This window comes from Pseudomonas fluorescens, from assembly GCF_004683905.1.
In the GTDB taxonomy this organism is placed as follows: Bacteria; Pseudomonadota; Gammaproteobacteria; order Pseudomonadales; family Pseudomonadaceae; genus Aquipseudomonas; species Aquipseudomonas putida_A.
The window spans coordinates 57672-111520 of sequence record NZ_CP038438.1; the positions used below are offsets into that span (position 1 = coordinate 57672).

60 protein-coding genes (2 of these 60 cut by a window edge) are annotated in these 53849 nt (G+C 60.6%); 23 read left to right on the forward strand and 37 right to left on the reverse strand.

All coding sequences use genetic code 11. The features are described from left to right. The 4 genes from E4T63_RS00275 to E4T63_RS00290 all read right to left on the reverse strand — a co-directional run. Positions 1-564: the 5' portion of an endonuclease/exonuclease/phosphatase family protein gene (locus tag E4T63_RS00275; RefSeq protein WP_027610242.1), read on the reverse strand. It extends 315 nt beyond the left edge of the window; the window shows 564 of its 879 coding nt (coding positions 1-564); the start codon lies at positions 562-564; its stop codon lies beyond the left edge, outside the window. A gap of 14 nt (positions 565-578) precedes the next feature. Then, positions 579-1220: a thiol:disulfide interchange protein DsbA/DsbL gene (locus tag E4T63_RS00280; protein ID WP_027610241.1), complete on the reverse strand. Its 642-nt coding sequence runs from the start codon at positions 1218-1220 to the stop codon at positions 579-581. 200 nt (positions 1221-1420) lie between these two features. Next, on the reverse strand, positions 1421-2032 hold the full coding sequence (locus tag E4T63_RS00285) for a c-type cytochrome (protein ID WP_016986443.1): 612 nt from the start codon (positions 2030-2032) through the stop codon (positions 1421-1423). Between the two features lie 32 nt (positions 2033-2064). Further along, on the reverse strand, positions 2065-2370 hold the full coding sequence (locus E4T63_RS00290; RefSeq protein WP_041073683.1) for a c-type cytochrome: 306 nt from the start codon (positions 2368-2370) through the stop codon (positions 2065-2067). 191 nt (positions 2371-2561) lie between these two features. Here E4T63_RS00290 and yihA point away from each other — a divergent pair, with 191 nt between their 5' ends. Beyond that, positions 2562-3206: a ribosome biogenesis GTP-binding protein YihA/YsxC gene (gene yihA / locus E4T63_RS00295; protein ID WP_027610238.1), complete on the forward strand. Its 645-nt coding sequence runs from the start codon at positions 2562-2564 to the stop codon at positions 3204-3206. Positions 3207-3488: 282 nt separating this feature from the next. Here the strand turns inward: yihA and polA are convergent, their stop codons facing one another. Further along, positions 3489-6293: a DNA polymerase I gene (gene polA / locus E4T63_RS00300; protein WP_135294663.1), complete on the reverse strand. Its 2805-nt coding sequence runs from the start codon at positions 6291-6293 to the stop codon at positions 3489-3491. 74 nt (positions 6294-6367) lie between these two features. On the opposite strand from polA, the gene E4T63_RS00305 reads away from it, so the two are divergent. After that, positions 6368-6664, forward strand: a complete 297-nt coding sequence (locus E4T63_RS00305) for a DUF2782 domain-containing protein (RefSeq protein WP_007962757.1) — start codon at positions 6368-6370, stop codon at positions 6662-6664. A 61-nt stretch (positions 6665-6725) separates the two neighbouring features. Continuing rightward, entirely contained in the window at positions 6726-7679 is a 954-nt protein-coding gene (locus tag E4T63_RS00310; protein WP_115988526.1) for a homoserine kinase, read from the forward strand. Between the two features lie 127 nt (positions 7680-7806). Here E4T63_RS00310 and E4T63_RS00315 read toward each other — a convergent pair whose 3' ends face one another. Further along, positions 7807-8727, reverse strand: coding sequence for a zinc ABC transporter substrate-binding protein (locus E4T63_RS00315; protein ID WP_135294664.1), 921 nt, complete (start codon positions 8725-8727; stop codon positions 7807-7809). 66 nt (positions 8728-8793) lie between these two features. Here E4T63_RS00315 and E4T63_RS00320 point away from each other — a divergent pair, with 66 nt between their 5' ends. The 4 genes from E4T63_RS00320 to E4T63_RS00335 are packed head-to-tail and all read left to right on the forward strand — an operon-like array spanning position 8794 to position 11593. Continuing rightward, the gene (locus E4T63_RS00320) at positions 8794-9276 is read left to right on the forward strand and encodes a Fur family transcriptional regulator (protein WP_003220319.1); all 483 of its coding nucleotides are present in this window, start codon (positions 8794-8796) and stop codon (positions 9274-9276) included. Further along, on the forward strand, positions 9276-10061 hold the full coding sequence (znuC, locus tag E4T63_RS00325) for a zinc ABC transporter ATP-binding protein ZnuC (RefSeq protein WP_027610233.1): 786 nt from the start codon (positions 9276-9278) through the stop codon (positions 10059-10061). The genes E4T63_RS00320 and znuC overlap by 1 nt, the downstream gene beginning before the upstream one ends. Beyond that, a complete protein-coding gene (gene znuB, locus E4T63_RS00330) occupies positions 10054-10842 on the forward strand; it encodes a zinc ABC transporter permease subunit ZnuB (protein WP_007962763.1) in 789 nt (262 codons plus the stop codon). Before znuC ends, znuB begins: the two co-directional genes overlap by 8 nt. Positions 10843-10879: 37 nt before the next feature. Next, positions 10880-11593 (forward strand): PA5502 family lipoprotein, encoded by a 714-nt coding sequence (locus E4T63_RS00335; protein ID WP_103367997.1) that lies wholly within the window; start codon positions 10880-10882, stop codon positions 11591-11593. 93 nt (positions 11594-11686) lie between these two features. Here the strand turns inward: E4T63_RS00335 and katE are convergent, their stop codons facing one another. Then, a complete protein-coding gene (gene katE / locus E4T63_RS00340; RefSeq protein WP_135294665.1) occupies positions 11687-13828 on the reverse strand; it encodes a catalase HPII in 2142 nt (713 codons plus the stop codon). A gap of 260 nt (positions 13829-14088) precedes the next feature. On the opposite strand from katE, the gene E4T63_RS00345 reads away from it, so the two are divergent. From E4T63_RS00345 to E4T63_RS00355, 3 genes are all read left to right on the forward strand, one after another. Beyond that, complete coding sequence (locus E4T63_RS00345) at positions 14089-15096, forward strand: methionine ABC transporter ATP-binding protein (RefSeq protein WP_027610230.1); 1008 nt, start codon at positions 14089-14091, stop codon at positions 15094-15096. Continuing rightward, positions 15096-15770, forward strand: a complete 675-nt coding sequence (locus E4T63_RS00350) for a methionine ABC transporter permease (protein WP_003220331.1) — start codon at positions 15096-15098, stop codon at positions 15768-15770. The genes E4T63_RS00345 and E4T63_RS00350 overlap by 1 nt, the downstream gene beginning before the upstream one ends. 78 nt (positions 15771-15848) lie before the next feature. Further along, entirely contained in the window at positions 15849-16619 is a 771-nt protein-coding gene (locus E4T63_RS00355) for a MetQ/NlpA family ABC transporter substrate-binding protein (protein ID WP_135294666.1), read from the forward strand. A 279-nt stretch (positions 16620-16898) separates the two neighbouring features. Here E4T63_RS00355 and E4T63_RS00360 read toward each other — a convergent pair whose 3' ends face one another. From E4T63_RS00360 to E4T63_RS00380, 5 genes are read right to left on the reverse strand one after another with little or no spacing between them, the layout of a single operon-like run. Continuing rightward, complete coding sequence (locus tag E4T63_RS00360; protein ID WP_007962772.1) at positions 16899-17534, reverse strand: SCO family protein; 636 nt, start codon at positions 17532-17534, stop codon at positions 16899-16901. Further along, positions 17531-18430, reverse strand: a complete 900-nt coding sequence (cyoE, locus tag E4T63_RS00365; RefSeq protein WP_003220336.1) for a heme o synthase — start codon at positions 18428-18430, stop codon at positions 17531-17533. Before cyoE ends, E4T63_RS00360 begins: the two co-directional genes overlap by 4 nt. Beyond that, positions 18418-19497, reverse strand: coding sequence for a COX15/CtaA family protein (locus tag E4T63_RS00370; protein ID WP_135294667.1), 1080 nt, complete (start codon positions 19495-19497; stop codon positions 18418-18420). Before E4T63_RS00370 ends, cyoE begins: the two co-directional genes overlap by 13 nt. Positions 19498-19507: 10 nt before the next feature. After that, the gene (locus E4T63_RS00375; RefSeq protein WP_134785094.1) at positions 19508-20101 is read right to left on the reverse strand and encodes a hypothetical protein; all 594 of its coding nucleotides are present in this window, start codon (positions 20099-20101) and stop codon (positions 19508-19510) included. Beyond that, complete coding sequence (locus tag E4T63_RS00380) at positions 20067-20807, reverse strand: SURF1 family protein (RefSeq protein WP_134785095.1); 741 nt, start codon at positions 20805-20807, stop codon at positions 20067-20069. The genes E4T63_RS00375 and E4T63_RS00380 overlap by 35 nt, the downstream gene beginning before the upstream one ends. Positions 20808-20877: 70 nt before the next feature. Here E4T63_RS00380 and E4T63_RS00385 point away from each other — a divergent pair, with 70 nt between their 5' ends. Continuing rightward, the gene (locus E4T63_RS00385; RefSeq protein ID WP_003220344.1) at positions 20878-21081 is read left to right on the forward strand and encodes a twin transmembrane helix small protein; all 204 of its coding nucleotides are present in this window, start codon (positions 20878-20880) and stop codon (positions 21079-21081) included. Positions 21082-21088: 7 nt separating this feature from the next. On the opposite strand, the gene E4T63_RS00390 is transcribed toward E4T63_RS00385, so the two are convergent. From E4T63_RS00390 to coxB, 4 genes are all read right to left on the reverse strand, one after another. After that, a complete protein-coding gene (locus E4T63_RS00390) occupies positions 21089-21976 on the reverse strand; it encodes a cytochrome c oxidase subunit 3 (RefSeq protein ID WP_098966490.1) in 888 nt (295 codons plus the stop codon). A 25-nt stretch (positions 21977-22001) separates the two neighbouring features. Next, on the reverse strand, positions 22002-22553 hold the full coding sequence (locus tag E4T63_RS00395; protein WP_123586030.1) for a cytochrome c oxidase assembly protein: 552 nt from the start codon (positions 22551-22553) through the stop codon (positions 22002-22004). A 129-nt stretch (positions 22554-22682) separates the two neighbouring features. Continuing rightward, the gene (gene ctaD, locus E4T63_RS00400; RefSeq protein WP_007962785.1) at positions 22683-24269 is read right to left on the reverse strand and encodes a cytochrome c oxidase subunit I; all 1587 of its coding nucleotides are present in this window, start codon (positions 24267-24269) and stop codon (positions 22683-22685) included. Between the two features lie 82 nt (positions 24270-24351). Continuing rightward, entirely contained in the window at positions 24352-25479 is a 1128-nt protein-coding gene (gene coxB / locus E4T63_RS00405; RefSeq protein ID WP_135294668.1) for a cytochrome c oxidase subunit II, read from the reverse strand. A gap of 370 nt (positions 25480-25849) precedes the next feature. On the opposite strand from coxB, the gene E4T63_RS00410 reads away from it, so the two are divergent. Then, the gene (locus E4T63_RS00410) at positions 25850-26482 is read left to right on the forward strand and encodes a hypothetical protein (RefSeq protein ID WP_135294669.1); all 633 of its coding nucleotides are present in this window, start codon (positions 25850-25852) and stop codon (positions 26480-26482) included. A gap of 138 nt (positions 26483-26620) precedes the next feature. Here E4T63_RS00410 and E4T63_RS00415 read toward each other — a convergent pair whose 3' ends face one another. Then, positions 26621-28147, reverse strand: a complete 1527-nt coding sequence (locus E4T63_RS00415) for a SulP family inorganic anion transporter (protein WP_135294670.1) — start codon at positions 28145-28147, stop codon at positions 26621-26623. A 90-nt stretch (positions 28148-28237) separates the two neighbouring features. Continuing rightward, complete coding sequence (locus tag E4T63_RS00420) at positions 28238-28969, reverse strand: carbonic anhydrase (protein ID WP_098966495.1); 732 nt, start codon at positions 28967-28969, stop codon at positions 28238-28240. Positions 28970-29463: 494 nt separating this feature from the next. Here E4T63_RS00420 and E4T63_RS00425 point away from each other — a divergent pair, with 494 nt between their 5' ends. Then, on the forward strand, positions 29464-30045 hold the full coding sequence (locus tag E4T63_RS00425) for a hypothetical protein (protein WP_134785098.1): 582 nt from the start codon (positions 29464-29466) through the stop codon (positions 30043-30045). Between the two features lie 85 nt (positions 30046-30130). Here the strand turns inward: E4T63_RS00425 and E4T63_RS00430 are convergent, their stop codons facing one another. From E4T63_RS00430 to E4T63_RS00445, 4 genes are all read right to left on the reverse strand, one after another. After that, a complete protein-coding gene (locus E4T63_RS00430; RefSeq protein ID WP_134785099.1) occupies positions 30131-31189 on the reverse strand; it encodes a PA0069 family radical SAM protein in 1059 nt (352 codons plus the stop codon). A 74-nt stretch (positions 31190-31263) separates the two neighbouring features. Further along, positions 31264-32565, reverse strand: a complete 1302-nt coding sequence (locus E4T63_RS00435; protein ID WP_135294671.1) for a c-type cytochrome — start codon at positions 32563-32565, stop codon at positions 31264-31266. 12 nt (positions 32566-32577) lie between these two features. After that, positions 32578-34362, reverse strand: a complete 1785-nt coding sequence (locus E4T63_RS00440) for a GMC family oxidoreductase (protein ID WP_135294672.1) — start codon at positions 34360-34362, stop codon at positions 32578-32580. 2 nt (positions 34363-34364) lie between these two features. Further along, complete coding sequence (locus E4T63_RS00445; RefSeq protein ID WP_135294673.1) at positions 34365-35111, reverse strand: gluconate 2-dehydrogenase subunit 3 family protein; 747 nt, start codon at positions 35109-35111, stop codon at positions 34365-34367. 310 nt (positions 35112-35421) lie between these two features. Here E4T63_RS00445 and E4T63_RS00450 point away from each other — a divergent pair, with 310 nt between their 5' ends. Next, positions 35422-36066 carry a dual specificity protein phosphatase family protein gene (locus E4T63_RS00450; protein ID WP_027610212.1) on the forward strand — a complete coding sequence of 215 codons (645 nt, stop codon included), beginning with the start codon at positions 35422-35424 and terminating at the stop codon, positions 36064-36066. 45 nt (positions 36067-36111) lie between these two features. Here E4T63_RS00450 and E4T63_RS00455 read toward each other — a convergent pair whose 3' ends face one another. Together E4T63_RS00455 and prlC are read right to left on the reverse strand one after the other, a co-directional pair. Further along, positions 36112-36396: a YheV family putative zinc ribbon protein gene (locus E4T63_RS00455; protein ID WP_007962808.1), complete on the reverse strand. Its 285-nt coding sequence runs from the start codon at positions 36394-36396 to the stop codon at positions 36112-36114. Next, the gene (prlC, locus tag E4T63_RS00460; RefSeq protein WP_167797057.1) at positions 36393-38471 is read right to left on the reverse strand and encodes an oligopeptidase A; all 2079 of its coding nucleotides are present in this window, start codon (positions 38469-38471) and stop codon (positions 36393-36395) included. Before prlC ends, E4T63_RS00455 begins: the two co-directional genes overlap by 4 nt. A 62-nt stretch (positions 38472-38533) precedes the next feature. On the opposite strand from prlC, the gene E4T63_RS00465 reads away from it, so the two are divergent. Together E4T63_RS00465 and E4T63_RS00470 are read left to right on the forward strand one after the other, a co-directional pair. Continuing rightward, positions 38534-39079 carry a gamma carbonic anhydrase family protein gene (locus E4T63_RS00465; RefSeq protein ID WP_095139718.1) on the forward strand — a complete coding sequence of 182 codons (546 nt, stop codon included), beginning with the start codon at positions 38534-38536 and terminating at the stop codon, positions 39077-39079. Positions 39080-39107: 28 nt separating this feature from the next. Further along, on the forward strand, positions 39108-39758 hold the full coding sequence (locus E4T63_RS00470; protein ID WP_135294674.1) for an HAD family hydrolase: 651 nt from the start codon (positions 39108-39110) through the stop codon (positions 39756-39758). A gap of 100 nt (positions 39759-39858) precedes the next feature. On the opposite strand, the gene E4T63_RS00475 is transcribed toward E4T63_RS00470, so the two are convergent. Further along, a complete protein-coding gene (locus tag E4T63_RS00475) occupies positions 39859-40935 on the reverse strand; it encodes an aminopeptidase (protein ID WP_098966506.1) in 1077 nt (358 codons plus the stop codon). Between the two features lie 58 nt (positions 40936-40993). Between E4T63_RS00475 and E4T63_RS00480 the strand changes: the two genes are divergently transcribed. Further along, complete coding sequence (locus tag E4T63_RS00480) at positions 40994-41416, forward strand: hypothetical protein (protein WP_027610207.1); 423 nt, start codon at positions 40994-40996, stop codon at positions 41414-41416. Between the two features lie 40 nt (positions 41417-41456). Next, positions 41457-41876, forward strand: coding sequence for a hypothetical protein (locus tag E4T63_RS00485; protein ID WP_027610206.1), 420 nt, complete (start codon positions 41457-41459; stop codon positions 41874-41876). 8 nt (positions 41877-41884) lie between these two features. On the opposite strand, the gene E4T63_RS00490 is transcribed toward E4T63_RS00485, so the two are convergent. Together E4T63_RS00490 and E4T63_RS00495 are read right to left on the reverse strand one after the other, a co-directional pair. Beyond that, on the reverse strand, positions 41885-42124 hold the full coding sequence (locus E4T63_RS00490; protein WP_027610205.1) for a DUF1161 domain-containing protein: 240 nt from the start codon (positions 42122-42124) through the stop codon (positions 41885-41887). A gap of 247 nt (positions 42125-42371) precedes the next feature. After that, positions 42372-42803, reverse strand: a complete 432-nt coding sequence (locus tag E4T63_RS00495) for an OsmC family protein (RefSeq protein WP_007962818.1) — start codon at positions 42801-42803, stop codon at positions 42372-42374. A 241-nt stretch (positions 42804-43044) separates the two neighbouring features. On the opposite strand from E4T63_RS00495, the gene E4T63_RS00500 reads away from it, so the two are divergent. Continuing rightward, positions 43045-44046 (forward strand): LLM class flavin-dependent oxidoreductase, encoded by a 1002-nt coding sequence (locus E4T63_RS00500; RefSeq protein WP_047297487.1) that lies wholly within the window; start codon positions 43045-43047, stop codon positions 44044-44046. Positions 44047-44217: 171 nt separating this feature from the next. Here the strand turns inward: E4T63_RS00500 and E4T63_RS00510 are convergent, their stop codons facing one another. Beyond that, entirely contained in the window at positions 44218-44439 is a 222-nt protein-coding gene (locus E4T63_RS00510; RefSeq protein WP_135294675.1) for a DUF1161 domain-containing protein, read from the reverse strand. Positions 44440-44563: 124 nt separating this feature from the next. Further along, positions 44564-44779: a dodecin gene (locus E4T63_RS00515; RefSeq protein ID WP_083367411.1), complete on the reverse strand. Its 216-nt coding sequence runs from the start codon at positions 44777-44779 to the stop codon at positions 44564-44566. Between the two features lie 157 nt (positions 44780-44936). Here E4T63_RS00515 and E4T63_RS00520 point away from each other — a divergent pair, with 157 nt between their 5' ends. Beyond that, positions 44937-45263 carry a DUF883 family protein gene (locus E4T63_RS00520; RefSeq protein WP_003220391.1) on the forward strand — a complete coding sequence of 109 codons (327 nt, stop codon included), beginning with the start codon at positions 44937-44939 and terminating at the stop codon, positions 45261-45263. On the opposite strand, the gene E4T63_RS00525 is transcribed toward E4T63_RS00520, so the two are convergent. Next, positions 45236-46153: a LysR family transcriptional regulator gene (locus tag E4T63_RS00525; protein WP_135294676.1), complete on the reverse strand. Its 918-nt coding sequence runs from the start codon at positions 46151-46153 to the stop codon at positions 45236-45238. The genes E4T63_RS00520 and E4T63_RS00525 overlap by 28 nt on opposite strands. Positions 46154-46267: 114 nt before the next feature. Here E4T63_RS00525 and trpB point away from each other — a divergent pair, with 114 nt between their 5' ends. The 3 genes from trpB (at position 46268) to E4T63_RS00540 (ending at position 48874) form a co-directional block, all read left to right on the forward strand. Continuing rightward, the gene (gene trpB, locus E4T63_RS00530) at positions 46268-47500 is read left to right on the forward strand and encodes a tryptophan synthase subunit beta (RefSeq protein WP_041074734.1); all 1233 of its coding nucleotides are present in this window, start codon (positions 46268-46270) and stop codon (positions 47498-47500) included. After that, a complete protein-coding gene (trpA, locus tag E4T63_RS00535; protein ID WP_135294677.1) occupies positions 47500-48312 on the forward strand; it encodes a tryptophan synthase subunit alpha in 813 nt (270 codons plus the stop codon). The genes trpB and trpA overlap by 1 nt, the downstream gene beginning before the upstream one ends. 121 nt (positions 48313-48433) lie before the next feature. Continuing rightward, positions 48434-48874: an anti-virulence regulator CigR family protein gene (locus E4T63_RS00540; RefSeq protein ID WP_027610197.1), complete on the forward strand. Its 441-nt coding sequence runs from the start codon at positions 48434-48436 to the stop codon at positions 48872-48874. A gap of 86 nt (positions 48875-48960) precedes the next feature. On the opposite strand, the gene E4T63_RS00545 is transcribed toward E4T63_RS00540, so the two are convergent. The 7 genes from E4T63_RS00545 to E4T63_RS00575 all read right to left on the reverse strand — a co-directional run. Further along, entirely contained in the window at positions 48961-50922 is a 1962-nt protein-coding gene (locus E4T63_RS00545) for a DUF4105 domain-containing protein (RefSeq protein WP_135294678.1), read from the reverse strand. Further along, a complete protein-coding gene (locus E4T63_RS00550) occupies positions 50919-51239 on the reverse strand; it encodes a DUF2388 domain-containing protein (protein ID WP_007911662.1) in 321 nt (106 codons plus the stop codon). The genes E4T63_RS00545 and E4T63_RS00550 overlap by 4 nt, the downstream gene beginning before the upstream one ends. Before the next feature lie 42 nt (positions 51240-51281). Then, entirely contained in the window at positions 51282-51587 is a 306-nt protein-coding gene (locus tag E4T63_RS00555) for a DUF2388 domain-containing protein (RefSeq protein ID WP_098966511.1), read from the reverse strand. A 108-nt stretch (positions 51588-51695) separates the two neighbouring features. Beyond that, the gene (locus E4T63_RS00560) at positions 51696-52013 is read right to left on the reverse strand and encodes a DUF2388 domain-containing protein (protein WP_007962831.1); all 318 of its coding nucleotides are present in this window, start codon (positions 52011-52013) and stop codon (positions 51696-51698) included. 134 nt (positions 52014-52147) lie between these two features. Continuing rightward, complete coding sequence (locus E4T63_RS00565; RefSeq protein WP_098966513.1) at positions 52148-52357, reverse strand: DUF1127 domain-containing protein; 210 nt, start codon at positions 52355-52357, stop codon at positions 52148-52150. 255 nt (positions 52358-52612) lie between these two features. After that, positions 52613-52828 (reverse strand): DUF1127 domain-containing protein, encoded by a 216-nt coding sequence (locus tag E4T63_RS00570; RefSeq protein WP_007962833.1) that lies wholly within the window; start codon positions 52826-52828, stop codon positions 52613-52615. Between the two features lie 321 nt (positions 52829-53149). After that, on the reverse strand, positions 53150-53849 hold the final stretch of the coding sequence (locus E4T63_RS00575; RefSeq protein WP_003220411.1) for an acetyl-CoA hydrolase/transferase family protein. Its footprint extends 794 nt past the window's final position; 700 of the gene's 1494 nt are visible here — the last part of the coding sequence; its start codon lies off the right edge, out of view — the gene reads right to left on this strand; the stop codon is at positions 53150-53152.

Consider the following 53849-nt stretch of genomic DNA (forward strand, 5'->3'; position numbering starts at 1 on the left):
GTCACGAATATAGGCCAGTTGCAGGCTGCGCACCCGTGCGCCGAGCGCCAGATGCATCATCACCACCACCAGCGCCTCCGGACCTTCGCCGAAGCGCAGCAGGATCGCGCCGCGACCTTTCGGGCCGGGCAGCGGATGATCTTCGATCGCCCACGGCTTCAGGCGACTGAGCACGCCATTGCTGTGCTGGGCCAGTCGGCCGAGGTTGCGATTGAGTTGTTGATACCAGTAGGGGAAGGCGCCGAGGTGGGCCAGGTGTTCGACTTGATTGACGTAGCCTGAGCGCAGACTGCCGCCATCGGCTTCCTGCAGGGCGACCAGATCGAAGTCGCCAAGCAGGTCACCGATCTTCTGCAGATTGCCTGAGCGCCCGGTGTGCGGTAGCAGGTGCTGCCAGCTGCGGGTCAGATAATGCCGATAGCGCTCGGTGCTGATGCCGACCTGGATATTGAAACTGAGCAAGCGCAGACGATGGTCTGCGGGCAGGCCCGTGGACTCCAGGTGATGCTCGTTGACCTGCGGATCATGCAGGCCAACGCTGCGTTCGGTGCCCCAGCGGCGCATGGCGGTTACCGCGCTTAGTTGGCGGCTGCCTTGTTGGCCGCTCGCTCTTTGGCGACCAGTTGATCAGCCAGTTTCAGGGCTTGCTCGGCACCACCGGCAGAGCCGATGTCGAAGCGGTACTTGCCGTTGACGATCATGGTTGGCACGCCAGTGATTTCATACTTCTTGGCCAGCTCACGCGCTTTGACGATCTGACCTTTGATCGCGAACGAGTCAAAGGTGGCGAGGAACTTGTCCTTGTCCACGCCTTGTGTGGCGAGGAAGTCAGCCATGTCGTTCTTGTCGGTCAGCTTCTTGTGTTGTTTCTGGATTGCTTCGAAAACCGCAGCGTGAACCTTGTGCTCGACGCCCATTGCTTCCAGGGTCAGGAACATTTGGCCGTGAGCGTCCCACGGGCCGCCGAACATGGCAGGAATGCGTACGAAGTTGACGTCGGACGGCAGTTTTTCAACCCAGGGATTGATCACCGGCTCAAACGCGTAGCAGTGCGGGCAGCCATACCAGAACAGCTCGACCACTTCGATCTTGCCAGGCTCTGCCACCGGTACCGGGTTGGCCAGCTCGACATAAGGGGCGGCCGGTGCTTCGGCGGCCTGGGCGGTCACGCCGAACAGGCTGGCAGCGACGAGAGCGGCGCTGATGATCAGATTACGCATGCTTTACTCCTGGACAATTTTGGTCGCCTCGCGCGACCTGTTTTCAGACAGATCCTGGCGGGCATGAGTTCTGTAGTGTAACGGCAGCGGCCACAAAAAAGGGCGGCCAAAGCCACCCTTTTTATACTTGCTGCGACGGATTAATCGAGCGTTAACGTTGCAGGAGATGTCCATCACCGTTAATGCTCGATTCAGGGCGGTTAGTGCAGGCCCTGGATGTAGCTGGAGACTGCGGCAATGTCTTCGTCGCTCAAGCGCTTGGCGATGGTCTGCATCGTCATGGTGTCGCCGTCGTTGTTGCGGCCGCCTTCTTCCTTACGGAAATCGGTCAGTTGCTTGGCGATGTATTGAGCGTGTTGACCACCCAGATGCGGGAAGCCAGCGGCGGCGTTGCCGGCGCCATTCGGCGAGTGGCAACCGGTGCAGGCTGGCAGCCCCTTGGCCAGATTACCGCCGCGGAACAAAGCTTCACCGCGAGCGACGATCTTCGGATCGGCTGCGCCGACGCTGCCTTTCTGGCTGGCGAAGTAGGCTGCGATGTCAGCCAGATCCTGGTCGCTCAGGTTGGTCAGCAGGCCGGTCATTTCCAGAACGGTGCGCTTGCCCGACTTGATGTCGTGCAGTTGCTTGGTCAGGTAGCGTTCACCCTGACCGGCCAGTTTCGGGAAGTTTGGCGCCATGCTGTTCCCGTCAGGGCCATGGCAGGCTCCGCAGACGGCAGCTTTCGCCTGGCCGGCGGCGGCATCACCGGCAGCATGGGCGAAGCCTGAAATTCCCACGGTCAACAGCAGACTCACGATCAATTTGTTCATCAGCTAATCCAACTACGGCTAAGGGTTAAGAGTTATGGACCGGGTTTACTCTCGCTCATCCAAAGGATGATGGCCTGGTAATCCTCGGCACTGCAGTCCATGCACAAACCACGCGGCGGCATCGCCTTGAAACCCTGGGTCACGTGTTGCACCAGCGTCTCCATACCTTTCGCCAACCTCGGCGTCCAAGCTGCCTGATCGCCTCTTTCGGGCGCCATGGGTAGTTGGCCGGAATGACAGGCACCACAAACACGGTTGTACACGGCTTCCGGTTCCTGTGTAGCCTGTGCGCCGCAAAGCGGTATCAGGACTCCGGCAGCCAGCAGCCATTTCGTCATAAAACGACCTTTTCAGGGTTGAGAGCGTTCTGCGTTCTGATGCGCAATCAAGGTCTTTGGCTCTCGTGAACTTCATCCTTCGCTGGGACAAAGCACACACAAAATCTGCGGCATTATATACTGGCGTCACTGAAACGGAAGCGACACCGCGTTCCGCGCCCAATCCCGGCGCCGCCCACATCGGAAATCCCATGCAACTCAAGAATCCCATCCTCGGCCTGTGCCAACAGTCCACGTTCATGCTCAGTGCCGCCAAAGTCGATCAATGCCCTGACGACGAAGGCTTCGAAGTGGCGTTCGCCGGTCGTTCCAACGCCGGTAAATCCAGCGCACTGAACACCCTGACTCACGCCAGTCTGGCGCGCACCTCGAAAACCCCGGGTCGCACACAGCTGTTGAACTTCTTCAAGCTAGACGATGAACGGCGTCTGGTCGACCTGCCGGGCTACGGTTATGCAAAAGTACCGATCCCGCTCAAGCAACACTGGCAGCGTCACCTCGAGGCTTACCTCGGTGGCCGCGAGAGTTTGAAGGGTTTGATTCTGATGATGGACATCCGTCATCCAATGACCGACTTCGACCTGTTGATGCTCGACTGGGCCGTTGCGGCCGGCATGCCGATGCACATTCTGCTGACCAAGGCCGACAAGCTGACCTACGGCGCCGCCAAGAACACGCTGCTGAAGGTGCAGGCGGAAATCCGCAAGGGCTGGGGTGATCTGGTGACGATCCAGCTGTTCTCGGCGCCAAAACGCATGGGCCTGGAAGAGGCCTACACTGTGTTGGCAGGCTGGATGGAACTGGCCGATAAAGGTGCCGAATTGCCTGCTGAGTAAATCGCAGGCAAAAAAAGCCCCGGACTTCATATGGGGAGGGAGAAGTTCCGGGGTTCAAGTTCCGAACCGCTAGGGCGGGGTTCAGATATCTGCCAACACTTAACACAACATAGGAGCATCGAAGGGCTTCACCAGCCATTCAGTATCTCTGAGTAGCGAGTTGTCAGATTAGTTCAGATTTTTTTCAAAAAGCTTTGGAATAACCGCAAGCGCGTTTCGAAATAAGCGCTTTTCGGCCGTTTGCCGCGTCAGTGTGTCGCGGCAAACGCCCGTGCCAGAGCCTCAGTGCGCCTCATCCCAGTTGTTGCCGACGCCAACTTCCACCAGCAACGGCACGTCCAGTTTCGCCGCTTCGCTCATGTGCAGGCGGATTTCCTGACTCACCTGATCGACCAGATCCTCGCGAACCTCCAGTACCAGTTCGTCGTGCACCTGCAGGATGACTTTGGCATCCAGCCCCGAAGACGCCAGCCAGTTATCCACTGCCACCATGGCTTTCTTGATGATGTCGGCAGCGGTGCCTTGCATCGGCGCGTTGATCGCCGTGCGTTCGGCGGCAGCGCGTTCCTGCGGCTTGTTGGAGTTGATTTCCGGCAGGTACAGACGACGACCGAAGAAGGTCTCTACATAGCCTTGGTCGGCGGCCTGCTTGCGGGTGCGCTCCATGTATTCGCGCACACCCGGATAACGGGCGAAGTAGGTGTCGATGTAGGCCTTGGCGGTCTTGGTGTCGACGCCGATGTCCTTGCCGAGTTTCTGCGCGCCCATGCCGTAGATCAGGCCGAAGTTGATCGCCTTGGCGCCACGGCGCTGGTCGGACGTCACTTCGCTCAGCTCGACCTTGAATACTTCAGCGGCGGTTGCGGTGTGCACGTCCAGATTGTTGCGGAAGGCATTCATCAGGCCTTCGTCCTTGGACAAGTGGGCCATGATCCGCAGTTCGATCTGCGAATAGTCCGCTGCCAGCAGTTTGTAGCCTTTGGGCGCGACGAACGCCTGACGGATGCGGCGGCCTTCAGCGGTACGCACCGGAATGTTCTGCAGGTTCGGATCGCTGGAGGACAAGCGCCCGGTCGATGCCACGGCCTGGTGGTACGAGGTATGGATACGCCCGGTGCGCGGGTTGATCTGCTCCGGCAGGCGATCGGTGTAGGTGCTTTTCAGTTTGCTCATGGAACGGTGTTCCATCAGCACTTTTGGCAAGCGGTGATCGTCCTCGGCCAGTTTCGCCAGCACTTCCTCGGCGGTCGATGGCTGGCCCTTGGCGGTTTTCTTCAGCACCGGCAGTCCGAGCTTTTCGTAGAGGATCACGCCCAGCTGCTTTGGCGAGCCGAGGTTGAATTCTTCACCGGCAATTTCGAAGGCTTCTCGCTCCAGCGCGACCATCTTGTTGCCCAGCTCAATGCTCTGGATGCCGAGCAGTTCGGCATCGACGAACGCGCCCTGACGCTCGATGCGCGCCAGCACCGGCACCAGCGGAATCTCGATGTCAGTCAGCACGCTGGCCAGGCTCGGGATCGCGCTGAGTTTTTCAAACAGGGTCTGGTGCAGGCGCAGGGTAATGTCGGCGTCTTCGGCGGCGTACGGGCCGGCCTGCTCCAGAGCGATCTGGTCGAAGGTCAGCTGCTTGGCGCCTTTGCCAGCGATGTCCTGGAAGCTCACGGTGGTGTGATCCAGGTACTTCTGCGCGAGGCTGTCCATGTCGTGGCGGGTGGCGGTGGAGTTGAGCACGTAGGACTCAAGCATGGTGTCGAAAGCGATGCCGCGCACGGTGATGCCTTCGTTCTGATCACCGCCGATGGCGCAGTTGGCCAGAATGTTCATGTCGAACTTGGCGTGCTGGCCGACCTTGAGTTTGTTCGGGTCTTCCAGGATCGGCTTCAACGCACGCAGCACGGTGTCGCGATCCAGCTGCTCCGGCACGCCGATGTAGGAGTGGGTCAGCGGAATGTACGCGGCTTCGTTGGCTTGCACCGCGAACGAAAGGCCGACCAGTTGCGCCTGTTGCGCGTCGATGCCGGTGGTTTCGCTGTCGAAAGCGAACAGCTTGGCGTTGTTCAGTTTCTCCAGCCAGACGTCGAAACGCGCCTGATCAAGGATGGTTTCATACGCTGCTTCGGTCGGAGCAGCAGGGGCTTCTTCTGCGCGGGGGCTGAACAGATCGCCAGCCGGCGCAGGTTCCGCGGCAGCGCTCAGTTCCTGGCGCTTGGCGTCGCGATCCAGATCATTGATCCAGCTTTTGAATTCCAGCAGGGTGTACAACTCGTAGAGCTTGGCCGGGTCTTCCGCGCCCATCTGCAGGTCATCGAGGCCGATGTCCAGCGGCACGTCGACTTTGATGGTCGCCAGTTGATAGGAGAGGAAAGCCATCTCCTTGTGCTCTTCGAGCTTGGCCGGCAGGGTTTTCGCGCCGCGAATCGGCAGGGTCGGGACGATGTCGAGATTCGCGTACAGCTCGGTCAGGCCGCCGTTGACGCCGACCAGCAGGCCGGAGGCGGTCTTTGGACCGATGCCGGGAACCCCCGGAATGTTGTCGGAAGAATCGCCCATCAGCGCCAGATAATCGATGATCTGCTCGGGTGCGACGCCGAATTTCTCCTTCACGCCCTCCACATCCATCGAGCTACCGGACATGGTGTTGACCAAGGTAATGTGGCCATCGACCAGTTGCGCCATGTCCTTGTCGCCGGTGGAGATGATCACCGGACGATCCGCCGCCGCGCTGCTGCGTGCCAGGGTGCCGATCACGTCGTCAGCCTCGACGCCTTCCACGCACAGCAGCGGGAAGCCGAGGGCGATCACGCTCTGGTGCAGCGGCTCGATCTGCACCCGCATGTCGTCGGGCATGCTTGGGCGGTTGGCCTTGTATTCGGCGTACATCTCATCGCGAAACGTCCCGCCCTTGGCATCGAAGACCACGGCGAACGGGCTGTCCGGGTACTGCTTGCGCAGACTCTTGAGCATGTTCAGCACACCTTTGACCGCGCCGGTCGGCAGGCCTTTGGAGGTGGTCAGCGGTGGCAGGGCGTGGAAAGCGCGGTACAGGTAAGACGAACCGTCCACCAGGACGAGGGGGGCTTGGCTCATGAGCAGAATCAACCTTTTCGGCGGGCCCGGCGCTAGAATAGCGGGACCGTTGACGACAAAGGGACAAGGTTATCATGCGTACGTTAAATCGCTTGCTGCTGGTCGGTTTGATTGCGGCCTCACCATTGGCCGCGATGGCGGCGGATGATGCGCCGTCAAAGGAGCCGGAAGTTACCATTAACACGCACACCGAAGGCGACAAGGTCATTCAGGAATACAGCCGCAGTGGCTTCGTGTATGCGATCAAGGTCACGCCGAAGGGCGGCAAACCGTATTTTCTGGTGCGCGCCGATGGTTCGGACGTGAACTACATCCGTTCCGACCAGCCGGATATGCTGATTCCGTCGTGGGAAATCTTTACCTGGAAGTAAGATTCCCGACTTTTAATCGGCGCCGCTTGATCGCGGCGCCCGAACTGAGCAGTTTTTAACCATGTCTGTGTTCACCCCCCTGGCTCGGCCCGAGCTGGAAACCTTTCTCGCCCCTTACGGGCTCGGCCGTCTGCTTGATTTCCAGGGGATCGCCGCCGGCAGCGAAAACACCAATTTCTTTATCAGCCTGGAGCAGGGCGAATTCGTCCTGACCCTGGTCGAGCGCGGCCCGGTGCAGGAAATGCCGTTCTTCATCGACCTGCTCGACGTGCTGCACGAGGCTGATCTGCCGGTGCCCTACGCGCTGCGTACCACTGACGGCGTGGCCCTGCGTGAACTGAAGGGTAAACCGGCATTGCTCCAGCCGCGCCTGTCCGGCAAGCACATCAAAGTTGCCAACGCCCAGCATTGCGCGCAGGTCGGCGAGTTGCAGGCGCATCTGCACCTGGCGACCCAGGGCGAGCGCATGATCAAGCGCAAGACCGATCGTGGCCTGGACTGGATGCTGGAGGAGGGCACGGAGTTTCTTTCGCATCTGGCGGACGAGCCGCGTGCGCTGCTGCACAAGGCGCTGGAGGAAATCACGGCGCAGAAAGACAGAATCCTCGCGCTGCCACGGGCGAACATTCACGCAGACCTGTTCCGCGATAACGCGATGTTCGAAGGCACGCACCTGACCGGGTTGATTGACTTCTACAACGCCTGCTCGGGACCGATGCTCTATGACGTGGCGATTGCTTTGAACGACTGGTGTTCGGATGAGGATGGCTTGATTGACGGGCCGCGTGCCCGCGCATTCCTCGGTGCCTATGCGGCGCTGCGTCCGTTCACGGCCGCTGAAGCGGAGCTGTGGCCGACCCTGCTGCGCGTGGCGTGTGTGCGGTTCTGGCTGTCGCGGTTGATCGCCGCCGAGCAGTTTGCCGGGCAGGACGTGCTGATTCACGATCCGCGGGAGTTCGAGCAGCGCTTGGCGCAGCGGCAGCAGGTGCATACGCCGCTACCTTTCGCGCTTTAAATTGTGGCGAGCGAGCTTGCTCGCGCTGGGCTGCGAAGCGGCCCCAAAATTCTGGCAGTCAGCCTGATTTTTGTGAGTGCTGCGCACTCAAGCGGGAGCAAGCTCCCTCGCCACAGGTCTTGTGGGGTTACAACGATTCCAGGCACCCGGCCAGATCGTTGCCCAGCTTCTCCAGCACCTGCTCATACCCCTGAGCTGTCGCCGGTGTATAGCCGCCCAACGCATCCAGCTCCGCCAGTTTCACCGGCAGGCCCGCCACCAGGGTTTCCGCCAGACGTGGACGCAGCGGCGGTTCGCTGAACACACAGGTCTTGCCGACTTCCTGCAGGCGTTTGCGCATTGCCGCCACATGCTGCGCGCCGGGCTGCACTTCCGCTGCCACACTGAATACCCCGGTGTGCTTCAGGCCGTAAGCGTCTTCGAAGTAATCGAACGCTTCGTGGAACACGAAGTACGGTTTGCCTTCAACGCTGGTCAGACGTTTTTTCAGGCGCGCATCGAGGGCATCAAGACGCTCGTCGAAGGCCTTGGCGTTGCTCTGGTAGCGTTCGGCGTTGGCTGGGTCGGCAGCGCTCAAATCAACCGCCATCCTGTCGGCAATCACCCGAGCATTGACCGGCGATAGCCACAAATGCGCGTCCAGCGTGCCCGGGCGATGATCGTGATCATGCTCGTCGGCATCTTCGGCGTGGGAGTGGCTGTCTTCGGCAAAGCGGCGCAACTTCATGCCCGGCAGGTCCTGCACGGCGACGCTCGGCAGCGTACGACCGTTCAGCACGCGCGGCAGGAAGCCTTCCATGTCCGGGCCGATCCAGTACAGCAGATCCACCGATTGCACCTTGCGCACGTCGGATGGGCGCAGCGCGTAGTTGTGCGGCGACGCGCCCGGCGGCAGCAGCACTTCGGGGATGGCCACACCGTCCTGCACGGCCGCCGCAATCAACTGCAGCGGTTTGATGCTGGTGAGAACCCTGACCTCGGCCTGAGCCGAACCGATCAGCAGAAAACTGGCGATAAACGCCACAAAAACAGAAAAAAGTCGGGACACGATGACCACTCAAGGAGGCGAGAACGGGTAACATAATAACGTCTCTATCAAAACGCGTCGCCGCCCATGCCTATTACACCGATTGCCAGCCGTCCCCACGACCACTCTCATTGCGTGCACAGCGCACTGACCGAGGCCGATACCTTGTGCGCCCAGAAAGGCCTGCGCCTGACTGCGTTGCGCCGGCGAGTGCTGGAACTGGTGTGGCAGAGCCACAAGCCGCTGGGCGCCTACGACATTCTCGCGGTGCTCAGCGAGCAGGACGGCCGCCGCGCCGCGCCGCCGACCGTGTACCGCGCGCTGGATTTCCTCCTGGAAAATGGCCTGGTGCACCGCATTTCTTCGCTCAACGCCTTTGTCGGTTGCGTGCATCCGGAACATGCGCATCAGGGCCAGTTCCTGATCTGCCGCGACTGCCACGCCGCCATTGAGCTGGAACAGAAAGCTATCAGCGACGCGATCATCAATAGCGCCAAGGATGTCGGGTTCATCGTCGAAGCACAGACCGTCGAAGTGGTCGGCCTGTGCTCCGGTTGCCAGGGGGCTTGATGAGCAACCCGTTGATCCGTCTTGAGCAGGTTGCCGTCACTTTTGCCGGGCAGACCGTGCTGGACAACATCGAGCTGAGCGTCGAACCGGGGCAGATCGTCACCCTGATCGGCCCCAACGGCGCCGGCAAGACCACCCTGGTACGGGCCGTGCTCGGGCTGTTGAAGCCGGACAGCGGCAGCGTCTGGCGCAAGCCAAAACTGCGCGTCGGCTACATGCCGCAAAAGCTGCACGTCGATCCGACCTTGCCGCTGTCGGTACTGCGCTTCCTGCGCCTGGTGCCCGGCGTAGACCGTCCGCGTGCATTGGCGGCGCTCAAGGAAGTCGGCGCCGAACACGTCATCGACAGCCCGGTGCAAAGTGTTTCCGGTGGCGAAATGCAGCGCGTGCTGCTGGCCCGGGCGCTGCTGCGCGAGCCGGAGCTGTTGGTGCTGGATGAGCCGGTGCAGGGCGTCGATGTCGCCGGGCAGGCCGAGCTGTACAGCCTGATCACCCGCCTGCGTGACCGTCACGGCTGCGGCGTGCTGATGGTGTCCCACGATTTACATCTGGTGATGAGCACCACCGATCAGGTGGTGTGCCTGAATCGCCACGTCTGCTGCTCCGGGCATCCCGAGCAGGTCAGCGGCGATCCGGCGTTCGTCGAGCTGTTCGGCAAGAATGCGCCGAGCCTGGCGATCTATCACCACCATCACGACCACGCCCATGACCTGCACGGTTCGGTGGTCAAGGCGCCCGGTGCGGGCCACACCCACGTTCACGGAGACCACTGCAAGCATGGCTGATTTTCTGTTGTATGCCCTGCTTGCAGGTCTGGCGCTGGCGCTGGTGGCCGGGCCATTGGGTTCGTTCGTGGTCTGGCGGCGCATGGCCTATTTCGGCGACACCCTGTCACACGCTGCACTGCTCGGCGTGGCCCTGGGCTTTCTGCTGGATGTCAGTCCGACGGTGGCGGTGACCGTCGGCTGCCTGCTGCTGGCGGTGCTGCTGGTGACCTTGCAACAGCGTCAGCCGCTGGCCTCCGACACGCTTTTGGGAATTCTCGCACCGAGCACGCTCTCTCTCGGGCTGGTGGTACTAAGCTTCATGCATGAAGTGCGGATCGACCTGATGGCCTATCTGTTCGGCGACCTGCTGGCGATCAGCCCGACTGACCTGGCGTGGATCCTCGGCGGCAGCGCGGCGGTACTGGTGTTGCTGGTGACGCTGTGGCGGCCGCTGCTGGCGATCACCGTGCATGAGGAATTGGCCAGGGTAGAAGGCCTGCCGGTGGCGGGCCTGCGCATGGCGCTGATGCTGTTGATTGCGGTGGTGATCGCGGTGGCGATGAAAATCGTCGGTGTGTTGCTTATTACTTCGCTGCTGATCATTCCGGCGGCTGCGGCACAACGTCACGCCCGCTCGCCGGAGCAGATGGCCGTGGGCGCGAGCCTGCTGGGCATGCTCGCCGTATGTGGCGGGCTGGCGTTGTCATGGTTCAAGGACACCCCGGCGGGGCCGTCGATCGTTGTGACGGCGGCCGCACTGTTTCTGCTGAGTTTTGTTCTGCCCCGTCGAGGGGTGTAGACTTGCTCGCTTTTTGCGCAATTAGAGAGTCGCAGGAATGAAGCCGTTCGCCTCCCGTTATCTGCTCCTTGTCGCATTTTCCGTGCTGCTGGGCGCCTGCCAAAGCACGCCGCCGGTGGCCGAAGCCCCCGACGCGCGGGCCACGGCCATCGCACAGCTGGAGCAAAGCCTGGCCAGCAGCGAACTGGCCACCGCCGAAGACCAACTGGCCGCCTTGCAGGCACAAACCCCCAACGATCAGTCCCTGGAGCAATACCAGCGCCAGTTGGCTGAGGCCTACCTGCGCCGCAGCCAGATCGTATTGCAGAAAGGCGATGTGAACGCCGCAGCCACTGCGCTGAGCCGTGCCCGTGCCCTGATGCCGAAAGCCCCGGCGCTGACCGGTGGCGTCAATGGTGCCATCACCGAAGCGCGCAAAGCCGAGCTGGAGAAAGCCGAAGCGGCGCTGCTGGCGGCCGAAGCCAAGCCGAAAGCCAAGGTCATCGATCCGACTGCCGAAAGCACCACGGTGGCGCTGAACATCAACGATAGCCGCAAGCTTCGCCGGCAACTCGACGCGATCGCCGCCGATGTGGTGAATTATGAGTGTGCCGTGAGCATTCAGGCGCCGCGCACCCAGGATTACCCATGGCTGGCGACGTTGCTGAGCAAGCGCGTGAAGAAACTCAATCCGGATTTTGAGCTGAAGATTGAAAAACAGATCCTGCGCACGGTGCCGGCGCAGATGGTTCTGATTCCAGCCAAACCCTAAAAGCTTCGCGAGCAGGCTCGCTCCCACAGGTACAGCGTGAACCCTGTGGGAGCGGGCTTGCTCGCGAAAGCGTCCTCTCAGCCAGCCAAGAACTTAAGCTGGAATGGCCTTGGCCTTAGGCTCCCGCGCCCAGACCCGATGCTGCCCGATCGCCGCGAAGAACGGCTTGGTCAACCCCGGCACATCCTTGCCCTGCAGCAGTCCTGCATCCGCTTCCAGCTTCAGTAGATCCTGCAACTGCTTGGCCTCGCCGTGCAGCGCAATCGCCTTGAGGTGCTTGTAGGCTTCCAGCAGGTAATGCAGCGCCACGCCGTCGCCACTCAACGCCTTGATCGACGCCGCACCACCCGGCACGAACACCGCATCGAAGATCACTGAAGGCATACCTTCCATGGATGCGTCCACCGGCAGGGCTTTGCCGTCGGCAGTCTTCACCGGTGCCGAAGTCGGGCCGAGCAGCTTGGCGTGCGCACCTTCTGCTTCCAAGGCCTTTTTCATCGCATCAATCGCTGCACCATCGACGCCGTTAGCGGCAAGAATCGCCACTTTGCGGGTTTTGATGTCCTCTGGCAGCAGATTCGCCTGACTCAGCGCTGGCGAATGATCGAACGAGGTTTTACGCACCTCGACCGTGCCTTTGCCTGGCGCTGGCAATCCGAGGTTGGCCGCCACACGTTTGGCCAATTCCAGGTCGATGTTGGCGAGAATCTCGTTCACCTGCCGTGCACGGATGAACTCGCGTTCGACCTTGCCCAGCTCGAAGCTGTAGGCGGCAATGATATGTTCCTTCTCGTGCTCACTCATGCTGTTGAAGAACAGCCGCGCCTGGGAGAAATGATCGCTGAACGACTCGCTACGCTGGCGGATTTTGTTCGCATCGATGCGTTCCGGGTAGCTCTCGAAGCCGCCGTCCTGCGCGGCTGGCGGAGTCTCTTTCGGCCAGCCGCCATCAATCGAGTTCGGCTCGTAGGACGCGCGACCCTTGTCGATCACCGTGCGGTGCTGCGCGTCGCGCTGGCCGTTATGGAATGGCGCGACCGGGCGGTTGATCGGCAGCTCATGAAAGTTCGGCCCACCGAGTCGGCTGATCTGCGTATCGGTGTAGGAAAACAGCCGGCCTTGCAGCAGAGGATCGTTGGAAAAGTCGATCCCCGGCACGATGTGGCCGGGGCAGAATGCGACCTGCTCTGTCTCGGCAAAGAAGTTGTCCGGGTTACGGTTCAGGGTCATCTTGCCCAGCGGGGTGATCGGCACGATTTCTTCGGGGATCAGCTTGGTCGGGTCGAGGATGTCGAAATCGAAGTCGTGTTCGTTTTCCTCCTCGATGATCTGTACGCCCAGCTCCCATTCCGGGTAGTCGCCCATCTCGATGGCTTCCCAGAGGTCGCGACGGTGGTAGTCGGTGTCTTTACCGGCGAGCTTCTGCGCCTCGTCCCACACCAGCGAGCAGGTGCCGGCGGTTGGGCGCCAGTGGAATTTGACGAAGCGCGATTTGCCCTCGGCGTTGACCAGGCGGAAGGTGTGCACGCCAAAGCCCTGCATGCTGCGCAGGCTTTTCGGGATTGCCCGGTCGGACATCGCCCAGATCACCATGTGCGCCGATTCCGGTACCAGCGAGACGAAGTCCCAGAACGTATCGTGGGCCGAGCCGCCAGTGGGGATTTCGTTGTGCGGCTCGGGTTTCACCGCGTGGACGAAGTCGGGAAACTTGATCGCGTCCTGAATGAAAAACACCGGCATGTTATTGCCGACCAGATCGAAGTTGCCCTCGTCGGTGAAGAACTTCACCGCGAAACCGCGCACGTCGCGCACGGTGTCACCGGAACCGCGCGGCCCCTGCACGGTGGAAAAACGTACGAACACCGGAGTCTTTTTGCCCGGATCCTGTAGGAAGCCGGCCTTGGTCAGTGTCGAATGGTTCTCGTAGGCCTGAAAGAAACCATGCGCGCCAGTGCCGCGCGCGTGAACAATGCGCTCCGGAATGCGTTCGTGGTCAAAGTGCGTGATTTTCTCACGCATGATGAAGTCTTCCAGCAACGACGGCCCACGCGGGCCGGCCTTGAGGGTGTTCTGGTTATCGGCGACCTTCACCCCTTGGTTGGTACGCAGGGCCTGGCCGGTAGCGTCGGAGCGAAATTTCTCCAGGCTGTCGAGTTTGGCGTTGGTGTTGGCGCGATCCTTGGTATCGGTTCCGGCCAGCTGGCTTTTGTCGGTCGTAGGTTTCTTGCTGCTCATCAGACGTAAACTCCTCGGTTGACCCCGTTTCAACGGGGACTCTTGAGCGTTTCCGGGCACGGTTACCCAGGGTTTCAAGTCGCTTAACTAGTGACCAATGAGCGGGAACGGGCGTTCCTTTTTTATGACCTTTGATCTTGTTATTGCCAAATCGAAGGTTAATTGCGAAATAAATGCTAAGAACCTCTATACGGACAGGCTAAAATGCGCGCCCGGCTAACCGCTGATCCTTTTCTAACGCGCCCCACAAGGTTCGCTACGTGATCGAGTTTCAAAACGTCCACAAAACTTACCGCGTCGCCGGTAAGGACATCCCCGCCCTGCACCCGACCAGTCTTTCGATTGAAAACGGTCAGGTCTTCGGCCTGATCGGCCATTCCGGTGCGGGCAAAAGTACCCTGCTGCGTCTGATCAATCGCCTGGAAGATTCCAGCGGCGGCAAGATCATCGTCGACGGCGAAGAAGTCACCGCGCTGGACGCCAACGGCCTGCGCCGCTTCCGCCAGCAGGTCGGGATGATCTTCCAGCACTTCAACCTGCTCGCCTCCAAGACCGTGGCCGACAACGTTGCGCTGCCGCTGACCCTGGCCGGCGAGCTGTCGAGCAGCGAGATCAATCAGCGTGTCGCCGAGTTGCTGGCCCGGGTCGGTCTGTCCGATCACGCCAAGAAGTACCCGGCACAATTGTCCGGCGGCCAGAAACAGCGCGTCGGCATCGCCCGCGCCCTGGCGACCAAGCCGAAAATTCTGCTGTGCGACGAGGCCACCAGCGCCCTTGACCCGCAGACCACCGCGTCGGTTCTGCAACTGCTGGCCGAGATCAATCGTGAACTGAAGCTGACCATCGTCCTGATCACCCACGAGATGGACGTGATCCGTCGCGTCTGCGATCAGGTGGCAGTGATGGATGCCGGGGTGATCGTCGAGCAGGGCTCGGTGGCTGATGTATTCCTGCATCCGCAGCACCCGACCACCAAGCGTTTCGTCCAGGAAAGCGAGCAGATCGACGAAAGTGAACAGCGCGATGACTTCGCTCACGTGCCGGGTCGCATCGTGCGTCTGACCTTCCAGGGCGAAGCAACCTACGCGCCGTTGCTCGGTACCGTTGCCCGGGAAACCGGGGTCGACTACAGCATCCTCGCCGGTCGCATCGACCGCATCAAAGACATTCCTTACGGGCAATTGACCCTCGCCGTCACCGGTGGCGACATGGAAGCGGCATTCGCTCGCTTCACCGCCGCTGACGTTCACATGGAGGTGCTGCGTTAATGGAAGCCCTGATGAGTTTCTTCACCAATATCGACTGGTACGAAATCTGGCTGGCCACCGGCGACACCATGCTGATGCTTGGCGGATCGCTGCTGTTCACCGTGTTGCTCGGCTTGCCTTTGGGCGTGTTGCTGTTCCTCTGCAGTCCGCGTCAGTTGCTGGAAAGTCGTGGCCTCTACGCCTTCATGTCGTTGGCGGTGAACATCCTGCGTTCGTTGCCGTTCATCATTCTGCTGATCGTGATGATTCCGTTCACCGTGCTGATCACCGGCACTTCGCTGGGCGTGGCCGGTGCGATTCCGCCGTTGGTGGTGGGTGCGACGCCGTTCTTCGCGCGTCTGGTAGAAACCGCCCTGCGTGAAGTCGATCGCGGCATCATCGAAGCCACCCAGTCGATGGGCGCGACCACCCGGCAGATCATCATGAACGCCTTGCTGCCGGAGGCCCGTCCGGGCATCTTCGCAGCGATTACGGTGACCGCGATTACTCTGGTGTCCTACACGGCAATGGCCGGTGTGGTCGGTGCCGGTGGTCTGGGGGATCTGGCGATCCGTTTCGGTTACCAGCGTTTCCAGACTGACGTGATGATCGTTACCGTGGTGTTGCTGTTGATTCTGGTACAAGTGCTGCAAATGGTCGGCGACCGTCTGGTCGTGCATTTCTCGCGCAAATAACCGGTTTTTTGTAATCAAGAGATGAGCCGGCCATTCGCTGGCAGGCGCCAGACGGGCGCCTCATAAGGAGTTAGCTGAATGAAAAAACTGATCGCTGCTTTCGCTGCCGTAGCCGCTTTTTCGGCCCACGCCGAAACCCTGACCGTTGCCGCCACCCCGGTGCCGCACGCGGAAATCCTCGAATTCGTGAAGCCGGCCCTGGCCAAAGAAGGCGTGGATCTGAAGGTCAAGGTCTTCACCGACTACATTCAGCCGAACGTGCAGGTGGCTGAAAAGCGCCTGGACGCCAACTTCTTCCAGCACCAGCCATACCTTGATGAGTTCAACAAGGCCAAGGGCACCAACCTGGTGGCGGTGACCGGCGTGCATCTGGAGCCGCTGGGCGCCTACTCGAACAAGATCAAGGATCTGAAGGATCTGCCAAGCGGCGCCAACGTGGTGATCCCGAACGATGCCACCAACGGCGGCCGTGCGCTGTTGCTGCTGGCCAAGGCTGGCCTGATCACCCTGAAGGATCCGACCAACATTCTGTCGACCCCGAAAGACATCGCGCAGAACCCGAAAGACCTGAAAATCCGTGAACTGGAAGCCGCGACCATCCCGCGCGTGCTGACCCAGGTCGATCTGGCGCTGATCAACACCAACTACGCGCTGGAAGCCAAACTCGACCCGTCCAAGGATGCGCTGGTGATCGAAGGCAACGACTCGCCGTACGTCAACATCCTGGTGTCCCGTGCGGACAACAAGGACAGCGACGCGATGCAGAAACTGGCGGCTGCGCTGCACAGCCCGGAAGTGAAGCAATTCATTACCGAGAAGTACAAAGGCGCGGTATTGCCGGCGTTCTGATACAGATAGCTGCAATGAAAAGGGGACGCCAATGGCGTCCCCTTTTTTTGTGGCCGAGTGTTCGGTTTTGGACCTGCTGTGTATTCGCCCCTCACCCCAGCCCTCCCGGAGGGAGAGGGCGCCGACCGAGGTGTCTTGCGTTGTACATCGACCTGAAAGATTGGGTCGATTATGGATTCGGCAAAGGACTTACAGGTCGGCGTATTGCGTCAGCATCCCTCGGTCAGTCCCCTCTCCCTACGGGAGAGGGTTAGGGTGAGGGGTGGCTTTTGATCTTGGCTATTTACGGTTGAGCATTACTGGCAGCTGCGCAACCAGTTTGGCGTTGTTCAACGGCGCACGAATAAACCCGCGCTGCGTCCCATCCGGCCCGATCACCGCCAGATTGCCGCTATGGTCGACGGTGTAATTCGGTTTGCTGGTATCGGCCGGAATGAACGGAATACTCACCGCATTCGCGACCTTCTGCAGTTCTTCGATCGACTTCGGAGTCAGGCCCACGAACTGTGGATCGAAGTAGCCCAGGTACTGCTTCAACTGCTGCGGGTTGTCGCGGTTCGGGTCGACACTGACCAGCACGATCTGCAACTTATCCACAGCATCCTTGGGCAACTCGCTCTTGATCTGGCGCAGCTGGGCGAGGGTGGTCGGGCAGATGTCCGGGCAGAAGGTGTAGCCGAAGAACAGCAGGCTCCACTTGCCTTTCAACTCGTCGATGGCGACCGGTTGGCCGTCCTGATTGGTCATGGTCACGCCCGGCAACGTGCGGCTCTGCGGCAGCAGGATGATACCGGCGTCGATCAGCGCGGTGGGGTCGCCCTGGCCCTTGCCACTCAGCACTTTGTTGACGGTCAGTCCCAGGATCAGCGCGATCACGGCGACGAGGATGAAGACGGTTTTCTGGGTTCGAGTCATAGGTTCAACAGTAAGTAGTGGTCTACGAGCAGGGCGATGAACAACAGGAACAAGTAATAAATAGAGTACTTGAAGGTATTGATCGCCGCGTGCGGCCGAGTGCCACGGTACAGCACCACGGCCCATTGCAGAAACCTTGCGCCCAGCGCGAGGGCGCAGATGAGGTAGAGCACGCCGCTCATGTGGATCACGTACGGCAGCAGACTCACCGCGAGCAGGGCGAAGGTGTACAGCAGAATGTGCACTTTGGTGTAGTGCTCGCCGTGGGTCACCGGCAGCATCGGGATGTCGGCCTTGGCGTACTCCTCCTTGCGATGGATCGCCAGCGCCCAGAAATGCGGCGGGGTCCAGGCGAAGATGATCAGCACCAGCAGCAACGGTTCGGCGCTGACATGGCCGGTGGCGGCAGTCCAGCCGAGCAGCGGTGGGGCAGCGCCGGCCAGGCCGCCAATGACGATATTCTGTGGCGTCGCACGTTTGAGGAAGCCGGTATAGATCACCGCGTAGCCGAGTAACGAAGCGAGAGTCAGCCACGCGGTCAGCGCATTGGTGAACGTCAGCAGCATCGCCTGCCCGAGCAGCGCCAGCACCAGCGCAAAGGTCAGCGCCGCTGCTGGTGAAACCCGGCCCTCGGCCAACGGCCGTTTGTGGGTGCGCGCCATCACCGCATCGATGCGCCGGTCGACCACATGGTTGACCGCCGCCGCGCCGCCAGCACACAACGCAATCCCCAGATTGCCGAACACCAGCACCGTCCACGGCACCCCGGCGCGGGTCGCGAGGAACATGCCGACCAGCGAGGTGATCAGCATCAGCACCACCACTTTCGGCTTGGTCAGCTCCAGATAGTCACGCCACAGCGCTTGCGCGGGACGTTCGCCGATCAGAAGCGCCATGGCGTTTCTCCTTTTATCGTGATGGGCGCAGCCGAATGTTTACGCGGGCTCAGACGCCAGCGCGCCAACATCGGCTGTTTGACCCGGACCAGACTGGTGCGCGCGTGATAATTGACCAGCACCATGCTCAGCAGTAGCGCGGCGCCACCGGCGTTGTGGGCCACGGCCACCGGCAGCGGCAGATGGAACAGCACGTTGCTGATGCCGAGGGTGATCTGTGCGCCGAGGGCAATGACGACTAGCCCGGCCAAACGCGTCATGCCGACAGCCCTGAGTTGCCAGGCCAGACCGAGCAGGACGATCGTCACCAGCAGCGCACCGATGCGGTGGGTCAGGTGAATCGCTGTGCGTGCATCGCTGTCGAGTTGGCCGCCGAGATAATTGGGGCCGATGTGCTGGGTCAGGTGAAAGCCGTTGGCAAAGTCCGCCGGTGGCAGCCATTGACCGTGACAGGTCGGGAAGTCGATGCAGGCCACCGCCGCGTAGTTGGAGCTGACCCAGCCGCCGAGGGCAATCTGACCGATCACCAGCAACAGCCCTGCCGTCGCCCAATACTGCAAGCGCTTGGGCACGGTCAACGCCGGCAGCACGCCGGACAATCGCAACGTCAGCAAAAACAACAGACTCAAGGTCGCAAAACCGCCGAGCAAATGCCCGGTGACCACTTGCGGCCAGAGCTTGAGCGTCACCGTCCACATGCCGAACGCCGCTTGGGCGAACACCACCGCCAGCAGAAACAGCGGCAGTTTCAGCGGCTGGCCCGGATGACCACGATTGACCCAGGCACGCCCGGCCAAAATCGCAATCAGCAGGCCGAGGGTGCCGGCGAAGTAACGGTGGATCATCTCGTTCCAGCCCTTGTGCGCCACCACCGGCGAGTCGGGGTAATGCAGTTCGGCATGGGCCAGTTGGGCTTCGCTTTTCGGCACGCTGATAAAGCCGTAGCAGCCCGGCCAGTCCGGACAGCCGAGGCCGGCATGGGTCAGGCGGGTGTAGGCGCCGAGCAGCACGACGATCAGTGCCAGCAGGGTGGCAAACAGCGCGAGGCGAAATCCAGGTTTGGCCATGACGATGCCCTTATCCGATGTTCGACAGTTTCAGCAGGTGGCGCAGGTCGTTGAGCAGATCCTTGCCCTTCACACTCGGGTCGTAGCGCAGCACCAGGTTGCCGTGGGGGTCGATGATCCACAGCTGCGGCGTGGCCTTGTCGCCGGTGGCCTTGCTCAACGCTGCGCTGTCCAGCGGGTAGCGTTGCAGCTGCGGGTATTCGCGGGTCAGCTTGGCTTCGTAGTCGGCGCTCAGCGGCTGTGCAGCGGCGAGGGCGTGGCTGGCGCGCCCGGCATCGCGGCCGAGGCCGATCTGGATCTGCCGGGCGAGGTACACCAGTTGCTGGCAGTCCACCGCGCAATCCTTCGGCGCGGTCACCAGCATCTGCCAGCGCTGTTCGTCGGCCTGCACGCCGAGGTCGGCGCGGGTCTGGCCGTTGCCGATCAGTTCGCCGTGATAGCTGCGACCTTCCGGCACCCAGAACTGCAATTTGTACATGCCGGTGGCGAGAATCATTGGGCCGACCACGCCGAGCACAATCAGCAACAGCTGGATCCGTCCACGGCGGCGGGTAGCCGGGGTTTTCGCCTCAGACATGCTGGGTGGATTCATGGCCGTTCCCATGGGTTTTCTCCTTTGCGTTGTGCAATCCAAGGTAGAGGTAGAGGCCGAGCAGGGCGGTGGCCATGGCGAACCACTGCACGGCGTATCCAAGGTGTTTTTCCGGGCCCATGGCGACGACCGGCCAGTCGGCCTCATAGCTGGCGGGGCCGGGTTCGGCACGAAGTTCGTAGGCGAAGCCGTCGCGTTCGAGGGTTTTCCACAGCTTCGACGGCTCGACGGCGGTGATCGTTTGCGGCCAGGTGCTGCTGGCCGGGTCGGCGTGCAACTGGAAGGTCGCGCCGGGGGCGACGTAGACCCAGGCATCCAGGTTGACCGCGTCGGTGGGGGTTGCGAATTGCGGCGTCACCCGGCGATCCGGCCATGGCAGCCAGCCGCGATTGACCAGCAGCCACTGGCCGGTGGCCCGATCCTGAAACGGCTGCAGCAGCTCGATACCGACCTTGCCGTTGCGCTGGCGGTTGTCGAGCAGCAGGCTGTGGGCGCCATCGAACTGGCCGTACAGATGCACACGGCGAAAGGCCGGGTCGGCGCTGTGCAGCAATTCGCTGCTGGCCATCGGCTCGGCGGCGCGGCGCTCGGCGTAAGTGGCGAGCAGGGCGGTTTTCTCCGCCCCCCGGCCCAGTTGCCAGAAACCCAGCGACACCAGCAGCGGCAGCAGCAGCGCCACCACCACGGTCGGTATCACGCCCGGACGGAAGCGCTTCATGGCCGCGCCATAAAGTCAGTCGTCGCGCTCGCTATACTCAACTGCATCGCCTGTCCCCCGGAGTCTTCCCATGCTCAAAGCAGCCATCGTCCTGCTGCTGATTGCCACGGTGATCAGCCTGTTCAGCGGCCTGTTTTTCCTGGTCAAGGACGACAGCAGCTCCAATCGCCTGGTGATCGCCTTGAGTGTTCGGGTGGCATTGGCCGCGGCCACCGTCGGCTTGATCGCCTGGGGCTTCTACAGCGGCCAACTGGTGTCGCACGCGCCTTGGTGATCAGTGCTCAGAGCACGTAAACGAAGACGAACAAACCGATCCACACCACATCGACGAAGTGCCAATACCAGCTCGCCGCCTCGAAGCCGAACTGATGCTCGGCATCGAAATGGCCCTTCATGATGCGCATCAGCATCACGAACAGAATGATCGTGCCGATGGTCACGTGCGCGCCGTGGAAACCGGTGAGCATGAAGAACGTCGCACCATAGATGCCCGAACCCAGGGTCAGGCCGAGTTCGTGGTAGGCGTGCATGTATTCCTCGGCCTGCAAGGCGAGGAAGCCGCAGCCCAGCAGCACGGTGATCGCCAGCCAGATTTTCAGTGCGCCGCGATGGCCCTTTTTCAAGGCATGGTGGGCGATGGTGATGGTCACGCTGGAGCTGACCAGCAGGATCGTGTTGATCAGCGGCAGGCCCCACGGGCTGATGACTTCCCTGGGCGGCGGGAACAGTTTCGGGTCCGGGGTGTGCAGCAGCGGCCAGGTGAACTGGAAGTTCGGCCAGAGCATGTGCGCGATGCCTTTCGGGCCTTCGCCACCCAGCGCCGGGCCGGAGATGTGCCGCACGTAGAACAGCGCACCGAAGAAAGCGACGAAGAACATCACCTCGGAGAAGATGAACCAACTCATGCCCCAGCGGAACGAGCGGTCGAGCTGCGGGCTGTACAGCCCGGCACGACTTTCCTTGATCACCGCCCCGAACCAGCCGAACAGCATGTACGCCAGCAGCAGCCCGCCGACGAAAAAGATGTACGGGCCGTGGGATTCCGGGCGCGCGGCCTTCAGATCGTTGAACCAGGTCGCCAGGCCGTACACGGTGATGACCATGCCGAAGGTGGCGATGATCGGCCATTTACTCTGGGCCGGAACGTAATAGTGCTCATGAGTTGCCATTTATTGTTCTCCTTATCGGGCACGCTTAACCGCCAGTGTTTGCAGCCACCGGTGGATGACGGGCGGTGATATCGAACAGCGTGTAGGACAGCGTCAGGTGCTTCACGTCCTTGGGCATGTCGCGGTCAACGATGAAACGCACCGGCATCTCGATCTGCTGACCGGGCTGCAGCACCTGCTGTGTGAAGCAAAAGCATTCGGTCTTGTGGAAATACGCCGCGGCGTTGCTGGGTGCGATGCTCGGCACAGCTTGCGCACTCATGGGTTTGTCGGTGGGATTGCGCGCGATGAAAATCATCTCGTTGACCGCGCCGGGGTTGGCGGTCAGCTCGTCGTGCTTGGGGTAGAACTCCCACGGCATGTCGATGTTGTTGGTCGACAGGAACTGCACGCGCACCTGGCGCGAGCTGTCCACCATCTGCTCGCCCTCGTACTGCCCTGCGGTTTTGCCATTGATGCCGAAGGCCTTGCACATCACGTCGTAGATCGGCACCAGGGCAAAACCGAAAACAAACATTGCCACCACCACACCGAGCAGGCGGGTGACCAGTTTTTTCAGCGAGATCGAGTCAGCCATGTTTGTCAGCCTCCACCGAGATCCCCTGTGGGAGCGGGCTTGCTCGCGAATGCAATTCATCATTCAACCCATGAGTGGAATGATCTGACGCATTCGGGAGCAAGCCCCCTCCCACAAAGGCAAGGCGTTTCATTTCACTTCCGGCGGCGTGGTAAAGGTGTGATACGGCGCCGGTGACGGCACGCTCCACTCCAGACCTTCGGCGCCGTCCCACGGTTTGGCCGGCGCTGGCGGGCCGCCGCGAATGGTCTTGATCACGATGAACAGGAAGAAGATCTGCGTGGCGCCGAACATGAACGCGCCGATCGAGGAAACCATGTTGAAGTCGGCGAACTGCAGGTTGTAGTCCGGAATCCGTCGCGGCATCCCCGCCAATCCCACGAAGTGCATCGGGAAGAAGGTCAGGTTCATGCCGACGAACGACAGCCAGAAGTGCAGCTTGCCGAGGGTTTCGTCGTACATGTGCCCGGTCCACTTCGGCAGCCAGTAATAGGCCGAGGCAAAGATCCCGAAGATCGCCCCCGGCACCAGCACGTAGTGAAAGTGCGCGACCACGAAGTAGGTGTCCTGGTACTGGAAGTCCGCCGGGGCGATGGCCAGCATCAGCCCGGAAAAACCGCCGATGGAAAACAGGATCACAAACGCTACGGCGAACAGCATCGGCGTCTCGAAAGTCAGCGAGCCTTGCCACATGGTGCTGGCCCAGTTGAACACCTTCACCCCGGTCGGCACGGCGATGAGCATGGTCGCATACATGAAGAACAACTCGCCCACCAGTGGGATGCCGACCACGAACATGTGGTGCGCCCAGACGATGAACGACAGGAACGCGATGCTCGCCGTGGCGTAGACCATCGAGGTGTAGCCGAACAGCGGCTTGCGCGAGAAGGTCGGGATGATCTGGCTGACGGCGCCGAAGGCCGGCAGGATCATGATGTAGACCTCGGGGTGGCCGAAGAACCAGAACACGTGCTGGAACAGCACCGGGTCACCGCCACCGGCGGCACTGAAGAAACTCGTGCCGAAGTGGATGTCCATCAGCATCATCGTCACGCACCCGGCCAGTACCGGCATCACCGCGATCAGCAGGAACGCGGTGATCAGCCAGGTCCAGACGAACAGCGGCATTTTCATCAGGGTCATGCCGGGGGCGCGCAGGTTGAGGATGGTGGCGATCACGTTGATCGCGCCCATGATCGAACTGATCCCCATCAGGTGGATGGCGAAGATGAAGTAGGTGACGCTTTCCGGCGCATAAGTCGTGGACAGCGGCGCATAGAACGTCCAGCCGAAGTTCGGCCCGCCACCGGCGGTGAACAGGGTCGAGACCAGCAGCAGGAACGCCGCCGGCAGCAGCCAGAAGCTGAAGTTGTTCATCCGTGGCAGGGCCATGTCCGGCGCGCCGATCATCAACGGGATCATCCAGTTGGCGAGGCCGACGAACGCCGGCATTACCGCGCCGAAGACCATCACCAGGCCGTGCATGGTGGTCATCTGGTTGAAGAACGCCGGTTCGACGATCTGCAGCCCGGGCTGGAACAGCTCGGCGCGAATCACCATGGCGAACGTGCCGCCGAGCAGGAACATGCAGAACGCAAACCACAGGTACAGCGTACCGATGTCCTTGTGGTTGGTGGTCAGCACCCAGCGCATCAGGCCTTTGGCGGGGCCGTGGGCGTGGTCGGCATGACCGTGGTCATCGATTACAGCGCTCATGGCCGGTCTCCTTTACGTGAGTGGACGGGGCTGGCCAGGGCGCGTTGCCCCGGCCGGTTCACGAAATACGCGATAGACCGGCTCATTTGCTTTCCGCCTGTTTGAGCTCAAGCACTTCTTTTGGCGTGACCATGTCGCCCTTGTTGTTGCCCCAGGCGTTACGTTCGTAGGTCACCACCGCTGCGATATCGACTTCCGACAACTGCTTGCCGAACGCCGCCATGGCGGTGCCGGGTTTGCCGAAGTACACGCGGTGCAGGTGGTCGGCTTTGGGCCCGGTGGCAATCGGTGAGCCCTTGAGCGCCGGGAACATCGGCGGCAGGCCCTGGCCTTCGGCCTGGTGACAGGCCACGCAAGTGGTGTGATAAATCTTGTCGCCGCGTTCCTTGAGTTCGTCGAGGGTCCATTCCTTGCTGGTCAGCTCCTTGAGCTGCGCGGCTTCGGCTTTGCGGTCGGCCAGCCATTTGTCGTAATCGGGCTTCTCTTTGACGTCGACCACGATCGGCATGAAGCCGTGATCCTTGCCGCACAATTCGGCGCACTGCCCGCGGTAGATGCCGGGCTTGTCGATGCGGGTCCAGGCTTCGTTGACGAACCCGGGGATCGCATCGCGCTTGACCGCAAAGGCCGGCACCCACCACGAGTGGATCACGTCGGCGGAAGTCACGAGGAAGCGCACCTTGGCGCCGACCGGCAGCACCAGCGGCTTGTCGACTTCGAGCAGGTAGTGCTCGCCCTTGGCTTCCTTGTTGTGGATCTGTTCGGCGGGGGTGGCCAGGTTGCTGAAGAACTCGACATCCTGACCGAGGTATTTGTAGTGCCACTTCCACTGATAGCCGGTGATCTGGATATCGATATCCGGCTCACTGGTGTCGTACATGCGGATCAGGGTAGCGGTCGCCGGAACCGCCATCGCCACCAGGATCAGCAGCGGCACGACAGTCCAGAGAATCTCGACGGTGGTACTTTCGTGGAATTTTGCGGCGACCTGCCCGGTCGAGCGACGATGCACGATCATCGACCAGAACATGGCGCCGAAGACGATGATCCCGATCACCACACAGATCCAGAAAATGGTCATGTGCAGGTCGAATACTGCGTGACTGATTTCAGTCGCTCCAGGCGCCATATTCACAGTCCAGGCCGCTTGAGCCGGGCTGAAAATCGACCACAACAGGAGGCCCATCCAGACGTGTGGATGTCGCATCATTGCGGGTTCCCCTTATCGTTCTTGTTATCCCGTAGGCGCAACGCCTTCGGCAAGGGAGCGGCTGCATCAGACTACGAACTTGAATCGCCGGGCCTTGCTGCGTGGGCAGTCGGGCGTCATCAGCTAACTCCATTCAATGGCGAGTATAGACAGCCACCGGGAATTGCAATGTCGACGCGTAAATGATCTGAAACAGCCGGGGCTTGCGCTCAAGGGTACGAATGGAGAAGGATGCAGACGAGTGGTGGCGAACCGATATAACGCTGCTGCATCAAGGATGAAATAATTATGACAAATGCGTCTTAGCATTTTTCGTAAGCCAGCTAAGTTATGTCTTCCCTATTTCATTGCCTTGTTCCCTGGAGTTTTCATGAACACCGCCGCATTGCGCGAGCAGATCCAAAAAGCCCGACAGACCGAAAACGAAACCGGACGGCTCAAGCGTCAGCTGGAAGCCAAGTTGCCTCATCTGCATTCGGCCATTCAGTTGCCGGACGCTAACCGCGAAGACGCGTTGACGAGTTTTGTCACCGCCTATATCGATGAAGTACCAGACATGCTGGACGCAGCCAATGAAGTTGCCAGGGAAGCGGGAATCGAGTCGCAGATCAAGCCGGTGCTGAAAATCGCCGAGCAGTACTTCCTCCAGCCGCCGGTCGGCCTGGACAGCCTGCTGGATGAAGCCTATCTGGCGCACCGCTTTGTTGAAGAGGTCAACGACCTGTACATCAAACACCTCGGCCAGCCATTGATCCCCTTGGACATGACGGTCGCCAACCTGATTGCTCACCAATTGCTCGGTGAGGAATTTGCCAATCAACTGGACGAAGTGGTGCATCACGCCATCGACAAGATGCTCGACGACGATAGTTTTGCGCTGGAATCGGTAGAGGCCTACCGCGACAAACTGATCAGCCCGGATACCGGTGCTGCGTGGAAGCGCTGGCCGTGCATGGGCCGTCGCTTGGGTGTGGGCCTGGAGCTGGACCAGCCTGCTGCCTGATTCAAAGCCCGGTACAAATCCCAATTGTGGGAGGGGGCTTGCTCCCGAAGGCGGTGGGTCAGTCAATATCAATATCGACTGATCCACCGCCTTCGGGAGCAAGCCCCCTCCCACAGGGTTTCTTTGCAAGCGGGTGATTTAGCCAGCCGCACCGATCCCGGTGTTTGTCCGAACCCGCCCCTCCAACCGTCGCTTCAACCCGCGCGACTCGATCAACAGCTTCGACCCCTTCGCCGCATTCGCCCGGCCCCACTCTTCCAGCAACTCCAGACACGAATGGTCGATGTAGCTCAGGTTATTGAGCGGCACATGCACCGTCGTGCCTTGCGGAATACTGCCCAGCACTTGCGTCAACGCCGGCACTTTGAGGAAGGTCGCCGCACCGATCAGACGCAACTCCATCTCGCCGTCCTGCGGCAGATCGATCAGGCTGATCTTCAATCGCGAAGCCTTGAACGCCAGTTTCAACATCGTCAAACCGAAACCGATCAACACACCGGTCAGCAGGTCGGTGAAGATGATCGCCAGCGCCGTGGCGGCATAGGTGAACATCGGCATCCGCCCGTAACGGCCCAGACCACGAAAGGCCTTGAGGTCCACCAGTTTGAACCCGGTGTACACCAATACGCCTGCCAGGCTCGCCACCGGAATGCTTTGCAGCACGCTCGACAGCAACAGCACGAACGCCAGTAGCCACAGACCATGGAAGATCGTCGAGTAACGGGTGGTTGCACCGGCCTGGACGTTGGCCGAGCTGCGCACGATCACCCCGGTCATCGGCAGCGCACCGAGCAGACCGCAGAGCATGTTGCCGACACCTTGCGCCGACAGCTCACGGTCGAAGTCCGAGCGCACGCCGTTGTGCATGCGATCCACCGCTGCGGCGGACAGCAGCGTTTCGGCGCTGGCGATGAACGCCACGGCAAAAGCCGCAATCAGCAGGGTGGGATCAGCGAGGCTGAGCAAGTCCGCCGGTTTCAGCCAGTCGATGGCCTCGGCCAGATTCTCCGGCACCTCGACCCGTTTAACCTGCAACGCCAACAGCAGGCTTGCGCCCGTAGCCAGACCGACGCCGAGCAGCGCACCGGGAATGAAGCGCAGCGAATGCGGGCGAAATTTCTCCCACAGCCACATCACCGCAATGGTTGCCAACCCGAGCAAGCCGGCCTGCCAGCCGAACGACGGCAAGGCCTGCGCCACCGCTCCGGGGAACGCCGTCAGGTTATCCAGCCCGGACGGTTGTGGCTTGGCATCGAGCATCACATGCACCTGCGACAGAACGATCAGCACGCCGATCCCGGCGAGCATACCGTAGACCACCGCTGGCGCCGTGACCCGAAACCAGCACCCGAGCTTCAGGCGCCCGGCCACCAGTTGCAGGAACCCGGCGAGCAGCAGAATCGGCCCGAGCATCTCGATCCCGTGCTGGCGCACCAACTCGAACACCAACACCGCCAGACCTGCCGCCGGCCCGCTGACCTGCAACGGTGAACCCGCCAGCCAACCGACCACCAGACCACCGATGATCCCGGTGATCAGGCCTTTGGCCGGTGGCAACCCGGAAGCAATCGCGATACCCATGCACAGCGGCAGCGCGACCAGAAACACAACCACCGAAGCCAGCAGCTCCCGTGGCAACACCGCTTTCAATTGAGCAGCACGCATGGTGACTCTCCCGAAGTTTTCTTCAGGCATGGCTTCGCCGAACCGCTGAAACAGCGGCCGGCATCAAGCCACACAGATTTTTAGGAGGATTTAGAAGCGCGCTTTGGGCGTCGCCACCGGAATCGGATGGCTGCCGTCGAGCGGCAGGAAGCGTCCCTGATCCGCGTCGTAAGCTTTGATTTCACTGGTTTCGATGTTGTAGACCCAGCCATGGATGAACAGCTGACCGTTCGCCATGCGTGAGGCTACTGAAGGATGGGTACGCAAGTGCTGCAGTTGGGCGATGACGTTCTCCTCGGTGAGGATCGGCATGCTTTCTTTTTCGTCGGTGCAGTTACAGTTTTCGTGCACCATGGTTTTTGCCACTTCGGCGTGGCGCAACCAGGCTTTGACCGTCGGCATTTTTTCCAGGCTGTCCGGATTGAGCACTGCGCGCATGGCACCGCAATCGGAGTGGCCGCAGATGATGATGTGTTGCACGCCCAGCGCTAGTACCGCGTATTCGATGGCAGTGGAAACGCCACCGTTCATCTGGCCGTAAGGCGGCACGACGTTGCCGACGTTACGGGTCACGAACAGATCGCCTGGCGAACTCTGGGTGATCAGCTCGGGCACGATGCGCGAGTCGGCGCAGGTGATGAACATCGCCCGTGGCGATTGCGCCGTGGCGAGTTTCTTGAAGAGTTCTTCCTGCTGCGGGAAGACCTCATGATGAAAATGCAAAAAGCCGTCAACGATCGTTCGCAGCGCTGCATCGGCGGATTCCGCCCCAGGGACGGCTTGCGCCGACGCAGCCAACGGCTGTTTATCCTTGTCACTCATGATTCATCCTCTTTGGCGGATTCGGGGAGTCGTTCCCGTGTATTCCGGTATGAAGCCAGTGGCTGTTTAAAACATCCGGGCCATCCCGACCCGTCAGTCACTCGATGAACAAGGTAGCTGCCGAAACTTAACTCAAACTGAATCAAGCGCTCTAGAACGTGTGTTCCAGGTCACAAAAAACGTGACTGGCGTGTTTCGACGCAAGGATTCCAACCCTCAACCATAAGCCGATTGTCGCTGAATCAACGACATGTGGCGACCCGGCGGACAGAAGGCTGCGCGATCAAGCTGAAGAATTTTTTATCTATGTCATTTGATAATGAGGAGGAAGTTAGTATTAGTTGGCTTGAGTCTCATGTTAGTTGTTCTGTTTGTAGTCGACTTTATTATTTTGAAATGACTAAGTTGTTGTGGCTCAATCGTTTTATTCCTATAGTTTTTTGGGCGGGCATAATTGGTGTGTCCGTCTAATTAATTATTCAAGGATTGAAAAGATGACAACTCAAACTACTTTTGTTACTACCATGAATGCACTGCGCGAATTTCATAAGGCAAGTTGCGATCATACGCCTGGGGCGCGCCGCCAAGTTCTGGCCAAACCGGTTTATCCAACCGTTTCTGCGCTCACTTCGCTGACCCCGGAAGAAGCCGCGGCAGTTGAAGGCTTGAAAGAAGATTCGCAAAGAAACGGTGCCGTTAACACCAATGAAATTCAGAATCAGATCACCGCGGACACCGAGCGGTTCAAGGAAAGCGGTGGTGGTGACGCTGCCAGCGAGGAGTTCAGGAAGCGTATGGAGGAGAAGCGTGCAGCGCAGAAAGAATCTTCCAACAAAATGATCGATGATATGTTCGATAAGGCTATTGATATTGGTGAAAAGTATCCGGCGACTCAGGGGGCAATCCTTTCTGTGTCGGACCAGATCATGGCGTTTTTCAGCAAGTTATACAACGAGATCTATTTCTGGGTCAGCAATATTGTTGAGCAGTTTGTCGAGTGGGTGAAAAACGCTTTGGAAAACATCAAGAATACCGCCCGCCGCATCGTCGACTGGATCAGTAACTGGTTCAAGTAACAGCTTCTCCGAAGCCAGTAGTTCTAAATAATCGCTTGATGGAGCCAGACTCCATCAAGCGATTTTTTATTGTTTTGCGCTCTGCCTACAGCAGAGCCATTTGTGCCCCTGGCGGACAGAAGGCCGTGCAGTCGAGGTTATAGCCCTCACGATGGTTTAAACCGAGACGTTTAATGGCTTTGGCGAAACGTTGCGCCAGCAGGTCGGCGAACGGTCCCTCGCCGCGCATTCTCGCGCCGAAACGGCTGTCGTAGAGTTCGCCGCCTCGGCTCTGGCGGATCAGGCTCAGGACATGGGCCGCACGCTGCGGATAGTGCGCCTGCAGCCATTCCTCGAACAGCGGCGCCACTTCCAGCGGCAGGCGCAGCATCATATAGGCGGCACTTTGTGCACCGGCGGCATGTGCCTCGGTCAGCAGGCTTTCGATTTCGCTGTCGTTGATCATCGGAATCATCGGCGAACACAGCACCCCCACGGGAATGCCTGCTTCGCGCATCACCCGGATCGCCCGCAGCCGTGCTTTCGGTGCAGCGGCACGGGGTTCGAGGATGCGTTTGAGTTCATCGTCCAGCGTGGTCAGGCTGATCATCACCGCCACCAGCCGTTGCTGCGCCAGCTCGGTGAGCAGGTCGAGGTCGCGCAGAATCAGCGAACCTTTGGTGACAATGGTCACCGGGTGCCGGTAGCGCAGAAGCACTTCAAGGGTCTGCCGGGTGATCCTGTGCTCGCGCTCGATGGGCTGATACGGATCGGTGTTGGAGCCAAGATTGATCGGCGCGCATTGGTAACCGCGTTTGCTCAACTGTTCCTCAAGCACCTGAGCGGCGTTGGTCTTGGCGATCAGTCGGGTTTCGAAATCCAGCCCCGGCGACATGTCCCAATAGGCGTGGCTGGGTCGCGCATAGCAATAGATGCAACCGTGCTCGCAGCCGCGATAGGGATTGATCGAGCGATCGAAGGGCAGGTCCGGCGAGGTGTTGCGGGTAATGATGGTTTTCGCGGTTTCGATCATCACCTCGGTGTTCTGCGTTTCGGGCACTTCCTGATACCAGCCGTCGTCCTCGGCCACCGAACGGTTCGGCGCAAAGCGGTTGTGCGGGTTGGTCGCGGTGCCGCGGCCGCGCGGTGGCAATGGAGTAGACATGAAAACGCCCCGATACTGTGTGCATATACAGTATCGGGGCGTTGCTCATCTGGCTAGTGCCGTCGGGCGACTGGTCAGTTGTGTTGCGTGACCTGACCGAGGTCATCGCCGGAGGTGTGCTTCATATCCTCCTTACGCAACTCGGCGACGTCAGCGGCTTTCACCGGCGCCCCTTTGTTGCCCCAACTGCCACGGATGAAACTCACCACATCCGCCACTTCCTGATCCGACAACCGCCAGGCGAAACCCGGCATGGTGAAGGTCGAGGGTGCCGTGTGCGTCGCCGGCAAGGTACCGCCCTTGAGCACGATGTGGATCAGCGAGGTCGGGTCTTCCGATTGCAGCACCGGATTGCCCGCGAGCGCCGGGAACACACGGGTGTAGCCATGGCCGTCGGTACGGTGGCAGGCCGCGCAGTTATCGATGTACACCGCTGCGCCACGCTGGCTGTCGTCGCCGTTCCACAGGGCTTTGGCCGCTTTCTCATCGTACTGGTGCGGCTGATCGGCAGGATCATTGGCCGGCAGCGACTTGAGGTAGCGGGCGATCGCGGTCAGGTCGGCGTCGGTCATGTATTGCATGCTGTGGGTGACCACATCGCTCATGCCGCCGAACACTGCACTGCGGTCGCTGCGACCGGTCTTGAGGAATTGCACCAGCTGCTCTTCGCTCCAGCTGCCCAGGCCATCCTTGTGATCACCGCGCAGACTTTTCGCGATCCAGCCTTCCAGCGGCGCACTGCCGGCGAGGAAGTTCTTGCCGTCCGCCGCGCTCAGGGATTTTTCCTGCATGGTCAGCGCCCGTGGCGTATGGCAGGCGCCGCAATGGCCGAGGCCTTCGACCAGGTAGGCGCCGCGATCGATCACCGGATCATCCGAGGTTGCCTTGTAGTCCTCGACCTTCGGCGCGAACAGCCAGCGCCAGCCCATCAGCGGCCAGCGCATGCTCAGCGGCCATGGGATGTCGCTGGCCTTGTTCTCCTGCGCCACCGGTTCGACGCCGTGCATGAAGTAGGCGTACAGCGCCTGCATGTCGGTTTCGCTGACACGGGCGTAGGACGGATACGGCATCGCCGGGTACAAGGTACTGCCGTTTTTCGCCACGCCATGGCGCACGGCTTTGTCGAAGTCCTCAAAGCTGTAATCGCCGACACCGGTTTTGTCCGGGGTGATGTTGGTCGAGTAGATCGTGCCGATCGGGGTTTCCATCGGCAGGCCGCCGGCGAACGGCTTGCCGCCCTTGGCGGTGTGGCAGGCCACGCAGTCACCCGCGCGGGCGAGGTATTCGCCTTGTTTGATCAACGCCTGATCATCGTCGGCGGCGTGTACAGCCGTGCTGCCGAGCAGCGCCAAGATGGCGATAACAAGATTTTTCATGGTCATCGCTCCTTATGCCTGAACCAGCGGGCCGGGGTTTTTCAGGTATTGCTCACGAATCGCCTTGGCCGACCAGTAGGTCAACGCCGCCACCAGCCCGGTCGGGTTGTAACCCAAGCCTTGCGGGAACGCCGACGCACCTGGCACGAATACGTTGTGCACTTCCCAGCTCTGCAGATAACGGTTCAGGGCACTCTTCTTCGGATCGGTGCCCATGATTGCGCCACCGTTGAGGTGGGTGGTCTGGTAGGCCGCGGTGTTGAAATGATCACCGACCTGCTTGCCGATCACCGCGATGGCTTTCGGGCCCATGGCTTGAGCGACCTTGCCCATTTTCTCGACCATGAAGCGGTTCATCTTGATGTCGTTTTCCTGCCAGTCGAAGGTCATGCGCAGCAGCGGCAAGCCGTAGGCATCGCGGTACACCGGATCCAGATCGAGGTAGTTGCCACGGTAGGACTGATGCGCGCCGTGGGCATCCATCGACACCTGGTGGGTGTAGTAATCGGCGGTCGCGCGTTTCCACTGGCTGCCCCAGGCCGGGGTGCCGGGCGGGTTCGAGGTGCCGGCAATCGGGCGGCTGCCCGCCTGGTTGACCCACATTGGCGAGCCACCGACGAAGCCATGCGGGCCGTGGTCGAAGTTGTCGGCGTTGAAATCGTCCAGCGCCACGCCGTTGCCGCCGGCGCCGATGAAGTTGTTGGTGTGGGTGTCCTTGTCGAAGAACGCCTTGATGGTCGCCATGTTCTGGTAGGCGAAGTTGCGCCCGACCACGCCTTCGCCGCTGATCGGGTCGTACGGCTTGCCGATGCCCGAGAGCAGCATCAGGCGCACGTTGTGCAGCTGGAAGGCGCCGAGGATCACCAGGTCCGCCGGCTGCTCGATCTCGCGGCCCTGGCCGTCGATGTACGTCACGCCGGTGGCCTTGGACTTGGTGCTGTCGAGGTTGACCCGCAGCACATGCGAGTTGGGCCGCAGCTCGAAATTCGGCAGTGGCTTGAGCGCCGGCAGAATGTTCACGTTCGGAGAGGCCTTGGAGTACATGTAGCAAACGTAACCGCTGCAGAACCCGCAGAAGTTGCACGGGCCCATCTGTGCGCCGTAGGGATTGGTGTACGGGCCTGAGGTATTCGCGGAGGGCAGGTTGTAGGGTTTGTAACCGACCTCTGTCGCCGCTTTGCCGAACAGCTGTGCGGAAACCGTATTCTTCTGCGCTTCCAGCGGGAACGGATTGGAGCGATCCGGTGCGTAAGGGTTACCGCCCTTGCCCTGACCGACCAGTTGGCCCTTCACGGTCCAGGCCTGGCCGGAGGTGCCGAAGACCTTCTCGGCGAAATCGAAGAACGGCTCCAGCTCTTCATAGCTGACGCCGAAGTCCTGGATGGTCATGTCCTTGGGGATGAAACTTTTGCCGTAACGCTCTTCGTAGTGGCTGCGCATGCGTAGCTCGATCGGATCGACGCGAAAGTGCACGCCCGACCAGTGCAAACCGGCGCCGCCGACGCCATTGCCCGGCAGAAACGCACCCAACTGGCGATTCGGCAGGGCGATATCGTTGACGCTGTGGCGGATGGTGACGGTTTCTTTCGAGATGTCCTGAAAGAGTTTTTTCCGCACGCTGTAGGTGAGTTCGTCGATCACCTGTGGATAGTTGCCGTCGGGGTAGGTGTCCTGCATCGGCCCGCGCTCCAGCGCCAGCACGTTGAGCCCGGCCTCGGTCAGCTCCTTGGCCATGATCGCGCCAGTCCAGCCGAAACCGACGATCACTGCGTCGACCTTCTTCATTACGGTTGCCATGCTCAAGCCCTCTCGCCGCGAATCGAAACTGCCGGGAAGGGGTATTGCTCGTTGCGTTCCACCCAATCCATGAAATCGGCGCGGGCGCCGGGGAAGCCGATCATGGTCCAGCCGACCATGCCTTTATTGCCGCCGTGGATCGGGTCGCAGAAGAACCCTTCCTTGGTGTTTTGCAGCAGCAGGCTGAAGAAAATCTTCGCTGGAACCGCATCGAACTGTGGTTTGCCGGCTTCGAGCTGCTTGAGCAAATCTTCTCGGGTAGCGCTGTCTTGCTCAGCAAATGTTTTACCGTTGAGGGATTTTGCCCACTGATCCGTGGCAGCGATGCCCAGGCGATAGATCTCTTTTGGCACCAGTTTGCTCTGCCAGCCCATCTCCGGCGCGGCGTCGGCGTTGAACGGGCCTTGCATGTACCACAGGGCACCGGCGGCATACGGGGTGTTCATCTGGCGGTCGATGTATTCCGGCACGCCGGCTTCCAGAGCCCCCGGGCCTTGCTCGTCATTGGGGATGAGGTGTGCCACGGCGGCGTTGATGAAGGCCCATTCCTCGGCGGTGAAATAGCTCGGCTGATAAGCGCTGGCGTCAGCTTTGGCCGGTGTGGCTGCGGGCGTCGACGGGGCCGCTTCAGGCGCCGCTTGCAACACGCTGCTGCCCAGACCGCTACCGGCGAGGGTGAACACGGGAATCAGGGTCAGGGATTTGCGCAAGAACTCACGCCGCGGGTTGTCTCGATCTGCGTCAGACATGGGGGTGCACCTCATCAGGCATTGATGGTTGTCCGCCGTTTCTGCGAACGGCGTGAGCATTTTTTCGTCGCGGCGTGGCCCGGTGGTTGACCGGGAAAAGGGGGACGCCTGCAACATCGTGTGACAAATGGTAGCAGGCTATGCATCGGGTTGAACCGATTCAGCGGAAAAAGCTGCGGTTTTTTACCTGAGTGCTCAATGAAATCGCACGGATTCACGATTCTTTGACAAGTGCCTCACAGGGCTTTGACCGTCAGACGTGGAAGCTGCGAGGCCTTTCATTGATGAATTCCGATACGGTCAGCCCAGCATGTCTCGAGTGCGCCTTTTCCCTGCTTTGTGTTTGTCGCTTGTTGCCTTGTTGCACTTGATGCCGGCCCAGGCTGACGCCGCTGCAACATCGCGTCCCCCTGAATGGGCGCAACCGGTTGAAGTGCAGTACAACCTGTTCCAGATGTCGCCAACCCTCTACCGCAGCGCCTTGCCGGATGGCGGCGCAGTGCCGTTGCTGAAGAACCTGAAAGTGGCGACGGTGATCAACTTCCTGCCGGAAGCTGACAGCAGCTGGCTGTCCGAGCCGGGCATCAATCAAGTGCAACTGCCTTATCGCACCAACCATGTCGATGACGCCGATGTGCTCAAGACGCTGCGCGCGATTCAGGCTGCCGAAGCCAATGGACCGGTGCTGATGCATTGCAAACATGGCTCCGACCGCACCGGCCTGATGGCGGCGATGTACCGGATTGTGGTGCAGGGCTGGAGCAAGGAAGACGCGCTGAATGAAATGACGCAGGGTGGTTTTGGTGAAAGCGGCCATTTCAAGGATGGCGTGCGTTATGTGATGCAAGCCGATGTCGACAAACTGCGCACCGCGCTGGCCAACGGCGACTGCAGCACCAGTGCCTTTGCCACCTGCTCGATGAAGAGCTGGTTCCAGTCGGTCAACCTCAAGTAAGCCGCACCCTCCACGGCATTGCACCGTGGAGGGTCATGCGTCGGCTCAGTCTTCGGACTTTTTCTTCAGCTTCGGATTCGGAAAGAACTGCACGGCCTGGACGGTCTTGTCCGGCGCCGGCTTGAGCGCGCTGGTATTGACCCGCGTGCCCAGTTCCTTGGGAACCGACAGCCCTTGCTCGTTCAGCGTATCCGAGTAACCGCAGGCCACGCACTCACGGTGCGGCACGCTGTCCTCGTTCCACATCATCAGTTTGTCCGGCTCGCTGCACGCCGGGCAGACAGCCCCGGCGATAAAGCGCTTCTTGGTAATCACAGGTGCCTCACTCATGCTGCTGCGTCCTCACTCAGGCCGCTATGGCGCAAGAGTGCGTCAATCGATGGCTCACGGCCACGGAAGTCGACGAACAGCACCATCGGTGCCTGCGAGCCGCCACGCGCGAGAATCGCTTCGCGGAAGGCGCGCCCGGTCTCGGCGTTGAGCACGCCGTCTTCTTCGAACCTGGAGAAGGCATCGGCTGACAGCACTTCCGCCCACTTGTAGCTGTAGTAACCCGCGGCGTAACCGCCGGCGAAGATGTGCGCGAAGCTGTTGGGGAAGCGGTTGTACGCCGGTGGACGCATCACCGACACCTCGTCGCGCACGCCTTCCAGCACTTGCGCCACGCTGCGGCCATCACCGTGGGTGGCGTGCAGCTCGAAGTCGAACAGCGAGAACTCCAACTGCCGCACCATCATCAGCCCGGACTGGAAGTTTTTCGCCGCGAGCATTTTCTCCAGCAGGTCCTGTGGCAGCGGCTCGCCGGTTTCGTAATGACCGGAGATCAGCGCCAGGCCTTCCGGCTCCCAGCACCAGTTTTCCATGAACTGGCTTGGCAGCTCGACCGCATCCCACGCCACGCCGTTGATCCCCGAGACACCTGCGTGATCAACGCGGGTCAGCAGGTGATGCAGGCCGTGACCGAATTCGTGGAACAGGGTGGTCACTTCATCGTGGGTCAGCAGCGCAGGCTTGCCGCTGTCTGCCGGGGTGAAGTTGCACACCAGGTTGGCCACCGGGCTTTGCAGCACGCCGTCAGCGGTACGGCGGCGGTCGCGGGCGCCGTCCATCCACGCACCGCCACGCTTGTTGGCGCGGGCGTAGAGATCGAAGAAGAAGCGGCCGACGTGCTGGCCGTTTTCCTTGATTTCGAACAGGCGCACGTCCGGGTGCCAGGTGTCGAAGCCTTTCAGTTCGGCGATTTCGATGCCGTACAGACGCTGGACGATAGCGAACAGACCGCCGAGGACTTTATCGATCGGGAAGTACGCACGCAGGGTTTCCTGAGCGACGCTGTAGCGTTGCTCGCGGAGTTTTTCCCCGTAGAAACCGCTGTCCCAGCTTTGCAGATCGGCGCAGCCCTGTTCGGCGGCGTAGGCGCGCAGCTGCTGCAGGTCCTGCGCAGCGAACGGCTTGCTGCGCTTGGCCAAGTCGCGCAGGAAGCTCAGCACCTGATCACTGGACTCGGCCATTTTCGTGGCCAGGCTCAGCTCGGAGAAACTGGCGAAGCCCAAGAGTTTTGCCAGCTCCTGACGCAGGTCGAGGATCTCTTCCATCACCGGGCCGTTGTCATTCTGCCCGGCGTTCGGGCCTTGGTCCGACGCACGGGTGCAGTAGGCGGCATAGACTTCTTCACGCAGCGCGCGATCCTGGGCATAGGTCATCACCGCGTAGTAGCTCGGGAATTCCAGGGTGATCAGCCAGCCATCGAGACCTTTGGCCTGCGCGGCGGCAGCCATTTGCGCCTTGGCCGAATCAGTCAGGCCGGCGAGGGCAGCCTCCTCAGTGACGTGCTTGGTCCAGGCTTGTGTGGCGTCGAGCAGTTGGTTGGAGAAGCGGCTGCCCAGCTCGGACAGCTTGCTCTGCACTTCGGCGTAGCGCTTCTGTTCGGCTTCCGGCAGGTCGATACCCGACAGACGGAAATCACGCAGGGCGTGTTCCAGAATGGTTTTTTGCGCCACGTCGAAACCGGCGGCTTCCGGGCTGTTGGCCAGCGCTTCATAGGCCTGGAACAGTTCGCGGTTCTGGCCCATCTCGGTGGAGTAGGCGCTCAGGGCCGGCAGGCACGACTCGTAGGCTTCGCGCAGTTCGGCGCTGTTGCACACGGCATTGAGGTGGCTGACCGGACTCCAGGCAGCGCCGAGGCGATCGTTGAGTTCGTCCATCGCCAGCACCAGGCCGGCCCACGTCGGATTCTGGCCTTGGGTCTTGAGGATTTCGGCGATGGCGGCGCGGTTGTCGGCCAGGATCGTTTCGATGGCTGGCAGCACGTGTTCGGCACGGATCGTGGAGAACGGCGGCAGGTCGTAGGACTGCAGAAGAGGGTTGTTCACGCTCACGGTTGGCACCTTGGCTGGAAGAAACATGCGCCCATCTTAATTACAATCGACACTCACCGCAGCTATCGGCGACAGAGAGAGAACTTATCGTGCCCGTTCGCAAGTACCAGAATCACACCCCGCAACTCGGCAAGGGCGCGTTTGTCGACGCCTCCGCGGTGGTGATCGGCGACGTCGAAATCGGCGAAGACAGCTCCGTGTGGCCGCTGACCGTGATCCGTGGCGACATGCACCGCATCCGTATCGGCGCGCGCACCAGCGTGCAGGACGGCTGCGTGCTGCACATCACCCACGCCGGCCCGTTCAACCCGGATGGTTTCCCGCTGCTGATCGGCGATGACGTGACCATCGCCCACAAGGTCATGCTGCATGGCTGCAGCGTTGGCAGCCGTGTGCTGATCGGTATGGGCAGCATCGTCATGGACGGCGCGGTGGTCGAGGACGATGTGATCATCGGCGCCGGCAGCCTGGTACCGCCGGGCAAGCGCCTGGAAAGCGGCTTCCTGTACGTGGGCAGCCCGGTGAAACAAGTCCGCTCGTTGACCGACAAGGAGCGTGCCTTCTTCACCTACAGCGCGGCGAACTACGTGAAGCTCAAGGACCTGCATCTGGCCGAAGGCTACGATCAGCTCTGAATCGACCTATACCTGCTCAGGATTTCTCATGCACTACCAGACCGTACTGTTCGACCTCGATGGCACCCTGACCGACCCGCGTGAAGGCATCACCCGTTCCATCCAGTTTGCCTTAAGCAAACTCGGCATCGACGAGCCGGACCTGAGCAAACTCGAACACTTCATCGGCCCGCCGCTGTTGCAGGCGTTCATGCAGTTCTATGGCTTCGACGAGGCCAAGGCCTGGGAGGCGGTGAATTTCTATCGTGAGCGCTTCAAGGTCACCGGCCTGTACGAGAACCGTGTGTTCGACGGCGTCACGCTGTTGCTCGAGACCCTGAGCGGCCAGGGGCGGCAGCTGTACATCGCGACCTCCAAACCTTGGGAATTTGCCCGGGAAATCGCCCGGCATTTCGACTTCGCTAAACACTTCAAGGTGATCTACGGCAGTGAGCTGGATGGCACGCGGACCAACAAGGTCGAGCTGATTGCGCACCTGATCGCCGAAGAAGGGCTGGATCCGGCCAATACGCTGATGATCGGCGACCGCAAGCATGATCTGATCGGCGCGCGCAGCAACGGCGTGGACGCGGCGGCAGTGGGCTATGGGTTTGGCAGTTTTGAAGAGTTGAGTGCCGAAGCGCCGGCTTATCACTTTGAGACTTTGGCTGAGTTGCATCAGGCGTTTTTGCGGCGCTGATCAGTCAGTCTTCGCGAGCAAGCCCGCTCCCACAGGAGGCATGCATGTCACCTGTGGGAGCGGGCTTGCTCGCGAAGAGGCCAGTACAGACCGCGAAAAATCAGGCTTCTGCCAATGCTTTGAGTGCTGCCTTACGCTCGATAACCGGCAAATCTCCCAACTTCTCAACCTCGGCATAAAACCGCAGCCAATCCCCCCCAACCTGCCTGAACAACGCTGCAAACGCCGGCACCCACTGGTCATACAGCCCAAACGGCAGCAACCGCGCATTGTTCAGCGGCATGTTCACCCAGGCGTCGTAACGCTTGTCCCCGGCCCACTGGCGGTCGCGCATCAATCGATATTCGCGGCGAAACTGCTCGAACGTCGCCGCTTTGCGTTCGCGCATCTGCTCGGCTGGCAGCGGCTGAGCGTAGAGCTTTTCCAGGCGTGAGCGCGTTTCCAGCACCAGTTCGATGAACTGATCGCGCTGCTTGAGCCTGGCATCGGTGTCCGGCGGCAGGCCACGAAACGCCCGCCACTGGCGGGTGCCTTCCTGCTCGACAAACGTGGCAAACGACTCATTGAACTCGGTGTCGTCTTTCACATAGAAACGCTGATGCGCCAGTTCATGAAAGATCAGCGTGGCCAGGCGTTCGTCACCCCAGCCCATCATCGAATTGAGGATCGGGTCATTGAACCAGCCGAGGGTCGAATAGGCCTCGACGCCGCCAATCGACACGTCCATGCCTTGCAGGCGCTGAATCGCCGCTTCGCCCCGGGCAGCGCTCTGGCTGTAGTAGCCGCGATAGGCCACGCAACCGGCGATCGGGAAGCAATGGTTCTGCGGGGTCAGGGAAAACTCCGGGGTGGCGAACACGTTCCACACCACATACGGCCGGCCGATGTCGGCGTACAGCCGATAGCTCTGGTTGTCCGGCAGGTGCAGCTGTTCGCTGGCGAAGTCCCGGGCCTTTTGCGACTGGGTCAGGTGCGTGCGCAGGGTTGCATCGCGGCTTGGGTCGGCAATCACCTTGGCCACCGGCTCACGCGCTCGCAACAACTGCAACTGACCGCTGGCCAACTGGCTGTAATAGCTGACGCTGGAACAACCGTTGAGCAACAAAAACATCACCCCCGGAAACAAAATCCGAAAAACGCGATCAAGTAACCCATGGCTTGGAAGCGGCCTGCTCAAAATAAAAATCCTTTGGAAAGTCTGCCCGCAAGACTATCCCGCCATTTGGAGCTTCGCTATGCGCATGTTGTTGCTGACAGGAGGCCTGCTGACGCTGGCCGGTTGTGCCGGATTCGGAATGCCCGATCCTGACCCCTCGCAAGCCTGGATTGATCTCGATGCCCGGCAACAGGACACGGCGTTGCAAGCGCTGAAAGTCGATGACAAGGCAACTGTCGACAAACGTTATTTCGAAGTGCAGCCCGGCAGCCATGAGTTGAAGGTGCGTTATCAGTTTCCGGTCGAAGCCACCAACATCGGCCCCGACGCCGAACCGCTGTGGCGCGATTGTCAGTTGAAGGTGAAATTCAAGGACTTCAACGCCGGTCAGCGCTATCAGTTGCAAGCCGGCAGCATCGGTTTTCGGCCATGGGCCAGGCTTTATGATGAACAGCGCAAAGTCGTAGGGCAGGGCACACCCGCAGGCTGCCAGAAAACCTGATCGGGATTATGCTGGATGTCCAAATCACGGGACATTGATCATGCACAGGTTGACGTTGTTGCTCGCTGCAAGTCTGCTTGCTGGCTGCCAGAGCCCGATGCCGGCAGCCGATCCGGGCAAGGCCTGGGTCGACTTTTCGATGCCGACACCCGGCGGTAAGGTGCTGATGGCTGAACGGCTGGACAACGTGCGCCTGCGGGACGGGCGCTTTTTCCAGGTCGCGCCGGGCAGTCATGAGCTGACGGTGCGCTTCGATTTCGAGATCTTCGGTGGCAGCCAGGGCTTGGACACCGACCCGCAGGAGCGCCTGTGTTACATGACCGTGCGCTACGATCATTTCGAAGCCGGGCAACGTTACCGACTTGAAGCCCGGTCGCTGGCGTTCACGCCGAGTGCTCGGTTGATCAATCGCCAAGGGCAGATAGTTGCCGAAGAGCGCCAGATCAACTGCGTGCCTTGAGCGGACTGTCAGATGTCGTTCTTCTGGTAGACGATCGCTTTTGTGCCGTTTTCGCAGGTGCCGACAACCATCGCCACGTCGTGCTTGTCGGCCTCTTCCTTGCTGACAATTTCCAGTGTGTAGGACGGCACTGCATTCGCCTGGATCTTTACTTCGATCTCTTTCTTCAATTCTTCGCAGTCTTTCGGTGCGGCGAGAACCGTTGTGGCCAGTGCACTGCAAAGAATCGCCAAGCCAATACGTTTCATAGATGAAGCTCCCTGATGCAGCGCGCACGGGCGTGCGCTGAAGCTGCTGTCACTTATTCGACCATATTTTTGCGGGGCAGGTTCTGACTTCGCTCACATCTTCAGGAATTGTGGTGATTGTTGGATTGCCATCGCGAGCAGGCTCACTCCTACAGGGGATCCCGATTGTTCACACTTGATGTGTCCGCTGGAGATCGAATGTAGGAGTGAGCCTGCTCGCGATGGCGCCAGTGCAGTTAATGCCTGATCAGCTGACCAGCGAAGCCTCAAGGGTAATCTTCGCATTCAGTACCTTGGACACCGGGCATCCTTCCTTGGCCTTGTTGCTCAGCTCTTCAAACTGCGCCTGAGTAGCGCCCGGGATTTTCGCCTTGAGGATCAACTTGATCGCGGTGATGGCAAAGCCACCCTCGACCTGATCCAAGGTGACTTCAGCCTGGGTGTCGATGCTCTCGGCCTTCAGGCCCGCATCACCGAGAATCATCGAGAACGCCATGGAAAAACAGCCGGCATGCGCGGCGCCGATCAGTTCTTCCGGGTTGGTGCCCTTGCCGCCTTCGAAGCGGGCCTTGAAGCCGTACGGCGCTTCTCTGAGGACGCCAGTCTCGGTAGAGATCGAGCCGATGCCGGTTTTCAGATCGCCTGCCCAATGTGCGGATGCTTTCTTCACGATAGCCATGTCTGCCTCCTCAAGATCTGGCGCGGAACGCCGCGCCGTCGTGGTTTTTGCTTGCAAGGCTTCTGAGGATAGACGTCGGGACAAAGTTCAGCCCGGTTGAATCGTTGACTTTTTTAGTAGGAAATTTCATCGCGGCTATTGAAACTCGGGTATATGCCCTCATTGCATAAAACACGCTTATGGATTGGGCAGGTTTTCGTTCGCAAGAAAAACCTGCCTCCTTATTCGGAGACGCAGGTTTATGAAGCAACTGTCCGACGTAAAGTTTTCCACCCTCGATCTGGTGCCGGTGCGCGAGAATGGCAGCCCGGCGCAATCGCTGCGCAACTCGCTGGACCTGGCGCAGCACGTCGAGAAATTCGGCTACACCCGCTTCTGGGTGGCCGAGCACCACAACATGGACGGTATCGCCAGTTCTGCCACCTCGGTGTTGCTGGGATACCTGGCCGGCGGTACCTCGACGATTCGTGTCGGCTCCGGCGGGGTGATGCTGCCGAACCACGCGCCGCTGGTGATCGCCGAGCAGTTCGGCACTCTCGAAAGCCTGTATCCGGGACGCATCGATCTGGGTCTGGGCCGCGCGCCCGGCTCCGACCAGATGACCGCCCGCGCCCTGCGTCGTGAGCGCTCCGGCAGTGCCGATGATTTCCCGGAAGACGTCGCCGAGCTGGCGCGCTTCCTCGGCCCGCGCACCCCGGATCAACGGGTGATCGCCATGCCCGGCACCGGCACCAACGTGCCGATCTGGTTGCTCGGTTCCAGCCTGTTCAGCGCGCAACTGGCCGGTGAGCGCGGGTTGCCCTACGCCTTCGCTTCGCACTTCGCCCCGCGCTTCATGCACGAGGCGATTCGCGTCTATCGCAATCACTTCAAACCGTCGGCGGTGCTCGACAAGCCGTACGTGATGCTCGGGGTGCCGTTGGTGGCAGCCGATACCGATGAGCAGGCCGACTACCTGGCGACCTCGGTGTACCAGCGAATTCTCGCGCTGATGCGTGGGCAGAGTCTGGTGCAGCGTCCGCCGGTGAAAACCATGGACGGCCTGTGGCTGCCCCATGAGCGCGAAGCGGTGGGGGATTTCCTCGGTCTGGCGATGGTTGGCAGCCCGCAGAAGATCCGTGCGAAGCTGGAGGTGCTGGTCGAGCAGACCCAGGCCGATGAGCTGATTTTCACCTGCGATCTGTATGAGCATGCCGATCGCCTGCATTCCTATGAATTGCTGGCGCAGGTGATGAAGGGCTGACTCTGGAATACGGCTTCTGTGGGAGCGGGCTTGCTCGCGAAGACGGAGTGTCAGACACCCTGGATGTCGGCTGACATAACGCTTTCGCGAGCAAGCCCGCTCCCACATTGGGAACCAGTGGCCCACAAAAAAGCCGACGCCTTCGCGTCGGCTTTTGCATTTCAATCGCGATCACCCGCGTTTGTAGACGATTTCCTTGGTGCCGCCTTCACAGGTGCCCACAACTTTTCCGCCATTGGCTCCCTTGTCGACAACCTCCAGCGAATACCCGGAAACGCCCTTGGCATCCAGCTTCGCCGCGATCTCGCTTTTCAACTCTTCACAAGGCTTGCCAGCAGCAAACGCGCCACCCGCAAGGCTCAACAAACCTACTGCCAATATGAACTTCTTCATCGGTCGCACTCCCTGGTCGGATTAAAAGAGGCGGGCACCGGCTATGCCGATGCACTCACCTTGTAGCGCTTTGCCATTCCTATGGCACTCGGCCAGCGCGCAAGTTCAGAAGCGTAGCCCAAACTCAGCTGCTGGCAATCCGGAAGCCGACTTTGAGTGTGACCTGGAAATGCGCAGCCTTGCCGTCCTTGATGTGGCCTCGGGTCTCGACCACTTCAAACCATTCCAGATGTTTGATGCTCTTGTTCGCTTCAGCCAGCGCATTGTTGATGGCGTCTTCGATGCTGGTGGTGGACGAGCCGACCAGCTCGACTTTCTTGTACGTGTGATGGTCACTCATGGCGATCTCCTGGATGTGTGGATTTGAGACTAGCAGTGAATCTGCACTGTTGATTTCGGCGGCTCGATGCAAGTGAAGTTCAGATTTTCTGCACTTTCTCAAACCGCTGAAGTCCCAACCAACACACGCCACTCATCACCAATGCAGGAGAGCCACCATGGCCAACACCTCTTTACGTAAAGCCTCGTTGCAAAGCATGGAAGCCGAGATCGAGAGTCTGCTCAAATCGTTGGAAAGCCTGAAGGACGACGCGTCCGACGAGTCGCGCAAGACCCTCAAGGCGCTCAAGAGCAACGCTGAAAGCGCGCTGAAACATTCGCGCAGCCTGCTCAGCGATGCCTATGAAGAAGTCAAAGTGAAAACCCGCGAGACCGGCATCGCCACCCGCGATTACGCTCAGGAACACCCTTGGACCACAGCCGGTGTGGCAGTCGGTGCAATCGGTCTGCTGGCTGCTTATTTGCTGTTCAAGCGCGGCGAGTGATCCGTCTGGCGCAGCTCATTCTTGAGCCATTGCGCCAGTTGCCGGGCGCGTCCGTCTGCGGCGCGCTTGGGTAGCCACAACGCCAGTTGCGCCGGGGTTTCGCAAAAGCCCCACGGCGCAACCAGGCGACCGGCCTTCAAGTCCTCGGCCACCAGCGGCTCTGGCGCGATTGCCACGCCGAGTCCGGCCACTGCGGCTTCCAGCAGATAATACAAATGCTCAAAACCTTGCCCCAACCTCAACGCCTTGGCGTCGAGGTGATTTTGCTGTGCCCAACTCGGCCAGGCTTGCGGGCGCGATGTGGTGTGCAGCAGCGGCTCGCTGAGCAAGGCTGACGCCGGCGCCGCTTGCAGGCGTTGGTAGCCACTGAACAGCGGGCTCATCACCGGGCCGATGCGTTCTGCGGCCAGTTCGTAGACCTGCATGTCTGCCGGCCATGGCGGCTCGGCGAACAACAGCAAGGCATCGAGTCCGGGGCGCCGCGGGTCGAGATCGCCTTCACCCGCCGACAGATGCAGACGCAAGTCCGGCAAGTCCGCGTTGAGTCGTCCCAGGCGTGGAATAAACCAGCGCGCCAACAGACTGCCGGAGCAGCCGAGTACGAACGGCGCATCAGCGGTGCTCTGCGTCAGCTCGGCGCAGACGCTGCGCAAGCGATCAAAGGCCTCACCGCTGGCGTCCCGCAAACGAACTCCGGCATCTGTGAGTTTGAGGCCACGGCCGTCCTTGACGAACAAGCTGACGCCGAGGTGCTCTTCGAGCACCTTGAGCTGACGGCTAACCGCGCCGTGGGTGACGTGCAGCTGTTCGGCCGCCTGACTGACGCTGTTCAGTCGGGCGGTGGCTTCGAACGCGCGCAAGGCATTCAACGGGGGAAGGTCGTGGCTCATGGGATCTGTGAGTTTTCCTGACAGGTTGTGGCGATCTTATCGGTTTTCAGCCTGGGAGGTCAGGGGTAGAGTGGACGCCATTGTCTTCTCACCCGAATTCACCTGGAGCACATCATGACCCAGACTTCGAACACCTCCAACCTGCGCAGCGGCCCTGACGATAACGGCCTGTTCGGTGCGTTCGGCGGCCGCTACGTGGCGGAAACCCTGATGCCGTTGATCCTCGATCTGGCCCGCGAATACGAGGCGGCCAAGGAAGATCCGGCGTTCAAGGAAGAGCTGGCCTACTTCCAGCGTGACTATGTCGGTCGTCCGAGCCCGCTGTACTTCGCCGAGCGTCTGACCGAGTTCTGCGGCGGCGCGAAGATCTACCTCAAACGCGAAGAGCTGAACCACACCGGCGCGCACAAGATCAACAATTGCATCGGCCAGATCCTGCTGGCGCGGCGCATGGGCAAGAAACGCATCATCGCCGAGACCGGTGCCGGCATGCACGGCGTTGCGACTGCCACCGTGGCCGCACGTTTCGGTCTGGACTGCGTGATCTACATGGGCACCACGGACATCGAACGTCAGCAGGCCAACGTGTTCCGCATGAAGCTGCTGGGCGCCGAAGTGATCCCGGTGGTGGCCGGCACCGGCACCCTGAAAGACGCGATGAACGAAGCGCTGCGTGACTGGGTGACCAACGTCGACAGCACCTTCTACCTGATCGGCACCGTGGCCGGCCCGCACCCGTACCCAGCCATGGTGCGCGACTTCCAGGCGGTGATCGGCAAGGAGACCCGCGAGCAGTTGCAAGCTCAGGAAGGTCGTCTGCCGGACAGTCTGGTGGCGTGCATCGGCGGCGGTTCCAACGCCATGGGCCTGTTCCACCCGTTCCTCGATGATCAAAGCGTCGAAATCATCGGGGTTGAAGCGGCCGGTTACGGCATCGAAACCGGCAAGCACGCGGCGAGCCTCAACGGCGGCGTACCCGGTGTGCTGCACGGCAACCGTACCTTCCTGTTGCAGGACGACGATGGCCAGATCATCGACGCCCACTCGATTTCCGCCGGTCTCGATTATCCGGGCATTGGCCCTGAGCACGCCTGGTTGCATGACATCGGCCGCGTCCAGTACACCTCGGTCACCGACGACGAAGCCCTCGCTGCGTTCCACCAGTGCTGCCGCCTCGAAGGCATCATCCCGGCACTGGAAAGCGCGCATGCGCTGGCTGAAGTGTTCAAACGCGCACCGAAACTGCCGAAGGATCACCTGATGGTGGTCAACCTCTCCGGCCGTGGCGACAAAGACATGCAGACCGTCATGCATCACATGGAACAGTCGAAGCAGGAGAAACACTGATGAGCCGCCTGCAAACCCGTTTTGCCGACCTCAAGCAACAGAATCGCGCCGCGCTGGTGACCTTCGTCACCGCCGGTGATCCGGACTACGACACTTCGCTGGCGATCCTCAAAGGTCTGCCGGGCGCTGGCGCCGACGTGATCGAGCTGGGCATGCCGTTCACCGACCCGATGGCCGACGGTCCGGCGATTCAACTGGCGAATATCCGTGCCTTGGGCGCCAAGCAGAATCTGGCGAAAACCCTGCAAATGGTTCGCGAGTTTCGCGAAGGCAACAGCGACACGCCGCTGGTGCTGATGGGCTACTTCAACCCGATCCACATGTATGGCGTTGAACGTTTCATCGCTGACGCCAAAGACGCGGGCGTCGACGGCCTGATCGTGGTCGACATGCCGCCAGAGCACAACAATGAACTGTGCGACCCGGCACAGGCTGCGGGTCTGGACTTCATCCGCCTGACCACCCCGACCACTGATGATGCACGTCTGCCGAAAGTGCTCAATGGCAGCTCGGGCTTCGTTTACTACGTGTCGGTGGCCGGTGTGACCGGTGCCGGTGCGGCGACTCTGGAACACGTCGAAGAGGCGGTCACCCGTTTGCGTCGCCACACTGACCTGCCGATCAGCATCGGTTTCGGCATCCGTACTCCGGAGCAGGCGGCGTCCATCGCTCGTTTGGCGGACGGGGTGGTGGTGGGTTCGGCACTGATCGATCACATCGCCAATGCGACCACGCCGGCCCAGGCTGTCGATGGCGTGCTGGGTCTGTGCAAGGCGCTGTCCGAGGGCGTGCGTCAGGCCCGCGTCAGCTGAAGGTAAAGTTCCTGATACAGAGGAATTAGCGCCTCACAGCACGGCCTAATTGAGCAAGACCGAGGGATTCAGAACCACGTTCTGAATCCCTTTTTGCTGTTGGTGCAGTGAGGAAGACTTGATGAAAATGCCGAAACGTCTGATTGCCGGACTGGGCGTGCTGATGCTCAGCGCGACGCCGCTGCTGGCCAGCGCCGATCCACGCGATGATCATGACCACGGCGGCCCGCAGCAGGGCCACTACGATAACCGTGGTGACGATCACCGTGGCCCGCAGAACGACCACCGAGGCGGCCCGCCACACGACTTCGGCCCGGTACGCCAGACCATTCGCGACAATCACGGCTATTTCGTGCGCGGTGCACCGCCGCCACCGGGCATTCATCTGGAGCGTGGTCGGCCGTTACCGCATGGTTACTACGGCGAGCGGCTGGACGGTCGGGCGCTGAGTCGTCTGCCGGTTTATCCGGGTTATGAGTGGCGCCGCGCCGGGGGCGATATCGTGCTGATCGCAGTGGGTACCGGGATCGTTTACGAAATTCTGGATGGTGTTTTGTACTGATTTACAGGCAATAAAAAGATCGCAGCCTGCGGCAGCTCCTACATTTATCTCTGTAGGAACTGCCGCAGGCTGCGATCTTTTTGCTTTTAAGGCAACTCCAGTCCGCCAGATGCCTTGTGCAGTCTGCGCAGATGCTCGCCGATCTGCTTCACGTTGGCTTCGCTGGCGGCAATTTCGGCCGCTCGCTTGGGTTCCAGCAACTTGCGCACTTCCTTGTCCAGATCGCCGCTCAGCGCCAGCAGTTGTTTCTGGCGTTGGGCGCTTTCGTCCTGCAGGCGCTTGAACTCGCTTGGTTGCGGCAGCCCGTAGCCACGGCTGTCGAGCAGTTCTGCCGGACGACTGAGGAAGCCGCTGTTGGCGAGAATTTCCTGCAGGGTGGCGTTGGCCTTGTCCATGCCGCCGTTTTCCAGCTCCCGGGCGCCGAGGTAGCGCTGCTTGACCTCGTCCTGGGCCAGCAGCAACTGGCGGCGATAACTCGCCTGTTCCAGCAGGAGCAATGCAGCGCTGGTGCGCAGGTCTGCACGTTCGAACCACTGGCGACGTTCTTCGGCAGACAGCGATAGCCAATCTTCGACGCTGGTTTGCTTGATCGGCAGCTGCTTTTTCAACACATCGAACATCGCCTGATAGCGATCGCGGAACGAATCGAAGCGGTAGCCCAGGCGCAGGGCTTCCTTGGGATTGTCGAGCACGCTGGTGTCGGCCAACCCGCGACCTTTCATCACCTCCAGCAAGCCGTTGGGCATGATGCTGTCGAGGCCGACAAGTTGCTTGTTGTTGCTGCCGCTGCGCAGCAGCTTGAGGCCTTCCACCGCGCAGTTGTTCGACAGGAAGAAGTAGTTGCCGTCATAGCTCCAGTGCATCTCGGCAGCGTGTTCGACCACGCCTTCAATCTCACTGCGCGACAGGTTCAGCGGCACGGAGGCAAGGCTGCGCAGCTCGGTCTTGGTGTACTCGTCGATCACTTGGGCCAGTGGCAGCACGAACAACCGCGACGGGTACTTGCCGACCAGACCGTCCCAGCTCGACAGCTGCACGTCACCGACAAAGGCGCGGTAGGACAGCACCAGATGCTGGTCGAGGTCGAGCCGGCAATCCGGGCCCCGTGGTCGACCCGGCGCGCAGATCACCAGCCGCAGCATGCTGTGGCCCCAGCGGCTGACCCAGTTCTGGTTGGCTTCAGCCAGCAGATAATCGACGGCATACACCCGCTCCGGGTCGACCTGGCCCAAGGGCTGTTTGGCGAAGTCGTTGCCGGCGTTGAGAAAGGCGAAGGTATTGCTGCAGGTGTCCTTGGCCGGTGGTGCCCAGCCGAAGCGCGCCTTGTAGTAGCGATAGAGCGCCGGACGGCGGCAGGCGTAGCTCGGGTCGAGGAGGAAATACTCCATGTTGACCGCGACAAACTCTTTCGGGCTGGAGATTTCGTACAGGTCCGGGCTGCGGGCCACCTGACGATTGTGTTGTTCACGCTCGCCGCGGCGGCCGACGTATTGTTGCCAACCGGCGAGATCAAGCAGACGTGGATCATCGCTGAGGGTAAAGCGTCGCTCGGTCTGGCCACGGCACTCATCGGGAATGCCGACCAGGCCGGCGCTGTTACTGCGGCGAGTGCAGCGCTGAATCAGCGTGCGCTCGGCGGCGGGCCACAGGCGCGCGCGGTCATAAATGTGGGTGAGTTCATGCAGCACCGTTGCCAGCAGTTCCTGGCGCACAGTGCCATGGGGGCGATTGGTTTTCTCTGTGGCCGCGCTGCCGTCGGTGAGGCCGGCGAGCAGTTTGCGGTTCAGGTCGAGCTCGGCAACCAGGGTCGCCTGGCCGTACGCATTGCTAGGCATGTCGTCGGACCAGCCGACGTCGATGCGCCGATCCAGCTGTTCGACGAAACTGGGCGGCAGTTTCTGCATGGCTTCATCGAGCAGCGTTTGACTGGCCTGTTGCTGGGCGGGGCTCAGGCCGTCGGTCTTGAGTCGCAATTGCAGGCTGGCGTGGGCGCTGTTGCCAAGCAGCAACAACGCCCCGGCCAGTAGCCAGGCGCCGAGTGACTTCACAGGGCGAGGATGGCTTCGGCGAGCACCTGATCACTGGCGTCGCGGGCTTCCGGCACGCGCGTGCGCAAGGTGTTGAGGGCGGCTTCCAGGTGCGCACCGCGGATATCGCCGTTGGTGGCAACGAAGCTGGCCGCATCGTCGTGGGCTTCGCGGATGATTTTCGAATCGCGAATCGACGTCGTGGTATCGGAGGTGAAATCGATGGTGCGCTGGGAGGCACGAACGATGATGTTACTGGTGGCTACCAGGGTGTGTGCCTGGGCCACATCGGCCAACAAAAACAGGCCAAGGGCGGCAGCAATCAGCGGGCTACGCATGGAACGACTCCGGAGGGCAATGTTAACGAGGGATCATGATAACTATTGGACGAGAATTGCCTGTGCCAGTTCAAGGTCGCTGACATGAAGTTTTGGTCGGGATTTGCGCAAGTAATGCAAGGCGGATTCGAGCTGCGCGCCGCGCAATTGACCGTCACTGGCGACAAACGCCGCCGCGTCATCGTGAGCGGCGATGATCAGTTTACGGTCGAATGGTGCGGAAGACACCATTCCGGTCGCCCAAACGCTGACCACGGTGTTTTGTGTGGAGACATCAAAGGCATCGACCGAGGTCGCCCAGAAGGCACTGACCAATACGCAAGGGAAAAACAGTCTGAATAAACGCATGAGACTCGGTAACGGTTAACGAGCTTCAAGGCTAGCGCAAATGCGCGGGCCAGAGCCAGCGGCGAAACATCGGGACACGACTGGCGTGCCCCGTGCGGCATCGTTGGATCAGATCGCGAGGATGGCTTGCGCCAGTTGGAAGTCGGTCGCGTTCAGTTGCGGTGCCTGATGACGGATCAGGTCCAGAGCACTTTCCAGTTTCACGCCACGGATCTGGCCTTCACTGGCGACGAAGCTGGCAGCGTCGTCACGGGCGGCGATCACGACTTTGTTGTCACGCAGCGAAGAGCTGACATCGGAGGTGGCGTCCGAGGAGGATTTCAGCGCGCCAACCACGGCGTCGGTGGTCACAATGAAGCTGGAGGCACTGGCGTTGGCAGCCACGGCCAGCAAGGCGGCAGCGCTGAGCAGGCGAAGACGGGACATGGTGTATCTCCTGATAGTAAACCGTATTGAGAGGTGGCTTGTGTCTGATGAGTCAGACGCGGGTTACAGAAGATTCGCCACGTTCTGGCGTGGATATTAGGCCTGCGCGCGAGGTTCGGACAGTGGGCAGAATGCTAGCGCCAGAAGGGTTTCTCCAGTTCTCTGAGCCGATCGGCATGGCTGAGGCCCAGATCCGCTAGGTCGCGCTGGTCCAGTTGAGCCAGCAGGCGCCGCGTCCTGGCGCGCTCCAGTCCTTGCCACAGGGGTCGAAACAGGCGCCGCAGCAGGTGCGAGTGAGCGCGGGGTAGAGTCGAAGCTGTCGAAACATCCTGTAAGCCTTTCATGGCGTTTTCCTTAAACCGAGGAGGGTTAAGGACATGCTGCGCCCGATGCAGTTTGGCGAGCAGATACACTCATGAAAAATTGTACTGGTTCAGATTTTGTTTATTGAGAACTGTACCTGTACTTTGAATATTCTGCTGTACGGGCATTTTCGAACCCTGAAACGACAAAACCCGTCGCGGTTTCCCGCGACGGGTCTTGTGTGTTCAATTCGGGTTGCTGGCGGTGGGTCTGATGACCAGAGCCAGCGACGCTACTTAGCGCCAGAACGGCTTGCTCAGCTCTTCGTAGCGTTGTGCTTCGCTTATACCGGCGTCAGCCAGCAGACGCGAATCCAGACGAGCCAGTTGGTGGCGGCTGGAGATGCGGCGCTGCCACAACATCAGGTTAGCGATAACGCGCAGAGGCAGGGAAGCCTGGTTTTTTGCAGCTTTGTCTTCGAAGAACAGTTCGGAACTGAGTGTACGTTCCATGGTTGACATCCTTCCGCTTGTGGCGGGATCAGGTAGTGGTTTAACTGGTGCCCATGATCCTCTCGTTTGCCTAGTCTCTCTAGATACAGTTCAACTGTATTGTGAGTGACCAGTTAACTGTTTATAGGGGGTGTACGGGTCGAAATTGAGCAAACTGTACCTGTCAGCACTAATGTGGTGCGTTTTTGCTCAATTCGAGGAAGGAGGTAGGCAAAATCTGTAGGAAACAACCGGTACAGCAGTACAGTTTTTGCCAGATGTGGCGGGTTAAAAAATCCGCTGACACAAATTGTGTTTGCATCAGCGGTTTGACTGTGTGAATTACACCGCCAGCATGTGCCCGGTTTCTTCCAGGTTTATGTGCCAGCTCAAGGCATCACGCAGAATGTGCGGGGTGTGGCCACCGATGGCGCACGCTGCGGTGAAGTAGTCGTTCAGCGCCTGGCGATAGTCCGGGTGCACACAGTTGTCGATGATCACCCGAGCGCGTTCGCGTGGGGCCAGGCCGCGTAGGTCAGCCAGACCGACTTCGGTCACCAGAATGTCGACGTCATGCTCGGTGTGGTCAACGTGGCTGACCATCGGCACCACGCTGGAAATCGCCCCGCCCTTCGCGATCGATTTGGTCACGAACACCGCCAGGTGCGCGTTGCGCGCAAAGTCCCCCGAACCGCCGATACCGTTCATCATCCGCGTGCCGCAGACGTGGGTGGAGTTGACGTTGCCGTAGATATCGAACTCCAGCGCGGTGTTGATGCCAATGATACCCAGACGACGCACCACTTCCGGGTGGTTGGAGATCTCCTGCGGGCGCAGCACCAGTTTGTCCTTGTACTTCTCCAGGTTGCCGAACACGTCGCTGTTGCGCCGCTCCGACAAAGTGATCGAGCTGCCCGACGCAAAGCTCAGCTTGCCGGCGTCGATCAGGTCGAAGGTCGAGTCCTGCAGCACTTCGGAGTACATGGTCAGGTCTTCGAACGGCGAATCGATCAGACCGCACATCACCGCGTTGGCGATGTTG

What these genes read in the sequence shown, in the direction of transcription:
- E4T63_RS00280 (WP_027610241.1), bottom strand. Translation starts at nt 1,220, where the DNA reads ATGCGTAATCTGATCATCAGCGCCGCTCTCGTCGCTGCCAGCCTGTTC.
- E4T63_RS00285 (WP_016986443.1), bottom strand. Translation starts at nt 2,032, where the DNA reads ATGAACAAATTGATCGTGAGTCTGCTGTTGACCGTGGGAATTTCAGGC.
- E4T63_RS00290 (WP_041073683.1), bottom strand. Translation starts at nt 2,370, where the DNA reads ATGACGAAATGGCTGCTGGCTGCCGGAGTCCTGATACCGCTTTGCGGC.
- yihA (WP_027610238.1), top strand. Translation starts at nt 2,562, where the DNA reads ATGCAACTCAAGAATCCCATCCTCGGCCTGTGCCAACAGTCCACGTTC.
- polA (WP_135294663.1), bottom strand. Translation starts at nt 6,293, where the DNA reads ATGAGCCAAGCCCCCCTCGTCCTGGTGGACGGTTCGTCTTACCTGTAC.
- E4T63_RS00305 (WP_007962757.1), top strand. Translation starts at nt 6,368, where the DNA reads ATGCGTACGTTAAATCGCTTGCTGCTGGTCGGTTTGATTGCGGCCTCA.
- E4T63_RS00310 (WP_115988526.1), top strand. Translation starts at nt 6,726, where the DNA reads ATGTCTGTGTTCACCCCCCTGGCTCGGCCCGAGCTGGAAACCTTTCTC.
- E4T63_RS00320 (WP_003220319.1), top strand. Translation starts at nt 8,794, where the DNA reads ATGCCTATTACACCGATTGCCAGCCGTCCCCACGACCACTCTCATTGC.
- znuC (WP_027610233.1), top strand. Translation starts at nt 9,276, where the DNA reads ATGAGCAACCCGTTGATCCGTCTTGAGCAGGTTGCCGTCACTTTTGCC.
- znuB (WP_007962763.1), top strand. Translation starts at nt 10,054, where the DNA reads ATGGCTGATTTTCTGTTGTATGCCCTGCTTGCAGGTCTGGCGCTGGCG.
- E4T63_RS00335 (WP_103367997.1), top strand. Translation starts at nt 10,880, where the DNA reads ATGAAGCCGTTCGCCTCCCGTTATCTGCTCCTTGTCGCATTTTCCGTG.
- katE (WP_135294665.1), bottom strand. Translation starts at nt 13,828, where the DNA reads ATGAGCAGCAAGAAACCTACGACCGACAAAAGCCAGCTGGCCGGAACC.
- E4T63_RS00350 (WP_003220331.1), top strand. Translation starts at nt 15,096, where the DNA reads ATGGAAGCCCTGATGAGTTTCTTCACCAATATCGACTGGTACGAAATC.
- E4T63_RS00355 (WP_135294666.1), top strand. Translation starts at nt 15,849, where the DNA reads ATGAAAAAACTGATCGCTGCTTTCGCTGCCGTAGCCGCTTTTTCGGCC.
- E4T63_RS00360 (WP_007962772.1), bottom strand. Translation starts at nt 17,534, where the DNA reads ATGACTCGAACCCAGAAAACCGTCTTCATCCTCGTCGCCGTGATCGCG.
- cyoE (WP_003220336.1), bottom strand. Translation starts at nt 18,430, where the DNA reads ATGGCGCTTCTGATCGGCGAACGTCCCGCGCAAGCGCTGTGGCGTGAC.
- E4T63_RS00370 (WP_135294667.1), bottom strand. Translation starts at nt 19,497, where the DNA reads ATGGCCAAACCTGGATTTCGCCTCGCGCTGTTTGCCACCCTGCTGGCA.
- E4T63_RS00375 (WP_134785094.1), bottom strand. Translation starts at nt 20,101, where the DNA reads ATGGGAACGGCCATGAATCCACCCAGCATGTCTGAGGCGAAAACCCCG.
- E4T63_RS00380 (WP_134785095.1), bottom strand. Translation starts at nt 20,807, where the DNA reads ATGAAGCGCTTCCGTCCGGGCGTGATACCGACCGTGGTGGTGGCGCTG.
- E4T63_RS00385 (WP_003220344.1), top strand. Translation starts at nt 20,878, where the DNA reads ATGCTCAAAGCAGCCATCGTCCTGCTGCTGATTGCCACGGTGATCAGC.
- E4T63_RS00390 (WP_098966490.1), bottom strand. Translation starts at nt 21,976, where the DNA reads ATGGCAACTCATGAGCACTATTACGTTCCGGCCCAGAGTAAATGGCCG.
- E4T63_RS00395 (WP_123586030.1), bottom strand. Translation starts at nt 22,553, where the DNA reads ATGGCTGACTCGATCTCGCTGAAAAAACTGGTCACCCGCCTGCTCGGT.
- ctaD (WP_007962785.1), bottom strand. Translation starts at nt 24,269, where the DNA reads ATGAGCGCTGTAATCGATGACCACGGTCATGCCGACCACGCCCACGGC.
- coxB (WP_135294668.1), bottom strand. Translation starts at nt 25,479, where the DNA reads ATGATGCGACATCCACACGTCTGGATGGGCCTCCTGTTGTGGTCGATT.
- E4T63_RS00410 (WP_135294669.1), top strand. Translation starts at nt 25,850, where the DNA reads ATGAACACCGCCGCATTGCGCGAGCAGATCCAAAAAGCCCGACAGACC.
- E4T63_RS00415 (WP_135294670.1), bottom strand. Translation starts at nt 28,147, where the DNA reads ATGCGTGCTGCTCAATTGAAAGCGGTGTTGCCACGGGAGCTGCTGGCT.
- E4T63_RS00420 (WP_098966495.1), bottom strand. Translation starts at nt 28,969, where the DNA reads ATGAGTGACAAGGATAAACAGCCGTTGGCTGCGTCGGCGCAAGCCGTC.
- E4T63_RS00425 (WP_134785098.1), top strand. Translation starts at nt 29,464, where the DNA reads ATGACAACTCAAACTACTTTTGTTACTACCATGAATGCACTGCGCGAA.
- E4T63_RS00430 (WP_134785099.1), bottom strand. Translation starts at nt 31,189, where the DNA reads ATGTCTACTCCATTGCCACCGCGCGGCCGCGGCACCGCGACCAACCCG.
- E4T63_RS00435 (WP_135294671.1), bottom strand. Translation starts at nt 32,565, where the DNA reads ATGAAAAATCTTGTTATCGCCATCTTGGCGCTGCTCGGCAGCACGGCT.
- E4T63_RS00440 (WP_135294672.1), bottom strand. Translation starts at nt 34,362, where the DNA reads ATGGCAACCGTAATGAAGAAGGTCGACGCAGTGATCGTCGGTTTCGGC.
- E4T63_RS00445 (WP_135294673.1), bottom strand. Translation starts at nt 35,111, where the DNA reads ATGTCTGACGCAGATCGAGACAACCCGCGGCGTGAGTTCTTGCGCAAA.
- E4T63_RS00450 (WP_027610212.1), top strand. Translation starts at nt 35,422, where the DNA reads ATGTCTCGAGTGCGCCTTTTCCCTGCTTTGTGTTTGTCGCTTGTTGCC.
- E4T63_RS00455 (WP_007962808.1), bottom strand. Translation starts at nt 36,396, where the DNA reads ATGAGTGAGGCACCTGTGATTACCAAGAAGCGCTTTATCGCCGGGGCT.
- prlC (WP_167797057.1), bottom strand. Translation starts at nt 38,471, where the DNA reads ATGTTTCTTCCAGCCAAGGTGCCAACCGTGAGCGTGAACAACCCTCTT.
- E4T63_RS00470 (WP_135294674.1), top strand. Translation starts at nt 39,108, where the DNA reads ATGCACTACCAGACCGTACTGTTCGACCTCGATGGCACCCTGACCGAC.
- E4T63_RS00480 (WP_027610207.1), top strand. Translation starts at nt 40,994, where the DNA reads ATGCGCATGTTGTTGCTGACAGGAGGCCTGCTGACGCTGGCCGGTTGT.
- E4T63_RS00485 (WP_027610206.1), top strand. Translation starts at nt 41,457, where the DNA reads ATGCACAGGTTGACGTTGTTGCTCGCTGCAAGTCTGCTTGCTGGCTGC.
- E4T63_RS00490 (WP_027610205.1), bottom strand. Translation starts at nt 42,124, where the DNA reads ATGAAACGTATTGGCTTGGCGATTCTTTGCAGTGCACTGGCCACAACG.
- E4T63_RS00495 (WP_007962818.1), bottom strand. Translation starts at nt 42,803, where the DNA reads ATGGCTATCGTGAAGAAAGCATCCGCACATTGGGCAGGCGATCTGAAA.
- E4T63_RS00500 (WP_047297487.1), top strand. Translation starts at nt 43,045, where the DNA reads ATGAAGCAACTGTCCGACGTAAAGTTTTCCACCCTCGATCTGGTGCCG.
- E4T63_RS00510 (WP_135294675.1), bottom strand. Translation starts at nt 44,439, where the DNA reads ATGAAGAAGTTCATATTGGCAGTAGGTTTGTTGAGCCTTGCGGGTGGC.
- E4T63_RS00515 (WP_083367411.1), bottom strand. Translation starts at nt 44,779, where the DNA reads ATGAGTGACCATCACACGTACAAGAAAGTCGAGCTGGTCGGCTCGTCC.
- E4T63_RS00520 (WP_003220391.1), top strand. Translation starts at nt 44,937, where the DNA reads ATGGCCAACACCTCTTTACGTAAAGCCTCGTTGCAAAGCATGGAAGCC.
- E4T63_RS00525 (WP_135294676.1), bottom strand. Translation starts at nt 46,153, where the DNA reads ATGAGCCACGACCTTCCCCCGTTGAATGCCTTGCGCGCGTTCGAAGCC.
- trpB (WP_041074734.1), top strand. Translation starts at nt 46,268, where the DNA reads ATGACCCAGACTTCGAACACCTCCAACCTGCGCAGCGGCCCTGACGAT.
- trpA (WP_135294677.1), top strand. Translation starts at nt 47,500, where the DNA reads ATGAGCCGCCTGCAAACCCGTTTTGCCGACCTCAAGCAACAGAATCGC.
- E4T63_RS00540 (WP_027610197.1), top strand. Translation starts at nt 48,434, where the DNA reads ATGAAAATGCCGAAACGTCTGATTGCCGGACTGGGCGTGCTGATGCTC.
- E4T63_RS00550 (WP_007911662.1), bottom strand. Translation starts at nt 51,239, where the DNA reads ATGCGTAGCCCGCTGATTGCTGCCGCCCTTGGCCTGTTTTTGTTGGCC.
- E4T63_RS00555 (WP_098966511.1), bottom strand. Translation starts at nt 51,587, where the DNA reads ATGCGTTTATTCAGACTGTTTTTCCCTTGCGTATTGGTCAGTGCCTTC.
- E4T63_RS00560 (WP_007962831.1), bottom strand. Translation starts at nt 52,013, where the DNA reads ATGTCCCGTCTTCGCCTGCTCAGCGCTGCCGCCTTGCTGGCCGTGGCT.
- E4T63_RS00565 (WP_098966513.1), bottom strand. Translation starts at nt 52,357, where the DNA reads ATGAAAGGCTTACAGGATGTTTCGACAGCTTCGACTCTACCCCGCGCT.
- E4T63_RS00570 (WP_007962833.1), bottom strand. Translation starts at nt 52,828, where the DNA reads ATGGAACGTACACTCAGTTCCGAACTGTTCTTCGAAGACAAAGCTGCA.